The sequence below is a fragment of the Onishia niordana genome, from assembly GCF_004798965.1.
In the GTDB taxonomy this organism is placed as follows: domain Bacteria; phylum Pseudomonadota; class Gammaproteobacteria; order Pseudomonadales; family Halomonadaceae; genus Onishia; species Onishia niordana.
Genome location: NZ_SDSD01000002.1, coordinates 1 through 57,671, shown reverse-complemented (window position 1 = coordinate 57,671; position 57,671 = coordinate 1). Strand labels below are relative to the sequence as shown.

General features: G+C 60.9%; 44 protein-coding genes and 1 other RNA gene (1 of these 45 running past the window's edge). 32 read left to right on the top strand and 13 right to left on the bottom strand.

All coding sequences use genetic code 11. From position 1 onward, the window contains the following. Positions 1 to 416 carry the 5' end (the start) of an efflux RND transporter periplasmic adaptor subunit gene (locus ETC27_RS04435; protein WP_240724800.1) on the bottom strand. Its footprint begins 646 nt before the window's first position, so the window shows 416 of its 1,062 coding nt (coding positions 1–416); it begins with the start codon at positions 414 to 416; its stop codon lies beyond the left edge, outside the window. A 397-nt stretch (positions 417 to 813) separates the two neighbouring features. Between ETC27_RS04435 and ETC27_RS04430 the strand changes: the two genes are divergently transcribed. Then, positions 814 to 1,995, top strand: coding sequence for a BaiN/RdsA family NAD(P)/FAD-dependent oxidoreductase (locus ETC27_RS04430; RefSeq protein ID WP_136253810.1), 1,182 nt, complete (start codon positions 814 to 816; stop codon positions 1,993 to 1,995). Positions 1,996 to 2,122: 127 nt separating this feature from the next. On the opposite strand, the gene ETC27_RS04425 is transcribed toward ETC27_RS04430, so the two are convergent. Then, on the bottom strand, positions 2,123 to 3,430 hold the full coding sequence (locus ETC27_RS04425) for an ATP-grasp domain-containing protein (protein ID WP_136253809.1): 1,308 nt from the start codon (positions 3,428 to 3,430) through the stop codon (positions 2,123 to 2,125). A 574-nt stretch (positions 3,431 to 4,004) separates the two neighbouring features. Here ETC27_RS04425 and ETC27_RS04415 point away from each other — a divergent pair. Continuing rightward, entirely contained in the window at positions 4,005 to 4,925 is a 921-nt protein-coding gene (locus ETC27_RS04415) for a CHAD domain-containing protein (protein ID WP_136253808.1), read from the top strand. A 120-nt stretch (positions 4,926 to 5,045) separates the two neighbouring features. Here ETC27_RS04415 and ETC27_RS04410 read toward each other — a convergent pair whose 3' ends face one another. From ETC27_RS04410 to ETC27_RS04395, 4 genes are all read right to left on the bottom strand, one after another. Continuing rightward, positions 5,046 to 5,318: a YqjK family protein gene (locus ETC27_RS04410; protein WP_168709020.1), complete on the bottom strand. Its 273-nt coding sequence runs from the start codon at positions 5,316 to 5,318 to the stop codon at positions 5,046 to 5,048. Between the two features lie 25 nt (positions 5,319 to 5,343). Continuing rightward, a complete protein-coding gene (locus tag ETC27_RS04405) occupies positions 5,344 to 5,754 on the bottom strand; it encodes a phage holin family protein (protein ID WP_136253806.1) in 411 nt (136 codons plus the stop codon). Then, on the bottom strand, positions 5,754 to 6,086 hold the full coding sequence (locus ETC27_RS04400) for an ElaB/YgaM/YqjD family protein (RefSeq protein WP_136253805.1): 333 nt from the start codon (positions 6,084 to 6,086) through the stop codon (positions 5,754 to 5,756). The genes ETC27_RS04405 and ETC27_RS04400 overlap by 1 nt, the downstream gene beginning before the upstream one ends. Before the next feature lie 89 nt (positions 6,087 to 6,175). Beyond that, a complete protein-coding gene (locus tag ETC27_RS04395) occupies positions 6,176 to 7,135 on the bottom strand; it encodes a phospholipase A (RefSeq protein ID WP_136253804.1) in 960 nt (319 codons plus the stop codon). Between the two features lie 343 nt (positions 7,136 to 7,478). On the opposite strand from ETC27_RS04395, the gene mscK reads away from it, so the two are divergent. Further along, positions 7,479 to 10,841: a mechanosensitive channel MscK gene (gene mscK / locus ETC27_RS04390; protein WP_136253803.1), complete on the top strand. Its 3,363-nt coding sequence runs from the start codon at positions 7,479 to 7,481 to the stop codon at positions 10,839 to 10,841. 23 nt (positions 10,842 to 10,864) lie between these two features. Here the strand turns inward: mscK and ETC27_RS04385 are convergent, their stop codons facing one another. The 3 genes from ETC27_RS04385 to ETC27_RS04375 form a co-directional block, all read right to left on the bottom strand. Further along, on the bottom strand, positions 10,865 to 11,629 hold the full coding sequence (locus ETC27_RS04385) for a TlyA family RNA methyltransferase (RefSeq protein WP_136253802.1): 765 nt from the start codon (positions 11,627 to 11,629) through the stop codon (positions 10,865 to 10,867). 136 nt (positions 11,630 to 11,765) lie between these two features. After that, positions 11,766 to 13,817: a hypothetical protein gene (locus ETC27_RS04380; protein ID WP_240724799.1), complete on the bottom strand. Its 2,052-nt coding sequence runs from the start codon at positions 13,815 to 13,817 to the stop codon at positions 11,766 to 11,768. A gap of 45 nt (positions 13,818 to 13,862) precedes the next feature. After that, positions 13,863 to 15,086 carry an ATP-grasp domain-containing protein gene (locus tag ETC27_RS04375; protein ID WP_136253801.1) on the bottom strand — a complete coding sequence of 408 codons (1,224 nt, stop codon included), beginning with the start codon at positions 15,084 to 15,086 and terminating at the stop codon, positions 13,863 to 13,865. Between the two features lie 227 nt (positions 15,087 to 15,313). On the opposite strand from ETC27_RS04375, the gene ffs reads away from it, so the two are divergent. The 8 genes from ffs (at position 15,314) to ETC27_RS17395 (ending at position 21,660) form a co-directional block, all read left to right on the top strand. Then, positions 15,314 to 15,410, top strand: an RNA gene (gene ffs / locus ETC27_RS04370) — signal recognition particle sRNA small type. Between the two features lie 168 nt (positions 15,411 to 15,578). Continuing rightward, positions 15,579 to 17,759, top strand: a complete 2,181-nt coding sequence (dnaX, locus tag ETC27_RS04365) for a DNA polymerase III subunit gamma/tau (protein WP_136253800.1) — start codon at positions 15,579 to 15,581, stop codon at positions 17,757 to 17,759. 44 nt (positions 17,760 to 17,803) lie between these two features. Beyond that, positions 17,804 to 18,130, top strand: a complete 327-nt coding sequence (locus ETC27_RS04360; protein ID WP_136253799.1) for a YbaB/EbfC family nucleoid-associated protein — start codon at positions 17,804 to 17,806, stop codon at positions 18,128 to 18,130. Beyond that, entirely contained in the window at positions 18,130 to 18,735 is a 606-nt protein-coding gene (recR, locus tag ETC27_RS04355) for a recombination mediator RecR (protein ID WP_136253798.1), read from the top strand. The genes ETC27_RS04360 and recR overlap by 1 nt, the downstream gene beginning before the upstream one ends. Positions 18,736 to 18,766: 31 nt before the next feature. Next, entirely contained in the window at positions 18,767 to 19,909 is a 1,143-nt protein-coding gene (gene rnd, locus ETC27_RS04350) for a ribonuclease D (protein WP_136253797.1), read from the top strand. Then, a complete protein-coding gene (locus tag ETC27_RS04345) occupies positions 19,909 to 20,214 on the top strand; it encodes a YcgL domain-containing protein (RefSeq protein WP_136253796.1) in 306 nt (101 codons plus the stop codon). The genes rnd and ETC27_RS04345 overlap by 1 nt, the downstream gene beginning before the upstream one ends. Positions 20,215 to 20,267: 53 nt before the next feature. Beyond that, a complete protein-coding gene (locus ETC27_RS04340; RefSeq protein ID WP_136253795.1) occupies positions 20,268 to 20,717 on the top strand; it encodes a YcgN family cysteine cluster protein in 450 nt (149 codons plus the stop codon). Between the two features lie 202 nt (positions 20,718 to 20,919). Beyond that, entirely contained in the window at positions 20,920 to 21,660 is a 741-nt protein-coding gene (locus tag ETC27_RS17395; RefSeq protein ID WP_205742686.1) for a hypothetical protein, read from the top strand. Between the two features lie 106 nt (positions 21,661 to 21,766). Here the strand turns inward: ETC27_RS17395 and ETC27_RS04330 are convergent, their stop codons facing one another. Then, positions 21,767 to 23,824, bottom strand: a complete 2,058-nt coding sequence (locus ETC27_RS04330) for a S9 family peptidase (protein WP_136253794.1) — start codon at positions 23,822 to 23,824, stop codon at positions 21,767 to 21,769. 69 nt (positions 23,825 to 23,893) lie between these two features. Between ETC27_RS04330 and ETC27_RS04325 the strand changes: the two genes are divergently transcribed. From ETC27_RS04325 to ETC27_RS04285, 9 genes are all read left to right on the top strand, one after another. After that, positions 23,894 to 24,316: a hypothetical protein gene (locus ETC27_RS04325; protein WP_136253793.1), complete on the top strand. Its 423-nt coding sequence runs from the start codon at positions 23,894 to 23,896 to the stop codon at positions 24,314 to 24,316. 12 nt (positions 24,317 to 24,328) lie between these two features. Then, entirely contained in the window at positions 24,329 to 26,191 is a 1,863-nt protein-coding gene (locus ETC27_RS04320) for a VWA domain-containing protein (protein WP_136253792.1), read from the top strand. Further along, a complete protein-coding gene (locus ETC27_RS04315; RefSeq protein WP_136253791.1) occupies positions 26,184 to 26,987 on the top strand; it encodes a class II glutamine amidotransferase in 804 nt (267 codons plus the stop codon). Before ETC27_RS04320 ends, ETC27_RS04315 begins: the two co-directional genes overlap by 8 nt. 337 nt (positions 26,988 to 27,324) lie before the next feature. Then, positions 27,325 to 28,986: an AMP-binding protein gene (locus ETC27_RS04310; protein WP_136253790.1), complete on the top strand. Its 1,662-nt coding sequence runs from the start codon at positions 27,325 to 27,327 to the stop codon at positions 28,984 to 28,986. Between the two features lie 127 nt (positions 28,987 to 29,113). Then, positions 29,114 to 33,133, top strand: coding sequence for an ATP-dependent RNA helicase HrpA (gene hrpA, locus ETC27_RS04305; protein WP_136253789.1), 4,020 nt, complete (start codon positions 29,114 to 29,116; stop codon positions 33,131 to 33,133). Further along, a complete protein-coding gene (locus ETC27_RS04300) occupies positions 33,130 to 34,251 on the top strand; it encodes a beta-ketoacyl-ACP synthase III (protein WP_136253788.1) in 1,122 nt (373 codons plus the stop codon). Before hrpA ends, ETC27_RS04300 begins: the two co-directional genes overlap by 4 nt. Positions 34,252 to 34,291: 40 nt before the next feature. Then, positions 34,292 to 35,128 carry an MlaA family lipoprotein gene (locus tag ETC27_RS04295; protein WP_136253787.1) on the top strand — a complete coding sequence of 279 codons (837 nt, stop codon included), beginning with the start codon at positions 34,292 to 34,294 and terminating at the stop codon, positions 35,126 to 35,128. Between the two features lie 86 nt (positions 35,129 to 35,214). Then, positions 35,215 to 36,411: a PP2C family protein-serine/threonine phosphatase gene (locus tag ETC27_RS04290; protein WP_136253786.1), complete on the top strand. Its 1,197-nt coding sequence runs from the start codon at positions 35,215 to 35,217 to the stop codon at positions 36,409 to 36,411. Beyond that, a complete protein-coding gene (locus ETC27_RS04285; protein ID WP_136253785.1) occupies positions 36,398 to 36,904 on the top strand; it encodes an STAS domain-containing protein in 507 nt (168 codons plus the stop codon). The genes ETC27_RS04290 and ETC27_RS04285 overlap by 14 nt, the downstream gene beginning before the upstream one ends. Positions 36,905 to 37,117: 213 nt before the next feature. Here the strand turns inward: ETC27_RS04285 and tal are convergent, their stop codons facing one another. Both tal and ETC27_RS04275 read right to left on the bottom strand, forming a co-directional pair. Further along, positions 37,118 to 38,053, bottom strand: coding sequence for a transaldolase (gene tal / locus ETC27_RS04280; RefSeq protein WP_136253784.1), 936 nt, complete (start codon positions 38,051 to 38,053; stop codon positions 37,118 to 37,120). A 32-nt stretch (positions 38,054 to 38,085) separates the two neighbouring features. Further along, positions 38,086 to 39,804, bottom strand: coding sequence for a methyl-accepting chemotaxis protein (locus ETC27_RS04275; protein WP_136253783.1), 1,719 nt, complete (start codon positions 39,802 to 39,804; stop codon positions 38,086 to 38,088). Between the two features lie 223 nt (positions 39,805 to 40,027). Here ETC27_RS04275 and ETC27_RS04270 point away from each other — a divergent pair, with 223 nt between their 5' ends. The 6 genes from ETC27_RS04270 to ETC27_RS04240 all read left to right on the top strand — a co-directional run bounded on the left by ETC27_RS04270 (position 40,028) and on the right by ETC27_RS04240 (position 49,549). Next, positions 40,028 to 41,212, top strand: a complete 1,185-nt coding sequence (locus ETC27_RS04270; RefSeq protein ID WP_136253782.1) for a Bcr/CflA family multidrug efflux MFS transporter — start codon at positions 40,028 to 40,030, stop codon at positions 41,210 to 41,212. A 206-nt stretch (positions 41,213 to 41,418) separates the two neighbouring features. Then, positions 41,419 to 42,432, top strand: a complete 1,014-nt coding sequence (locus ETC27_RS04265) for a PstS family phosphate ABC transporter substrate-binding protein (RefSeq protein WP_136253781.1) — start codon at positions 41,419 to 41,421, stop codon at positions 42,430 to 42,432. Positions 42,433 to 42,538: 106 nt separating this feature from the next. Next, positions 42,539 to 43,795: a phosphate ABC transporter permease subunit PstC gene (gene pstC / locus ETC27_RS04260; RefSeq protein WP_136253780.1), complete on the top strand. Its 1,257-nt coding sequence runs from the start codon at positions 42,539 to 42,541 to the stop codon at positions 43,793 to 43,795. Between the two features lie 21 nt (positions 43,796 to 43,816). Next, positions 43,817 to 44,983 carry a phosphate ABC transporter permease PstA gene (gene pstA, locus ETC27_RS04255; RefSeq protein WP_136253779.1) on the top strand — a complete coding sequence of 389 codons (1,167 nt, stop codon included), beginning with the start codon at positions 43,817 to 43,819 and terminating at the stop codon, positions 44,981 to 44,983. Positions 44,984 to 45,020: 37 nt separating this feature from the next. Continuing rightward, on the top strand, positions 45,021 to 45,857 hold the full coding sequence (gene pstB / locus ETC27_RS04250) for a phosphate ABC transporter ATP-binding protein PstB (RefSeq protein WP_439331791.1): 837 nt from the start codon (positions 45,021 to 45,023) through the stop codon (positions 45,855 to 45,857). Positions 45,858 to 47,077: 1,220 nt separating this feature from the next. Further along, complete coding sequence (locus tag ETC27_RS04240; RefSeq protein WP_168709019.1) at positions 47,078 to 49,549, top strand: translocation/assembly module TamB domain-containing protein; 2,472 nt, start codon at positions 47,078 to 47,080, stop codon at positions 49,547 to 49,549. 22 nt (positions 49,550 to 49,571) lie between these two features. On the opposite strand, the gene ETC27_RS04235 is transcribed toward ETC27_RS04240, so the two are convergent. Continuing rightward, positions 49,572 to 50,759 (bottom strand): acetyl-CoA C-acyltransferase, encoded by a 1,188-nt coding sequence (locus tag ETC27_RS04235; RefSeq protein ID WP_136253775.1) that lies wholly within the window; start codon positions 50,757 to 50,759, stop codon positions 49,572 to 49,574. Positions 50,760 to 50,856: 97 nt separating this feature from the next. On the opposite strand from ETC27_RS04235, the gene ETC27_RS04230 reads away from it, so the two are divergent. The 6 genes from ETC27_RS04230 (at position 50,857) to ETC27_RS04205 (ending at position 57,356) form a co-directional block, all read left to right on the top strand. Further along, positions 50,857 to 51,444, top strand: a complete 588-nt coding sequence (locus ETC27_RS04230) for a TetR/AcrR family transcriptional regulator (RefSeq protein WP_136253774.1) — start codon at positions 50,857 to 50,859, stop codon at positions 51,442 to 51,444. 194 nt (positions 51,445 to 51,638) lie between these two features. Beyond that, positions 51,639 to 52,397: an SDR family NAD(P)-dependent oxidoreductase gene (locus ETC27_RS04225; RefSeq protein WP_136253773.1), complete on the top strand. Its 759-nt coding sequence runs from the start codon at positions 51,639 to 51,641 to the stop codon at positions 52,395 to 52,397. 272 nt (positions 52,398 to 52,669) lie between these two features. After that, complete coding sequence (locus ETC27_RS04220; RefSeq protein ID WP_136253772.1) at positions 52,670 to 54,487, top strand: acyl-CoA dehydrogenase C-terminal domain-containing protein; 1,818 nt, start codon at positions 52,670 to 52,672, stop codon at positions 54,485 to 54,487. A 233-nt stretch (positions 54,488 to 54,720) separates the two neighbouring features. Then, on the top strand, positions 54,721 to 55,326 hold the full coding sequence (locus ETC27_RS04215) for a cell wall hydrolase (RefSeq protein ID WP_136253771.1): 606 nt from the start codon (positions 54,721 to 54,723) through the stop codon (positions 55,324 to 55,326). 443 nt (positions 55,327 to 55,769) lie between these two features. Continuing rightward, positions 55,770 to 56,804 (top strand): HTH domain-containing protein, encoded by a 1,035-nt coding sequence (locus ETC27_RS04210; RefSeq protein ID WP_136253770.1) that lies wholly within the window; start codon positions 55,770 to 55,772, stop codon positions 56,802 to 56,804. A 51-nt stretch (positions 56,805 to 56,855) separates the two neighbouring features. Further along, the gene (locus tag ETC27_RS04205; RefSeq protein ID WP_136253769.1) at positions 56,856 to 57,356 is read left to right on the top strand and encodes a 2-thiouracil desulfurase family protein; all 501 of its coding nucleotides are present in this window, start codon (positions 56,856 to 56,858) and stop codon (positions 57,354 to 57,356) included. The last annotated feature ends 315 nt before the right edge of the window (positions 57,357 to 57,671 follow it).

Here is a 57,671-nt window from a genome sequence, read left to right as displayed (position 1 = left end):
AGCTGATGCGCCGCCAGACGTGCCTCGATCTCGTCTATCTGTGCCTCGACCTGCCTAAGTTGCGCCCGGCTATCCTCGACATTGGCCCTGGGCGCTAGGTTGCGGGCTTGTAGTTGGCTTGCACGAGACAGCGCATTGCGCCGTTCGTCGCGCAGCGCCTGGGCCGCGCGCAGCTGGGCCTGTTCCTCGCCGTCTTCGAGACGGATCAGCACGTCACCGGCTGCCACGTTCTGACCATCCTCGAAGCTCACCTCACTGACGATCTCGGTCACGGTCGCCGACAGGGTGACGCTTTCATCGGCTTTCAGAGTGCCCAGCGCCGATAGCTGATCCGACCAGATACGAGTGTCAGCGCGGCTGGCGATGACCGTGCTGCTGGCATCCTGTGCCTGAGCCAAGGTGGGGGTTAGGGCCATCAGGAGCAGCAACCATCCCAAGGTAAGGTGCGCGCAGCGAAGCCACCATCGGGGGGCAATCCTTGGCAAGGAAGAGGGCATTAAGGCGACACCTCTCGGTTGGGGATTAGGGGCAAATAAGGCGATTGCCCATCAGAGACCAGCTGCATGACACCGCCAAGACCGGTGTCGGCATAGATAGCGGACAACGATGGGGTTAGGTTTTTCAAAAGCTATACACACCTTATACGCGACGTATGCATAAGGCAATGTGACGGCGGGATAGGCGGCAGGATGCTTGATGGCCTTGGGAGCCTTGTCATCAAAGTAGCTTTATTTGGAAGATCTCCTGCGCAACCTGACGCTCTGGTACCATCTCGACCTCGTTTCATGGTTTTAAAGTAAAGGGTAATGCTGCATGACTTCCCAACCCGATGTGGTCGTGATCGGTGCCGGTGCGGCCGGGCTGATGTGCGCGCTGACCGCTGGCTACGCTGGCCAGCGCGTGCTGCTGCTCGATCATGCCAACAAGGCCGGCAAGAAGATCCTGATGTCGGGGGGCGGGCGCTGCAATTTCACCAACACGGCGACGAGTCCCGGCAACTTCTTTTCTGGCAACCCGCATTTCTGTATCTCGGCACTCAAGCGTTACCGGCCTGAGCACTTTGTTGAGCTCGTCGAGCGCCATGGCGTCGAGTACGTTGAAAAGGCGCCCGGGCAGCTGTTCTGTGCTGATTCTGCCAAGGACATCGTTCGCCTGCTGCTTACCGAGTGCGAATGGGCTGGTGTCGAGGTCGCGCTGAAGACGCGCATCGATTCCATCGAGCGTCAGGGCGAGGGCATGCGGCTAGAGACGTCTCGCGGGCGCATCGACACGGGCGCCGTGGTGATCGCAACCGGCGGTCTGTCGATTCCCAGCATGGGGGCCAGTGGTTTTGGCTATGACATCGCCCGCCAATTCGGACTCGCGGTCACCGATACCCGGGCAGCACTGGTGCCCTTCACCCTGACATCGCAATGGAAGGAGCGCGTGGCGGATCTTTCCGGGGTCAGCTGCGATGTGGCGGTGAGGTGTCGAGAAGGCAGCTACCGTGAGCCGATGCTGTTTACCCACCGCGGGCTCTCCGGCCCGGCCATGCTGCAGATATCAAGCTACTGGCAAACGGGCGACGAGCTCGAGATAGATTTGTTGGCGGGAGAAAGCGCCTTCGAGGCGATGGCCCAGGCGCGCCGTAAAACGCCCAAACGGCGTGTCTCGACCTGGCTAGGTGAGCGCTTTCCCAAGCGCTTTGCCCAGGCACTGAATGAGTGGTACGCAGATGATGCCCCGCTGGCGGAACTCTCCAATGCACGCCTCGAGGCGTGGCAAGGCCGCCTTAACCACTGGCGCATTAAACCCGCGGGCACCGAAGGCTGGCGCACCGCCGAGGTCACCATGGGCGGCGTTGACACCCATGAGGTGTCGTCGAAGACGTTTGCCGTCAATGGGCTACCCCAGTTGCGTTTCATCGGCGAAGTGCTGGATGTGACTGGCGAACTGGGCGGCTATAATTTCCAGTGGGCCTGGGCGTCGGGCGTTGCCTGCGGGCAGTCGCTCTAGTTCTGTGCAGCTAGAAAAAAGGTCCCATGAATTTGCTCTCGAAGGCATTGCTGTAGAAGCTCCCTTGCTGCTAGCAAGGGATCACTCCTATGGCTCAATGGATCATCGGGGACCCTACGCTTAACTTTTAGACATAGAAGTCCAAGTCTTCCTGAGATTTCAGCAGGTCCCGCATCTTGATGGGGTCGTCACCAAAGAAGAAGACCAGGCCCCAATGCGTTCCGAAGGCTGACCGGTCAGGAACCGTCTCTTCTGTCGGCGCGACCAATTCGTGAGACTCGAAGTAGGGATGCTCAATCGTTTCTTTGGGCATTTCCAGTTTGCTAACCACACGACGCCGCGGATACACACCGAAGCAACCAGCGTAGCCTTTCGCATCGACTACTTCCTTAGGGAAGAAGTTATCGACTTCTTCTTTGGTACTCTTGGGATCGAACACCAACATTGAGGCCTGGTACGCGCTAAATCCATAGGCTCGCTCAATCAGCTCGAACGCCTTGAATCCGGGCGGACGATATGCAACCTCCCCAAAGTACATTTCGCCGTCAGCAGTGACGAAGTACTCGGGATGAATCAAGCCGAATTTGATGTCGAAGGTTTTGATCAGCAGCTCGATCTGCTTGGTGATCGCGTTGCGCCAGCTCTCGAGTTGCTCGGTAGCCGGTACGAATACCGAGTAGCCCAGCGTTACGTATTCGGAAATATTAAGGAACTGGATCTTGCCATCGTGGATCCAGGCCTCGACAGCAAATTCCCAGCCACTCAGATGACTTTCCATTAGCAGGGGATATTCGTCATCCGGGATATTGTCGATTTCTTCTAGCGTGCGAATCATTCGGTGGCCCAGACAACCGGCTTTGTCGAACGCTTTGACGTGGATCGGGTCATCCGGGTCACCATCCAGCTTCAGCAGTGTCTGGTTGACGCGCTTCATGAAACGAACGATGTCGTCCTTCTCGTGCGCTTCCTCGAAGATCCCGACGCGGATGCCACCGAGCTGGGCACGGCGCTTCATCAGAGCCTTGTCACGGAACAGAATAGACTGGCCGTACATGCGAGGGCTGTCGAGAAGAACTGAGTTGATGGCACCGGACCACTCAACGGTCTCCTCGAACAACGGTATGGCTACATCGACGCCTTCCGCCTTCAGCCTTTCGGCAATCTCCATGGAGCGATCATTGAGACGGATAAAATCCCAAGAGATAAAAGGTATCTTGTTTGCCGTGCAGAAATCCTCGGCCCATTCTGGAGCAACCACTATATAGCGGCGGTCAAACTTCTGCGCGGCCTTGATAGCATTGACGCTCCAGCCAAGCAGGGCGATGTAGCCTTTGTTCGGATCCTTGGGCGTTTCTGTTCCACGAACCGAGTCCATGGTTGGATCGAGCCAGGCTGCTACTTCTGGAGCTAATTCAGTTTCTGACGTTGTCGGCATTTGAGCTTCTCCTTGCTGGTTAATTCGGAACTGCACCAAAGGCGTGCACCAAGTGAGCGGAGCCGTTAGCCAAGGTAGATCTCATCGGGCGGATTCAGCGGGGCAGCCCAAGCCTCAACATAAGATACAACCTGTCTGGTTACAAACTTACAACGTGTGAAGTGGACCACCGATCTGTGCCAGAGGCGCTCCACGAAGATGTTGCCCGGTAGCAGCCCTTGCCGTCCATGCTGATGGTCACGCCATGAGTCTTCAGAACGTCGGTGAAGGCCTGACTGGTGAATTGGCATCTTTGACCGCTGTTGAAGATCGCCGAAGTGAAGAAGAGCGCGAGAGCTGACAGTCGGACCTACAACCAGAAGCTACGTGGCAAACCGAGCAGCTCTGTCGCTGCCCGGATCGTGGAGCCGCGTACAGGGAACAGTTCACTATTTTATTGCTCAAGCCAGCTATATTTTTTATTGCTCAAACTTTTTCTCTAACCACACGTTACTGCAACAGACCTTCGCGCAACAGACTGGGAGCCTTACCGATTTGCTACTGCCTTTTCTAAAGATCTCAGGGGGAGACTGCCATGGCGTTTGTGCTACGACTGGATAGGGCCATGCAGGCCAACCTGACACGCCTCGTCGATCGCCAGCTGGGTAAAGCCCTTGTCGAGCTTGCCATTGAGCCAAGTGATCCGCGGCTTGCCCGTCATGTTCATCAGGTCCGTAAACGGATGAAGATGCTGCGGGGCTTGCTGCGCCTGATGCGCGACGCGATGCCTCGCGATCTCTATCGTCAGGAAAATGTCGCCTTGCGCGATGCAGCGCGGGCTCTCGCAGGGTCTCGCGATGCTCAGGTATGCATTGATACCTTCGATGTGTTGATCCCTCCGCAAACCCTGGCCGAGTCGTCCAAGCCACTCCCCCCCGTTCGCGACGCGCTGGTCGCTGCGCGGGATCAACGGCTCACCGAAACCAATCCCGATGCGGGTGTGGACAACACCGCCCAGCAACTGGCGTTGGCGCATGCAACACTTGAATCGATGCGTGAGCGACTGCCGAGCTGGCGTCTCACGGCCAAGGGCTTTAAGGCCATTGCCGGGGGGCTCAAGAACGTCTATGGCAAGGGACGTAGCGCCTATGCCAAGGCCTATGCCAGCGGTGATGACGGGGATTTCCATGAATGGCGAAAGCAGGTCAAATACCACTGGTACCACGTGTGTCTGCTGAGTGCCCTATGGCCGGTGGCCATGCGTGCCCGGGCCAAGAGTCTCAAGGCTCTGTCGCAACGGCTGGGCGACGATCACGATCTCACGATGCTAAGCGCCGCCTTGCGAAAGATTGACGGTGTCGAGGAAGGTGTCGTTGCGGAGCTTGAGTGGCGGGCGTCCCGGCGCCAAGCCACCCTGCGCGGCGAGGCCCGTCAGCTCGGAGGACTTCTTTATGCAGAATCGCCCAAGGCCTTCTGCCGTCGCTATCGGCGCTTCTGGAAAGTGGCTAGATCATGAACACGGAGATTCAGCGACTGTTGAGGCACAGCCAGAACAGTCTGAGAGGCAGAGACCATGCGCAGAAAATAATGGCGATCGGGGAGTGCCGTGACGGCACGACGCTGTAGGGAGCGCTGCTTACTTGATCAGGCGGCGAAGTCGTCTTGCCATCATGACGAGACCGAAAGCACGCCCAGCGAACTGACGGAACCCTTTAGGCCGACGCAGGCTCTGCCAGGCGAACACCCCGGCAAAACCGTAGATCGGCGCTTTCCAGCGCTTCGCCGCATGGTAGAGCGCATCGATCTTCTGGGTAGCATGACGCCAGCGTTCGGCATCCACCAGCACATCGATACGCTGCTGTTCGATACGCGCTTCGAGAAGCGCTTTGCGAGCAGCGATGCTTGCCATGTCAGTATCTTGGCGAACGGCGATATTAGTGGTCGGAGTGCGCATGTTGTCGCTCTGCGTTCATGAGTTCGCGGTCCGTGGCGAGGTGCTTGAGCGTACTCTTGAGAAGCGTCGGGCGCTTGGCAAGACGACGCACCCACAACGCCAAGCCAAGCCCACTCCCCAACAAGGCAATGGCGCAGGTGGCGATAGCTTCCAGGCGATAGCTATCCCAGAACACCACAACGACCAACAGCGTGAGCACGGCAAGCCCAAGCAGCATTAGCAGGAAGCTAACGCCCGCCAGCAGCAGCAAAGTGACCAAGCGTGCCTTTTCTTCTTCGAGCTCTACGACAGCGAGACGCAGGCGCGTCTCGCCGGTGGCGACCAGGCTACCGATCAGTCGCCGGGTAGCCTCGAACACGCGCTCTGCCGGTCCTTGGCTATCAGCCGCCATTAGCGCCGACCGATTAACATGCCGACCACGACGCCGACGGCGGCACCGATGCCAACGCTCGTCCAGGGGTTGTCGTTCACATACTTGTTGCAGGCATCGGCCTGTTCACGCACATTTTCCCGGGTATCGGTATAGATGCTTTCGCCTCTTGCCTCGAGGTGGGAACGAGTGTCCTTCAGTCGCTTCTCGGCACGCTCGCGCATTTCCTTGATATTGCTACGGGAGTCATCTGCAGTCGCGTTTACCAGCTCTTCCAGCGTGTTGCTCAGGTGACTCAGGTCGTTCTTGAGCTGGTCGGTGCTGGCATCGATATTGGGCGTGCGGTTAGCCATATGAATCCTCCTTGGGCATTTTGGAACATTTCCAGCATAGCAGCCGAGGCGTCCGGAAAGCATCCCTGCCATGCTGAGTCGGCGGGTGCCTAGCGCGTGTTGGTGAAGAAGGAGTTGAGGCTGAAGCCAATGCTCAGGCGATTGTTCTTGTGGTCATAGTCGACCAAGCTCTCGCCATAGCCATAATAATACTGGATGTGCCAGCGCATGCTGTCCGACAGTGGTAGCGAATAGTCGAACTGATAGCCCATATGACCAGCGCTGGGGTTGCCTCGAACCAGAAGGCTGGCTTCATGGTTCTTGTTCAAGCGCCGCGCCACGGTGATGTCACCATAGCCCATGTAGCGCTCAATGTCGGGGTTATCATCTTCATCCGCGGATTCGGGAATTCGCCAGTAGGGTGACACATTGATGACCCAGTCGCCGCGCTGGAAGACGCTATCCAGATAGAGCCGGTTCCAGCTGCGTGAAAGCGGTTCAGATCTCCCGTTGGACTGGTGGTTAAAGGCAACCCGATTCTGGATGTTTGTCCAGCCCATCAACGATAGGTCGTTGTCGAAACTCAAGAAAAGTTCGGGTTCGAAGTTGGTTTCCCGGAAAGGTGAGGAGGCTTCTGAGTTATAGGCCTGCCACCAGTTTCGCTGAGTATATGCGAAGTAAAAATCGCCATTATTGGCGAGGACATCATCGGCCAACTTGAACTTTACACTAAACTGGAATTTGACCTCGGCGTTGCCTACTTCAGCATCACTGATGCTACGGAAGGCATCTTGGTTAGGTGAGGTGTTGTAGCTCCAGGGGAATAGGTAGTTGCGGCGATAGGTGGTGATCGCGAAAGGGTTGTTCTCGGATTCACTCTCTAGCTCTCGCCGCTGCTCGGCTTCTTCAAGGGTGCGCTGAGCGGCCAACTGCTCGGCCATGTTTTCCTGAGTCAGCGGCTGGTTGGCAGATGCTCTGTTGGTCTCTACATCCTGTGCGATGGCGCCGCTGGCCATTGAGGTCATACTCACGGCCAGGACGATGACCGTGAGTGGCTTGGGCATGGCCATGTTTTGATTCCTGTCGGTCGTCTATCGAGTCCTGTTTCTACCATGCCGTCAGGCCAAGTCAATCGTTGTCGATGAAACCTGGGGGTTTCATGGATCAATTGAGCCGCGTTTTCCAACGCAACCAAGCGGCTGATGCCTGAAGCAGCTAGGCGGAAAAAGCGATGAGAAAGTGATGAGAGAGTGAAGAGAAAGTGGCTGTCGAGCGCTGTGTACCTGGATTGTTACCGCGCTAGCCCAGCACAGTGTGCGGGAAACGTGGAGGACATGCGGTGTGGAAAAAGATGTAGGGGGCTATTGGCGGTGCCACGCCCCGCGGTGTGTGGCTAGCAGCTGTTGGTGGCTAATGCGGTGGATGCTGCTGGTCACGCTGATGGTGAGTGGGTATGCGCTGGCTCAGGAGACACAGCCCACTGACTTGCCGGATATCGATACCTTGGAGACGCGCATTGAGGCGCTGGAGCCCGAAGAGGGAGCTTCGCTTGATGATGGCGCGAAGCGTGATCTCGAGGCGCTCAAGTCGACCCTACAGGTACTCGAGAAGATAGAGGATCTGCAGGCCGCTATGGCGACGCTTGAGCAGCGTATTGCCGATGCTCCGGCGGAGATCACAGATCTTCACCAAGAGCTTAAGGATGATGTGCCCGCCGCCCCTGATCTGAGCATTGATGGGCTTGAGCGACTATCCGTGGAAAAGCTGGACGCTCGCCTTAAAGCGTCCATGGACACCCTGAAGGAGTATCAGGATCGCCTGAGCGAGGTTAATACCCGACTGACCAATACTCAGACGCTACCGGAGCGGGCCCAACAGAGTATTGCTGAGGCCATGCAGGCGCTTGAGAAGGGGCGTCAGGCGCTGGAGGGACTCCCCGAGGGCCCCACACGGCTTGAACGCCGTGCAAAAGCACGTCTGGCTGATCTGACCGTGCGTTATCAACAGCGTGCCTTGAGTGCCAACTCAAGGCTACGGGAGCTCGCTCAGCTGCGACAGGAGCAGCTCAACCGGCAAATTGATCGCCAGGAAGCCCGCCTCGCCAAGTTACAGGCAGTGCTTGACCGAAAGCGACGCGCTCAGTCTGAGCAGGCGATCAAGGCGGCATCGTCCGACACCTCGACGATGGAAAGCGAACATCCCGTGGTTCGCCAGGCGCGGGAGGTTAATAACACCTTGAGCCTTGAGCTTTTGAAAGCCACCGAGCTTGCCAATACCTTGGCGCGTGATGGCCTCGACGTTAGTCGTCGGCTCGACCGGGTTCGCCAGCTACAGCAGACCCTCAATGAGCAGATCGAGGCCATTCGAGGCAGCCTGTTGTTGTCGCGGATTCTACGCGAACAAAAGCGCTTGCTGCCGCAAGTAGATCAGCGTCGCAACCTTCAAGACGACATCGCCGATCTGCGGCTCAAGCAGTTTGAGCTTGGTCGCCAGCGTGAGTCGCTACGGGATATCACCGCCCTGGCCCGAGAGAGGCTGAAGACGGCTAATGCCGAGCCTACGCAGGCGTTACTTAGCGCCCTGGAGAATCTTTTGACGTCGCGGCGTGAACTGGTCGATCAGGTGGAGGAGGCCTACGGCGAGCAACTGAGCGCGGCCATTGATCTGCAGATCAATCAGCAGCAGCTACTGACCCTAAGCCAGCAACTCCGTGAGACCCTCGATGAGCAGCTGTTCTGGGTCGCCAACAGCCGCCACCTGGATCTGGGGTGGTTGCGTCAGGTGCCGGCCCGAGTGGTCAACACCTGGACGGAAGGCGCGTGGCGTTCGCTGTTGCCATTGAAATGGCCGAATTCAGGCGCTTTGGCGGGTCTGTTACCGATGCTGATGGCCATTGGACTATTTCTTTGGCGTCCTCGCATCAAGATGCGTCTGGTACTGCTCAACGACAGGGTTGGTCACCTCAAGCAGGATACTCAGGCGCTGACACCGCTGGCGATCGCACTCAATGCGCTCTTGGCAAGCCCGGGGCCCCTGTTGATGGCATCGCTGGGCCTTGCCCTGGCGGTTGGGGCGGAAAGCATGATGACCCGCCTGGGGATGGCGCTGGTGCAGTTGTCGCTGGCTTGGGCCAGCATCGCTTGGGCGAGACGACTGCTCGTAAGTGATGGGGTCGCGGTGCGTCATTTCCTTTGGCCGCCTGCGTACGCGCAGAGGCTTTCCAGGCTATTGCGCTGGCTCGGGCTTTCACTGGTGCCGGTGCTGTTGATCACGAGCCTGGCACGCGGTAGCGAGACCACCCTGGCCGAGCACCCGCTGGCCTTGTTGCTGATGCTGGCAGGCCTTGCCAGCATGGCCGTGATTCAGAGCAAGTTGATCACCGCCCATACGCCGCATTTTGGCATCTTGCTGTTGCGTCTGCTTATTGGCCTGACGCTTGCCGCCGTGCCATTGCTGCTGATCGGATTGATCGTGCTGGGGTATGAGTACACGGCCTTGAGCCTGGTATCACGCTATGTGATGACGCTTTATCTGCTGGCCGTCTGGATTGTAGTGGAGGCCTCCGTGGTCCGGGGGTTGGCGGTGGCCGCGAGGCGGCTGGCTTATCGGCGGGCATTGGCACGTCGCCATGCCTTGAAGCGCGATGAGCTTGAGAACGGCATGGACGTGGTTGAGGAGCCACCGCTGGACATGAATCAGGTCAATCAACAGTCGCTACGTCTATCCAGGCTCATTCTGGTGCTGGGACTTGGCCTGCTGCTGTACCTGGTGTGGGCCGATCTGCTAGCCGTTCTCGGCTACCTGGATAGGGTTGCGCCCTGGGCCGCAGATGCCAGCGCGCCGGGAGAAGGCGGTGTCGCCAGCGGGGCGAGCGTTATGGATATCGTCATTGCCTTGGTGATAGTGGTCTTGACCATGATGCTGGCGCGTAACCTGCCGGGTCTGCTCGAGGTGATGGTGTTATCGAAGCTGACGCTAAAGCAGGGCAGTGCTTACGCCATTACCTCACTGCTGTCTTATGTGATCGTTGGGGGCGGCCTGGTCATGGCGCTTGGGACGCTCGGCGTGACCTGGGATAAGTTGCAGTGGCTGGTAGCAGCGTTGGGCGTGGGGCTGGGCTTTGGGTTGCAAGAAATATTTGCCAACTTCATTTCGGGCCTGATCATTCTCTTCGAACGCCCGGTGCGCATCGGTGACACCATTACCCTTGGCAATCTGCATGGCACCGTTAGCCGTATTCGTATTCGAGCTACTACCGTCATGGACTTTGATCGCAAGGAGATCATCATTCCCAACAAGACCTTCGTCACCGATCAACTGATCAACTGGTCGTTGTCCGATAGCATCACACGGGTAGTGCTCACCTATGGTGTGGCCTATGGATCGGATTTGGCACTGGTGCATCGCTTGCTGCACGAAGCGGCAACCCGTAATGAGCGCGTGCTGAAAGATCCGGAACCACAGGTGTTCTTCTTGCAATACGCGGCCAGTAGCCTGGAGTTCGAATTGCGAATTTTCGTTAACTCCTTGCTCGATCGACTACATGCAGCTGATGAAATCAACGTCGAGATTGCCTCGCGTTTTGAGGAACATGGGGTCGAAATTGCCTTCAACCAGCTCGATGTGCATCTGCACGATGAGAAGGGCGGCCCCGTCGAGTGGGTGACGCCGTCACGCCACCGCGAGGCGCCAGCTGAGAAGCGGGATGATGACAAGGGCAGGGGTGCACAGAGAGCAGGTAGAGAAGAAGGTGGTGAGCAGGGCGAAGACACATAATAGGGGTGTTTCGTCTTAGCTTTTTAGCCGCGACGGGCATGGAGCAGAAACTCACGGTTACCGTCGCCGCCGCGGATCGGGCTGTCCTGCCAGCCAAGCACCGTAAACCCCTGTTCGTTGCAACAGGCGCGGATTCGTGACTCAACATCGGCAAGCAGAGCATCATCGGTGACGATACCCCGCTCGTTGACCTTGCCCGGGCCGACCTCGAATTGAGGCTTGACCAGTGTCAGCAACTCCGCGCCCGGCGACAGTAGCTGGCTCAGCTGAGGAAGGATCAAGGTCTGTGAGATAAAGGAGACATCCATCACGGCGATAGATAGGCCTTCCGGCGCCTGTTGAGCCAAGGCCTTTTGCAGGTCGGGAGAGGCCGCCATTGCCCGAGCATTGAGGCCTTCCAGGCAACTGACGCGAGGGTCGTCGCGAAGCGTGGGATCGAGCTGGTGGTGGCCAACCTCCACGCCAATAACATGCGCCGCACCGAAGGTCAGGGCACAATCGGTGAACCCGCCGGTTGACTGACCAACATCGAGAACCACCCGGCCCTCAAGGCCCACGCCGCGCGCCTCGAGCAATGCCTCAAGCTTGAGGCCGGCCCGCGAGGCATAGCGTTCTTCCGGGTCCTCGGCGACGATCAACGCGCTGTCCTCCGGCAGCTTTTCGGAGGGCTTGGTCAGTGGTCTCGGCTGTCCGGCCAGGCTCACTCGGCCATGGCGAATCAAGCGCTGGGCCCGTGAGCGGCTGCGCACCAGGCCCAGAGAGACAAGCAGTTGGTCGAGTCGAATCATGCGGCCTCTGGCCTAAAGGAAGGGGAGAGTAGGCAGAAGATTATACCCAAGGCGGCCGCCGGTAGAGAATACCGGCGGCCGATGTGTTGAGGTGGCGGGATGATGGTGAAGCGGGGTGGGTCTCTGGTGACCGGTCTCAGACCTCTGGCGGCGCCTGACCACTGCTCGCCTGAAGCTCGGCATTGGGAATGCGGTCCTTGCCCCAGCTTCGGTGAATATAGCCTGTCACCCGGTCGAGCTCCTCCTGGGTGATCTTGGCAAGCTCACCTGGCTCCAGCGGATCATAGTGATAGATGTACAGGCGTGACACGAACTGCTCGAAGGGCAGGGAGGACTCGCCAAAGCGCTCACCATGATCCGAGGTACTCACCTTGATGCCGTCGCCCCAATCCTGACCGCTGTCGTTATTGGGGTTGAAGAAATAGACCCGCATCACGTCGTTGGGGTCGAGGTTGGTACGCAGGATCGTGATGGCATGCCAGCCAATGAAACGTGCCGACGTATCGGTCACGGCGATGCCGGCCGGTTGTGGATGAATCAGTGGCTGATTGCCGTTGTAGTACGGGTGATAACTGGCATAGAAGTGGCGCAGAAAATCGTCCAGATCATGCAGTTTCCCGGTTGCTACATCGACGTTGATGCGAAACCCTCGGCCCGACCACCAGCCGTGGAATTCCGGGTTGACCCAGCGATGCGGGTCGCCCTCACGGCCGATGCAGCGACGGCCCATTTCTGCATAGATACGGTCAAGATGCGGCACGACGATCAACGACACCGGGTCGAGGTCGGTGGGCAATGTCTGCGCTACACCGGAGAGGCTTGCCATGGAGGATAGAGGCATACCTTCAAAGTGCATGATGATGTCGTCATCACGCGCGCCCCAGGCCACCATTTGCAGCAGGTAATCCGGATCGTTGTAGGCCCACATCGACAGCGCACGTGCCGACTGACAGGTCGGGTTATTACCCTGTCCCACACCCAGCGGCAGGCCGAGCATGCACAAGACGCCTTCCAATAGCCGAGCCCTGGGAGAGACACTCTCCCCGAAGGCCAGGTTGAGGCGGGCCTGAGACCAGTCGGACAGCGTCAGGCTCAGCTGGCGCCACATGGCGGGCGCTACCGGGGGTTGGTAGAAAATACCGCGTTCAAGCGTTAGGGCCAGGCCGTAGGCTGCTTGGGATGTTTCCGGGTAGATGCCTCCACGAATCAGCGCGTGCACCAGTTCGCGGTAGCACAGCAGGCAATCGCGGCCGGTGGACGAGAGGCCCAGCGCTTCCGCCAGGAGATGGTCGCTGTGCTCAAGCAGGTAGCGCAATAGCACTGGGTGATAGGCCGATACCAGGCCCGTATCGTGCATGGCACGCGCAAAGCCGGTGGCTTCTCCCTGCAGGGCCGCGCTGTCCATGCTGCTGAGTCGCTCGCGGTATACCTCGAGCCCCGGGTCTTCGCGAGACGCTCGGGTAGGGCCAAATAACGAGCTGACCAGGCGGTCTGCGCCCTGGCCGCTGCCACCCAGGTCAATATCCGGGTTGGCCTGGCACAGGGCGATCTGCGTGATCATCTGCTTGACGGGGTCCACCTGAATGGGACGCTGTTCCAGCATCCGCCAGATTTCCTCGATCAGATGATCGATGATGTGTTCGTAGCCGATGCGCTCGGACATATGCCGAAACAGGTGGCGCGGAATTTCGGCCAATCGGCCCTGCGTTTCGCGCTCGGCTTCGGTCGGGGCGCCAAACAATAACCTGAGGTTCAGCGCCATCGTCTGGGTCAGGTAGTGATGCGCCTGCTCCAGGGAAATCAGTGGGTGTATGTAATCACCCTTGGCCACGGCCAAGAGCCGAAGCTCGCTAAGCGATTCGATCACCACCATGTTGGGATCGGGGCTCGTTAGCGCGTGGGTGGTAAGTGACGGGACCAGGTGCTGGGGAGTTTCCCAGTCAGACCCCACAAATACGCCCGCCTCCTCGAGAGTACGGCCGCGCGCCTCGATAGCCGCACAGCCGCCTTCCTGCAACATCACCCGCCGGGCAGTATCGAGCACTCGTGGGAGCTTGCCCGGCTTGGCGAAGTCGCGTGCGTCGTTGAGAAGTGTGATGGCGTCATCCAATTTCTTTAAAAGGCCAGCGAGCTTGTCGCTGGCCTCCAACGCATCACTGCTAGTTGTCGTGTCACGTGGCGTTGTCACGCAGACTCCTTGTATCAGGCTTGCATGCTTTCCATGTCGTCAGTATCAGACATAGAAATCAAGATCTTCCATGTGTTTGAGCAGATCTTTCATGCGTGCTGCTTCGTCACCCTTGAAGTAAACCAGGCCCCAGTGCGTGCCAAAGGCGGTACGCTTGGTGACCGTTTCTTCCATGGGCGAGGTCAGCTCGTGAGACTCGAAGTAGGGATGATCCTCGACCTCTTCGGGAATCTCCAGCTTGCTGACCACACGGCGGCGCGGATAGACACCGAAGCAGCCGGCAAAGCCGTCGGCATCGACCACTTCCTTCGGGAAGAATGCCTTGACCTCCTCTGCGGTGGTGTTGGGATCGAAGACCAGCATAGATGCCTGGTAGGCATTGAACCCATAGACGCGCTCAAGCAGTTCGAACACCTTGAAGCCCGGCGGACGATAGGCGACTTCGCCGAAGTACATTTCGCCATCGTTGGTCACGAAGTACTCGGGATGAATGATGCCGAACTCGATGTCGAAGGCCTTGATCAGCTTCTCGATCTGCGTCGTGATCTGCTCACGGTACCTTTCAAGCTCCGGAGAGGCCGGGACGAACACCGAATACCCAAGCGTTACATACTCGGAAATGTTGAGGAAGGCGATCTTGCCGTTGTGAATCCAGGCCTCGACCGCGAATTCCCAGCCATCCAGGTGCGATTCCATCAGCACCGGGAATTCTTCGTCGGGAATCGTATCGATCTCGTCCGGGGTGCGGATCACGCGGTGACCCAGGCAGCCAGCCTTATCGAAGGCCTTGAGATGGATCGGGTCGTTGGGGTCACCGTCGAGTTTGAGCAGCGTCTGGTTGACGCGCTTCAGGAAGCGAATCACGTCTTCCTTGTCGTGCGCTTCTTCGAAGATACCCACACGGATGCCGCCCAGCTGAGCGCGGCGCTTCATCAGCGCCTTGTCACGCAGCAGCAGTGATTGGCCATACAGGCGTGGGCTGTCGAGCAATACGGAGTTGATCGCACCCGCCCACTCTACGGTCTCTTCGAACAACGGAATGGAAACGTCAACCCCCATGTCTCTCAGGGTTTCGGCGATTTCCATGGAGCGATCATTGAGGCGCTCGAAGTTCCAGGGGACATAGGGAATGTCGTGTTTTTTGCAATAATCCTCAGCCCAGTCCGGCGCGACCACCACATAGCGGCGATCATAGCTTTCGGCGGCCTCGATTGCGCTAAGGCTCCAGCCCAGCAGTGCGATATAGCCTTTGTTGGAATCCTTCTGCATAACGCTCCCTTACCATTGGTACGTGATCTTGTTGGTTATCACCAAGCTACACCTCTAAGCCTAGACTAGAAAGACGATGTCCGGCCTCACCGCTTACGAAGATCATGTGCCCTTGCGGACACGCTAACCTACTGTTATATTGCGTCTCGCTCGACGCGCCGTTCAATTCAGCGGCTTGCATTTGAAGTAGTATCAAATTGTAAATGTTCGAGTCGTTATGGTGGCCCCGTCGGTCCTCCCGCAACGTTAAATCGCGAACCCCGCCAGGCCCGGAAGGGAGCAACGGTAGCGATGGATACGTGTGCCGGGATGTGGCTCTCGGGGCCGCCTCCATTTCAGGACGAAATTCCTGTCTCTTTGTATGTACTCCCTCCTTGTCTTTCGGCCTTGAGCTCCAGCGGCTAGAATACCCACCGATTCAGGCAATACGCCTGGCCTTGCGTCGTGCGATGAACGGCGTCGTCTATATTCGATGAAAGGATCTCGTGCTGCATGAGCTATCAGGTCTTGGCCCGCAAATGGCGTCCCCGCACCTTCCATGAACTGGTAGGGCAGGAGCACGTTCAGCGCGCGCTGGTCAACGCTCTGGATCAGGGACGCTTGCACCACGCCTATCTGTTCACCGGAACCCGCGGCGTCGGCAAGACGACCCTGGCGCGCATCCTGGCCAAGTGCCTGAACTGCACCGCCAACGGCAATGATGATAGCGGCGTTACATCGACACCCTGTGGTCAGTGTGAAAACTGTCGATCCATCGACGATGGACGCTTCGTCGACCTGCTGGAGGTCGATGCTGCTTCGCGTACCAAGGTCGAGGATACACGCGAGTTGCTCGACAATGTGCAGTACGCGCCCACCCAGGGGCGTTACAAGGTGTACCTTATCGATGAGGTACACATGCTCTCGACTCACAGTTTCAATGCGCTGCTCAAGACACTCGAAGAGCCGCCGCCGCATGTGAAGTTCCTGCTCGCCACGACCGACCCGCAGAAGCTTCCCGTCACGGTGCTGTCGCGCTGCCTGCAGTTTACCCTCAAGAATATGCCGCCAGAGCGCATTGTCGAGCATCTGAGCAAGGTGCTCGAGGTTGAAGGCGTATCTTTCGATGAAAGCGCCCTGTGGCTGCTTGGCAAGGCAGCCGATGGCTCAATGCGCGATGCCATGAGTCTGACCGATCAGGCCATTGCCTTCGGCCAGGGTCAGGTGCGCCAAGGCGACGTCGCCGCCATGCTAGGCACCTTGGATCAACGCCATGTGCTGACGCTGCTCGAAGCACTGGCCGAAGTCGATGCTTCACGGGTGCTGAATGAAGTCGCGTCGCTTGCTGAGCAGGGGCCGGATTTTGCCGGCGTGCTCGATGACCTACTGGGTGTCCTGCACCGCCTGGCGGTAGCCCAAATGGTGCCCGGCGCCCTCGATAATGGCCACGGTGACCGCGAGGTCCTGCTGACGCTGGCGTCGCGCTTCACCGCCGAGGATGTTCAGCTCTATTATCAGATTGGCTTGCAGGGCCGTGGCGATATGGACCAGGCGCCGGAGCCGCGCACGGCGCTCGAGATGACGTTATTGCGCATGCTGGCCTTCCGACCCCAGGGCGTTCCCAAGCCGGCCCAGACGCCCTTGCCAATGACCGGCGATGCAGTCCCAGAGCAGACGCCTGAATCTCCCGCCGAGAGCACGCCAGCCGCAAGCCAGAGCGCGCCAGCTTCCCAGGAACCCGCTTCTGTCGTCGGTGCTGCTGCGCCAGATGTGATGCCTCATGCGTCTCCCACGCCGGCCTCGGCGGAAGGATCTCAGGACAAGCTGTCGCCGACCGCCCCTGCGGGCCCGGACACACCGACGTCAGTCGAGACATCACCCCCCCGGGGGGGTGAAAAGGCGCGGCCAGCCAGCGAGCTGCCGCCTCCCTGGGAAGCCTTGCCAGAGGACATACCAAACGATCCGGCAGCTCAGTCGGCGGCTTCCCTCCAAGGCGTTGAAGCGCCCGCCTGGCAGGACGACGAGGAATACGCCTCGGCAGCGGTGTCTGACGCCGTGGACGCAGGTAGTCCGTCATCTCATGTTCCCGAGCCCGAGCCCGAGCCTTCAATGGCGTCAGAGCCCCAGGAAGCGGTGGCGCCAGGCACGCCGGCCTCCCAATCGTTGGATTCCCCGTCGTCAGCAGTCGAGGAGGCAGCCGATGAGGTGGTTAAGCCCTCTGGGCGGTCAGAAACCTCTTCCATAGCGGCCGAGACCATGCCGGCGCCTTCGCATAATGAAGCCGATGCTCGCTTGAACCAGGCGGCCTGGCTTGGTCTTTTCGAGCAGTTGGGGCTTGGTGGCTTGACGCGCAACCTGGCGGCCCATTGCGTTGTCGAACAGGACGACGGCGATCAGCTGGATTTGCGCCTGGCGCCTTCCCAGTCGGCCATGAATGCCGAAGTCCACGTCAAGCGCATCCAGCAGGCATTGGCTGATGCGGGCGTTGATCGGAAGGTGCGTATCGAGGTCGGCGAGATCCCAGAAACGGTGGAAACGCCCCGAGGCCAGTCAGAGCGCATCGCTACAGAACGTCATGCGGTTGCGGTTGAAGCGCTCAAGGCTGACCCGCATATTCAGAAACTCCAGTCGACCTTTGGGGCTCGGCTGGTGGAAACCAGCGTCGAACCCCGACAGAATCCTGATTCGGCCTGACGTCTCTGGTTTACGATCCAATACGACTCAAGAGGAATCTCACCATGATGAAAGGTGGCATGGACAACCTGATGAAGCAGGCTCAGGAAATGCAGGAAAAAATGCAGCACGCCCAGGAAGAGGCCGCCAAGGCTGAAGTCCAGGGTGAAGCCGGCGCCGGCATGATCAAGATCACCATGAATGGCCGCCATGATGTCAGTAATGTCGATATCGACCCGAGCATCATGGAAGAAGACAAGGAGCTTCTCGAAGACTTGCTGGCCGCTGCGGTCAACGATGCCGTACGCAAGGTTGAGGCGGCTTCCAAGGCGCAGATGGAAGAGGCAACCGCTGGCTTGAACCTGCCGCCCGGCTTCAAGATGCCGTTCTGATGAGCTTCTCGCCCCTCGTTGACCGTTTGCTGGAATCGTTGCGTGTGTTGCCGGGGGTGGGGCCCAAGACCGCACAGCGCATGGCCTTGCACCTGCTCGAGCGCGAACGACAAGGGGGTGAGCGCCTGGCGGCCGTGCTCTCCCAGGCATTGGCGGAAGTCGGCTATTGCCGGCGTTGCCGCACCCTGACCGAAGAAGAGCTGTGTGGGCTCTGCAGCAGCACGCGCCGCGATGAGCGGCTCTTGTGTGTAGTGGAATCGCCCGCGGATATGCTGGCGATCGAGGAGGCCGGCGGTTATCACGGCCAGTATTTTGTCCTGCATGGCCACCTATCCCCTCTCGATGGCATAGGCCCTGATGATATCGGCCTCGATCAACTCGACGCGCGTCTCGCTGAAGAGGGGGTGGATGAGGTGATTTTGGCCACCAATCCCACCGTGGAGGGCGAAGCCACAGCGCATTACATCGCCAACCAGCTCATTGGTCGCGAGATTCGTCTGTCGCGCCTTGCCTATGGCGTTCCCATGGGCGGAGAGCTGGAATATGTCGACGGCGGCACCTTGAGCCGCGCCTTCAATGGTCGCTTGCCCTTTTCCGGAGAGTGAGTCGACGCCTGCCGTACTACTTGGAAACCCTATGTCCCTGGCACCCGAAAATCGCGATCTCGATATTCGCTGGATTGATACCCCGCAGGCGCTCAATGAGGCCTGCGAGGCGCTTTTAAGCGCTGATACTCTGGCACTGGATACCGAGTTCTTCCGCGAGTCGACATTCTATCCCGTCCCGGCGTTGGTGCAGCTCTGTGCCGGCGAGACGGCCTATCTGGTCGATCCTCAGGCGGTTGCCGCTACTCCCGCTTTAAAGGCCCTGCTGTCTGAGGGGCCGCTTAAACTTTTGCATGCCAGTAGCGAAGATCTCGAAGTGTTGGGCAGCTGGGCGGGGGTAAGCGTTTGGCCGCTCGTTGATACGCAGGTCGCGCAGGCGCTGCTCAGCGAAGACCCGGCGATGGGATATCAGCGGCTGGTAGAGCACTGGACGGGCCACGTTTTGCCCAAGGACGAGACGCGCTCCGATTGGCTTGAGCGTCCGCTGTCTGAGTCCCAGTGTCGTTATGCGGCTCTGGACGTGATTTATCTGCTGGACGTCTGGGAGGCTCAGCGTGCAGCACTGGAAATGCACGGACGGCTCGACTGGCTCGAAGCGGACTGTGCGGCGATCGTCGGCCAGGCGGGACGCAGCACTGATGCCGATGGCCAGTGGTACCTGCGGCATCGCCAGCTGTGGCGTCTCGAACGTCCCCAGATCGAGGCCTACCGCCGCCTGACCACCTGGCGAGAAGGCGAGGCGCGTGCCCGCAACCTGCCCCGTGGCTGGCTTGTCAACGACAAGCTGCTCTATGCGATTGCAGAGCGCATGCCCAAGGACCGTCATGGCCTGGCACAGGTCGAGGGCCTGAAACCTGGCGTGATCAAACGTGAGGGGGATACTCTACTGGCGCTGGTGCGCGAGGCGCGCCATTGCGATGAGGCCGAGCTTGCTGAAGCGTTGCCATCTCCGCTTACTGGCCCCTTCAAGAAACGCTACAAGGCGCTAAAACAGGTGATCACGGCACAGGCTGAAGCCCTAGGCATCGCGCCTGAGGTGCTGATGCGTCGTCGCGACATCGAGGCGCTGGTGGCCGCAAGCCTGCTACATCGTCCCTTGATCCTGCCAAATGGCTGGCGCGGTCAGTGCCTGGCCGATGATTTGGCCGATGCCCTCAATCAGGTAAACACTTAATGAGTGACGCAACTGCTCGCAAGTTACTTTGTGAAATCTTCAAGAGTTCACGTCAGGACGAGATGTATCTCTACGTCGATAAACGTAACGGGATGAAGGATGTGCCGCATGAGTTGCTTGAGCATTTCGGCAAGCCTGAGCCCGTGCTTACCATGATCCTGACGCCTGGCAAGAAACTGTCTCGTGCCAAGGCCTGTGATGTGATGGCCGCTATCGATGAAAAGGGCTTCTACTTGCAGATGCCGCCTGCCAAGGAGTCCTATCTGCTGGATCTCTATCGCACACCGATTCGGCCAAGTTACTGACGCCTTTGGCGTCGCATCGTCATCTGCGCCCGGTTGCGCATCAAGGAGTCCCCATGCGAGAGCGTTTCTGGGAGCGTTACCCCCTCGAAGAGTTGAGTGACACGGAATGGGAAGCGCTGTGCGATGGGTGCGGTCAATGTTGCCTGCTCAAGATCGAGGATGAAGTCAGTGGGGATGTGGCCGTGCTCAATGTGGCCTGCGAACTGCTGGATATTTCGTCCTGTCGCTGCAGCGATTACGAGAATCGTTTTGCCCGCGTGCCCGACTGTACCCAACTGACGGTAGCAAGAGTCGATGATTTTCGCTGGCTACCGCATTCATGTGCCTATCGACGCCTTCATGAAGGTCGCAAGCTAGCCGGCTGGCATCCGCTGATTTCCGGTGACCCCGCCAGGGTGCATCGCAAGGGCATCAGTGTGGCAAGTTTTGCTGTGTCCCAGAAAGAGGTGCCTGAAGAGGCCCTTGAAGACCATATCATCGCTATCCTGCCCATCGATGGTTAGTGTTTTCCTCCCTCCAAGCATGACGATTCTAGTGCGTCCCTGAGCATTTTGATTGCTGATCTTGCTGCCGAAGAACCATGCCCTTTTCCGATGGTGAATGGGGTAGTAGGTAACCATGCTATGCAGGTGTGTAACAAAATGTTTTGCGCAGGCCGAGAGGCGATGCGTCAGGCGAGCGACAGCAGCAGCAAGGGGGCAGGCAATGCACAAGTTCAAATTGACGGCCCTGGTGGTGGCAATCGGTTGTTTGTCATCGTCAGGTGCCCTGGCGCAATCGTCATCGGAAGAGAGTTTTTCGCGTCCGTTGCCAGAGGATGCGATGTCAGAAATCGGCAATGACACTCTGACGGAAAGGGAGCTGGATGCCCTGGTCGATGATTTCGAAGCGCCGGCAGCAGGCGGCGGCGGGTGCGGTAGTGGCTTTGAGGACGGCTGTAGTGGTTTCATCTTTCAAGTGGCAGCAGTAGACCCGCCGCCTGGAACACCCGGCCTCGAGCCACCCGTAACTGACCCAACCGACCCAACCGATCCAACCGATCCCGCTCCTGCTCCCGACCCCGATCCCGATCCCACTGATCCTGGTGATGATGCTACCGGCGGTGGCGGTGGCGGTGGTTCCGGCGGCGGCGGTGGCGGTGGTTCCGGCGGCGGCGGTGGCGGTGGTTCCGGCGGCGGTGGCGGTGGTTCCGGCGGCGGCGGCGGTGGTTCCGGCGGTGGCGGCGGTGGTTCCGGCGGTGGCGGCGGTGGTTCCGGCGGCGGCGGTGGTGGTTCCGGCGGCGGCGGGAATGGTGGCTCTGGAGGCGGCAGCGGCGGTTCCGGTGGAGGTGGTAGCGGTTCCGGTGGTAGTGGTTCCGGTGGAGGCGGCAGCGGCGCCGGCGGCAATGGCGGAAGTGGGGGTAGCGGCGGCGGTGCCGGTGGTACTGGCTCCGGGGCTGGCGGTTAATCGCGCTAAGGCGTTAATGCCAACCTGGTGGTCAGCCTCATACGCCAGTATAAAAGGCCTCGCTCGGCTAATGCCGGGCGAGGCCTTGTCATGGGCGGGCGGAGAATCACTCGCGCTTGATGAGCCCCAGTGCCCAGAGGATGTAGGCATCCTGTCGCGCGTTGTCGCGCCAGGCCTTGAAGCGGCCGGAAGCACCGCCATGACCGGCTCCCATGTCGGTACGCAGGATCACGGGGCCACGGGCGCTACCCAGCTCCTGCAGGCGGGCATAGAGCTTGGCAGGCTCCCAGTAAGGTACCCGGGCATCGTGCCAGCTGCCCTGCAGAAATACGCTGGGGTAGGGCTGGGCCTGAAGGTTGTCCAGCGGTGAATAGTCCTTTATGCGCTGGTGAACGATGGGGTCACAAGGATTACCCCATTCGGTGTACTCGGCAATGGTCAACGGCAGGTCAGGGTTTTCCATGGTGCGCAGCACGTCCACAAAGGGAACATCGAGCACCGCGGCGCAGAAGGCCTCTGGCGCGAGGTTCAGGCTAGCACCTACCAGCAGCCCGCCAGCACTGGCGCCGTAGGCCACGACCCGCTCTTGATCACTTAGCCCCATGTCGACCAGGCGGTCACGGGCCGCCAGGAAGTCACGGAAGCTGTTTTCCTTGTGCTCGAGCTTGCCGGCTAGGTACCAGGGCTCGCCTCGATCACCGCCACCCCGCACATGGGCCACGGCAAAGGCGACGCCTCGTTCCAGAAGCTCAAGCCTTGCCACCGAGAACCAGGGATCGAGCACTTCCCCGTAGGCGCCGTAGCCGTAGAGCAGGGTCGGCATGGGAGCCTGGCCGAGACGATCAGCACGGCCAACGATAGACACCGGCACCCGGTCGCCATCGTGGGCCTCGGCCCACACTCGCTGGCACATCAGCTGCGATGGCTGGAGGGTGCCATGCACCGGCTGCTCCTTCAGCAAGGTGCGCTCACCCGTGTCCAGATCGTGGGCAAGCCAGCGAATCGGCAGCGTGAAGGATTCTTCCCGCAGCAACAGCCGACGCTCGTTAAAGTGCGGGGTGTCACCCAGTGCCAGGCTGCAGGGTTCTTCGGGCAGTGGCAGGCGGTCATCACGCTGTATGCCGTGCTGGGCGTCAAGCTCCACTACCCGCAGATAGACCTGAGCCCTGTCATGGTCGCGTTCGGTGATCACAAGTCCCCAATCGAAGGCGTCAACGCCCTCGAGGGTCTGATCATCGCGATGCGCCATCAGAGGTTGCCAGGCGTCGTGGCTGGCTTCGGGACCGGTTTCCGGGCAAACATCCAGGCGGAAGTGCGGCGCCTCACGATTATTGAGCACGTAAAAGTGGCCGGGGCGATGCTCGATCGCATATTCGACGCCGGTTTCCCGAGCATGGAAGCACTGAGGCTCACTGGCCGGCAGGTTGGCCGGCACCAGGTAGCATTCGCTGGTGTCCTTTGAGGCGCTTTCCAGTACCAGCCACGCCCGTGAACGGGTCTTGCCGATGCCGAGCCAGAACTCCGGGTCGTCCTCACGCAGTATTAACTCGGCTTCCTGCTCAGGCGCCGCCGTGTCCAACCTCCAGATACTCTCCGGGCGTTGGATGTCATCGTAACGAGTAAACAGCAGGGTTCGATCATCTTCCGCCCAGCAAAGCTCCGGGCCGATGCCGTCAAGCAAGCGCTTGGGGGCGCCGTCAGGCAATGGCTTGAGATAGAGCGTGAACATCTCGTCGCCATTGGTATCTTCGGTCCAGGCCAGCCAGGCTTCATTGGGTGATAGCGCCATGTCGCCGATCTCGAAGAAATCCAATGAAGCGGCGCGAGCGTCAAGGTCGAGAAAGCATTCGCGCTTGGATGGCGCGTCGAGTGGATGGCGCCACCAGCGCGGGTAATCGGCGTCGGCGGCGGTCTCACTCCAGTAGGTGAAGTGATCCAGCGGCGCCGGCAGACCGGTCACGGCCAGTTCGCGGCGAGCCAGATGACCCTGGTAGAGCGCTTCGACGACGGGCTCCAGTGGCGCAAACCAGGCGCTGCTTTCGGCGTTGGTGGCCTCAAGGAAGTCGCTAACGGACGAGTCATCGCGGTTTTCCAGCCAGTGCCAGTCAGGGTCGTCCGGGCGGCGGAAGCGGTCGATGTGCGAGGCAGACGGCTGTGCTTTCATTGGGTGCGGTGTACCATATGGGCAATTAATCGTGGATGTGCGCGCCAGAAGGCGTTTGCTTGGAGAGAAATGATGCTGTTGTCTAATTCGCTGCCACAACTGTGGCTGATCTATGCTCTATTGTCGCTGGTCGTGCTGGTGACTGGCCACCTGGGAATTCGCTTCCTTCCCCGGTTGCCTCGTTGGATCGTCACCGGGGTAGTGGCCGGCATCATTTGGATGCCTACAAGCTACGCGCTGCCGACCCTGGAGCAAGCCGAGTCTCACTCAGGCATCGCGCCCGCTATCGTGGTGGCCGCGGTGGCCATGCTTCAAGGCAAAGGGGGCGCTATGGTTGGCGCCTTGCTGCTGTTGGTTGTGGGGATGGTGCTGGGCGCCTTGCTGGGGTTTGGTGTCTGGCATCTCGGGCGCCGGCCAGCGGCGACAAAGACGACTGACGTTAAGCAGCCGGAGGCTTCAAACCATGAACGTCAGGAGCCGGTGATCGGTTAAGGGGAAGGGCCTATGCGCGTCATCCTAGGTGCCGTGCTGGGTTGCCTGCTGTGGTCGACCACCGTTTTGGCCCAGCAGGCGACAGAGGACGTCGAGTCACAGAACGGTAAACCGGGGGCGGCGCTTGCCTCGGATGTGCGCGTGATCTTCGATGTTTCCGGCAGCATGCGAGAGAATGACCCTGAACGCTTGAGTGCCAGTGCACTGGAGCTTCTGGCCGCACTGCTTCCCTCGAGTTCTCGCGGTGGTCTTTGGACCTTCGGCGAGCGCGTCGACAATCCGCTACCGATAAGCTCAGTGGATCAGGATTGGCGTGAGCAGGCGCGCTCACTGGCCCCTCGACTGGTTGATTATCAGCAGTACACGGATATCGAGGCGGCCATCCGTCAGGCCAGTGAGGCGCCGGGTAACGGGCGGCACCTGGTGCTGCTCACCGATGGGGTGATCGATCTGGCCCCGGATGGCGGCAACAAGGCGTCAAGAGATGCTCGCTCACGCCGGGTGCTGCTCGAGGAGCTCGTCCCCTCGCTTGCTGAGCGGGGCGTGACCATTCACGCCATCGCCTTTTCCCAACAGGCTGACCTTGCCTTGGTCGAGAGCCTGGCTCAGTCGAGTCAGGGGCTGGCGGCTCTTGCTCAGAGTCCTGAGGATCTGCTGCGCGGCTTCCTCGATATCTTCGAGCGCATTTTTCCCACCGACCAGGTACCACTGAGTGATAACCGCTTTCCTATCGATCCGGAGGTAGAGTCCTTCTCCGCACTGCTGTTCCATGAGCCGGACGCAGCGCCGCCGGTACTTGTCGGTCCCGATGGTCGTCGCTATTCACCTAAGGATCTTCCGGCAGGGGCCAGCTGGCAGCGTGAGCCGCGCTTTGATCTGATCACGGTTCCATCGCCGGAGGAAGGCGAGTGGCGGATCGAAGGCGCGCTCGAAAGGGACAGTCGTGTGAGCGTGGTATCGCCGCTTGCGATGAACACCTCACCACTCCCCGCGACGCTCTATCAGGGATTCGACCTGCCGCTGGACGTCTGGTTCGAGAGAGAAGATGGTGATTCCCTTGCTGCGAACGTTCGACAGGACATGCGGGTCACGGTTGAACTCCAGACGATCGATGGGTCAGTGGCAGAAAGACGTTCACTGACGCGCGTCACACCCGACGATGCCCGTTTCAGGGGCGTGCTACCCGCCCCGTCCCTGACCGGTAACGCGCGTCTGGTCATTGATGCGCAAGGCGAGCGCATTCATCGCCAACGGGTCCAGGCGGTCAATGTGTTACCCGCTATCAGTGCCCGCCGAGAAGGCGGTCACGTGTGGCTTGAGGCCGAGCACCCCGAGCTTGATACCACCAACACACGTCTCAGCGCGACGCTTCAGGGTGAGCCCCTCCCCATTGAGGCCACCGACGAGCGTCGCTGGCGCGTGACGTTACCCGAGCTTTCGGGCGACATAGGACTGCCGTTGCAGATTGATGCCGATATCGAGCTGGGCGGAGAGTCACGGGCGCTAAATCTGCCGCGGCTGCTCCTCAACGCTGACGGTCGCATCCTGGTCGATCAGGCACGCCTGGACGGCGCCAAGATGACCAGTCGTGACCTGCATCGGCAACCGGAGGATGCATCGAGCTCGCCGAGTGGGAAGGCCTCAAATGAAGGGGCGGTCGCCGATCGAATCGTCAACGCCATCAATGCGCTTCCCGCCAAGGCCGGGCGTCTGGTCCATCGCCTAAACGACCAGCCCCGATCAAGGTTTGTCTGGGCCGCGCTGGCCGCTGTCGTTCTGCTGATACTACTCTGGGCGCTTTTCGCGCGTAGGCGTCGTGTGCGCAACATGTCTCAACCCCACACGCAGCAGCGCAGAGAGGATCCTCATGTGTGAATTGCTCGGCATGAGCGCCAATGTGCCTACCGATATCTGCTTCAGTTTCGCAGGATTTCTGCATCGTGGTGGTGGCACCGGGCCGCACCGTGATGGCTGGGGCATTGCCTTCTACGAGGAGGGCGGCTATCGCGAGTTTCGCGACCCGCATCCCTCGGTAGATTCGCCGATCGCCAGCCTGATTCGCGATTATCCGATCAAGTCGCATATCGTGATCAGTCATATTCGCCAGGCCAATGTCGGCCATGTGAGCCTTGCCAATACCCATCCATTCACTCGTGAGATGTGGGGGCGTCCCTGGTGTTATGCCCATAACGGTCAGCTCGAAGGCTGGCAGGATCTGCCACTTGGTGTCTCTCGACCGATAGGAGGCACTGACAGTGAACATGCCTTCTGTTACCTGATGGGAGAGCTTCGCCACCATTTCCCCACCCCTCCCAAGGACCCTCAGGCGCTTTGGGCGTTGGTTCACCGCTGCTGTGAGCGGCTGCGCGGCAAGGGTGTATTCAACCTGCTGCTCTCCGACGGCATTTACCTCTATAGCTTCTGCTCCACCAAACTTGCCCATATCACGCGCCGGGCGCCTTTCGGTGAGGCCAACCTGTCGGATGCCGAACTGAACGTGAATTTCGCCGAGCATACCACTGAGCATGATGTGGTCTCGGTGATAGCGACCGAGCCACTGACCGATAACGAGAACTGGGTGCGGATGGCGCCTGGAGAGCTTCTGGTATGGCATGACGGAGAGATACAGGCGCGTTTTCTGCCAGACTCAGCATCATCTCAAGCGTTCTAGACCCAACTGTGGATAAACGGACAGCCTTGAGGAACGTCTGTCTCTATCGACTATCCTGTTGTTAAGTACTTAACATAAGTACTTATGTTAGGTGCTTATGTTAGGTGCTTATGTTAGGTGCTTATGTTGGGTACTTGTGTGAAGTACTTAGATTTTTCGTCAGCCATAATGACCAAAGTGGCATGGCGTCAGTGATCCATTAGTGGCAAATTCTGATCGATGTTTAACGCTTGTTTCAATCATGTGTTTGAATGCGGCGTTCCGGCTACCAGCCGTCAGTTTTCAACAACAATGATCAGTGCGTCGGCGGTGTCGGCGCTTTTGGGGAGATCCGCCCATGAGTGAGCATGTCAGTGCAGCGACCCTCACAGGTCCAGTCCTCGAAGGGCTCGACGACTACACGTCGGTGATGGATATCTTCCACCGCTCGGTCGAGCGCTTCGCCGATAAGCCGGCTTTCAGCTGTATGGGCCAGATCCTGACCTATGCCGACCTTGATCGCTTGTCGGGCGATTTCGCCGCCTGGCTCCAACACGAGACGAGCCTGGAGCCCGGGGATCGCATCGCCATTCAGCTCCCCAATGTGTTGCAGTTTCCGGTAGCGGTATTCGGTGCCTTGCGTGCCGGACTGGTGGTGGTCAATACCAACCCGCTCTATACCGAGCGGGAGATGCTCCACCAGTTCAAGGACTCCGGTGCCAAGGCGATCCTGATTCTGGCCAATATGGCCGATAAGCTCGAGAACGTACTCGACAAGACTGACATCGAACACGTGGTGGTGACTGAGCTTGGTGACCTGCATCGCTTCCCTAAGCGATTGTTAATCAACGCGGTCGTCAAGTACGTGAAGAAGCTGGTCCCTCATTACGCTTTGCCGACGGCGGTGGGATTTCGCTCGGCCCTGAACAAAGGGCGGCGACTGGCTCACGAGGAAGTGGCACGTGCCCCCGAAGATATGGCCGCCTTGCAGTACACGGGGGGAACTACGGGGCGCGCCAAGGGGACGATGCTTTCCCACCGCAACCTGATCGCCAATATGCTCCAGGCGCGAGAGGCCATTGGTCCGGCCTTGGATGACGGCGCTGAAACCATCATTGCGCCGTTGCCGGTCTACCATATCTACACCTTCACGGTGAATTGCCTGTTCATGGTCGAGACCGGTAATCATTCGGTGTTGATCACCAATCCTCGCGATCTGGACGGCTTCGTCAAGCTGCTCAAGAAGACCCCCTTTACCGGCTTCATTGGTCTCAACACCCTGTTCAATGCGCTCTGTCAGCGCAAGGATTTCCAGTCGCTCGATTTCACGCCGCTCAAGCTGACCATCTCGGGTGGCATGGCGCTGACACGTGCGGCGGCGGAGCGCTGGGAAAGCCTGACCGGCTGCGCCATCGCCGAGGGCTATGGCATGACCGAGACCTCGCCGATCGTCTCCTTCAATCCGGTCGATGCCATTCAGCTCGGCAGCATTGGCAAACCGGTGGCGGGTACCGAGGTGCGGGTCATCGGCGATGATGGCGAGGCCCTGGCCCTGGGCGAGCCCGGCGAACTCTGCGTGAAGGGGCCACAGGTGATGAAAGGCTACTGGAATCTGCCAGAGGAAACTGCCAAGACCCTCGATGATGAAGGATGGATCCGCACCGGCGATATCGCCGTACTGCAGGAAGATGGTTACATTCGCATCGTCGATCGCAAGAAGGACATGATTATCGTCTCCGGGTTCAATGTGTACCCCAACGAGATCGAGGACATCGTCACCGGTCATCAGGATGTGATCGAGGCAGCAGCGGTTGGCATCGAGGACGAAAACAGCGGCGAGGCGATCAAGCTGTTCGTGGTCAGCCGCAACCCGGAACTGGATGCCGATGCGGTGCGCGCCTATTGCCGCAAACAGCTTTCCGCCTACAAGGTGCCGCGTTTCGTCGAGTTCCGTGATGAGCTGCCAAAGACTAACGTTGGCAAGGTGTTGCGCCGCGAGCTACGCGATACGCCTTCTTGATGGCCGAGGGTTATGGTTGAGCGAGGCCTGGCCATGAGTAGGCACCATCGCCAGGCGGGCGGTACAATGACGGACCCGCCTCGGCATGGCCGTCGCGGGTCGCTGACTTATAGCCAATGAGGTTGCCTTGAGCACCACGACGTCCCGCTCCCCGACTGCCGCCGATACGACTCGCCTCAACGTCCTTGAGCAACAGCTCGATGACTGCCTGCATAGCGATGCCCAGCGCCTGGGCAAACGCCTGGCTGGGCTCAAACGCCGGGCCAAGCAAGGCCAGCCCATTGATCGCGGCCTCACTGAGGTCGAGCAGCAGCTGGCGAAATCCAAGCAGCGTCTCGCCAAGCGTCGCGGTCAGGCAGTCAGCCTCAATTATCCGTCTGAACTGCCGGTGGTCGAGCACCGGGATGACATTCTTGAGGCGCTTCGTGACCATCAGGTGGTGGTGGTGGCCGGCGAGACCGGCTCCGGCAAGACCACACAGCTGCCCAAGCTGTGCCTGGAGTTGGGGCTTGGACGTCGTGGCCTGATCGGCCACACCCAGCCGCGGCGGCTGGCGGCTCGTTCCGTGGCCACGCGGCTTGCCGAGGAGCTCGAGGTCAATCTGGGTGAGCAGGTCGGTTATCAGGTGCGTTTCACCGACCAGACCAACGACGCCACCCTGATCAAGCTGATGACCGACGGCATTCTGCTTGCCGAGACACAGCATGACCCGGACCTATCCCGCTACGACGCCATCATCATTGACGAGGCCCACGAGCGCAGTCTCAATATCGATTTCCTGCTGGGCTATCTCAAGCGTCTGACCGCGCGTCGCCCGGATCTTAAGATCATCATTACTTCGGCAACCATCGACGTGGAGCGCTTCGCCGAGCATTTTGCCGACGAGCGCCGTCCTCAAGAAGACGGCAGTGCGACGCCGGCACCGGTGGTGCAGGTCTCCGGGCGCACCTACCCGGTGGAAGTGCGCTACCGACCGCTGTTGCGTTCGGAAGATGACGAAGAGGACCGCACGCTGCAGGAGGGCATCCTGCATGCCGTCGAGGAGGTCGAGGCTATCGAGCGCGAGAAGGGCTGGTGGCATGGCCCGCGTGATGTGCTGATCTTCCTGCCGGGCGAACGCGAGATCCGTGAGGCGGCCGACACCCTGCGTCGGGCCGACCTGAAGGGCACCGAGGTGCTGCCACTCTATGCACGGCTCTCCAACGCCGAGCAGAACCGGGTCTTTCAGTCGCATGCCGGACGGCGCATCGTGCTCTCGACCAACGTTGCCGAGACCTCGCTGACGGTGCCAGGCATCCGCTACGTGATCGACCCGGGCCTGGTGCGCATAAGTCGTTACAGCTACCGCGCCAAGGTGCAGCGGCTGCCCATTGAGCCGATCAGCCAGGCCAGTGCGGATCAGCGCAAGGGCCGCTGCGGACGTATCAGCGAGGGCGTATGCATTCGGCTATACGACGAGGATGACTACCTCTCGCGTCCCGCCTTCACCGAACCCGAGATCCAGCGCACCAACCTGGCGTCGGTGATCCTGTCGATGCTGTCGCTAAAACTCGGCGAGATCGAGGCCTTTCCGTTCGTTGATGCCCCGGATTCACGCTTCATCAAGGACGGTTTCCGGCTGCTCTTCGAGCTCGGCGCCGTCGATGAGCGTAACCGCCTGAGCGGCATGGGGCGCCGCCTGGCGCGCTTGCCTATCGATCCAAGGCTTGCCCGCATGGTGCTGGCCGGCGCCGAATCGGGCTGTCTGCGTGAGACCTTGATCGTGGTCTCGGCGCTGGCGATTCAGGACCCCAGAGACCGCCCTGCCGACAAGCGTCAGGCCGCCGATCAGGCCCATGCGCGCTGGAAGGACCCAGATTCTGACTTCGTCGCCTGGTTGAATCTGTGGAATGGCTTCGAGGCCGCCCGGGAAGAGCTTTCCGGCAACCAGCTGCGTCGCTGGTGTCGCGAGCATTACCTGAGTTACCTGCGGCTTCGCGAGTGGCACGATACCTTCCGCCAGCTGCGTCAGCTGCTCGGTGACATGGACATCAAGGTGCCTTCCCCCGAGCCGTTGCCCGAAGACGATGAGGCGCGAGCCAAGCGCCGCCGCGAAAACGCCACGACGCTGCACCAGGCGCTTTTGACCGGGCTGCTATCGAACATCGGACAGCTTCTGGAGACCCGCGAGTACCTGGGTGCCCGCAATCGCAAGTTCCAGATTCACCCGAGCTCCGGGCTTGGCCGCAAGCGCCCCAAATGGGTCATGGCCGGCGAGCTGGTCGAGACATCGAAGCTGTTTGCCCGTGAGGTGGCACGCATCGAGCCGCAGTGGATCGAGCCACTGGCGGGCCATCTGGTCAAGCGCACCTATAGTGAGCCCCACTGGGAAATGAAACGCGCCCAGGTGGTCGCCTTCGAGCAGGTGACGCTGTTTGGCCTGCCGATCGTCAGCCGCCGCCGGGTTCACTACGGGCCCATCGCCCCGGCCGAAGCCAGGGAGCTTTTCATCCGCCGCGCCCTGGTCGAGGGCGAATACCAGACCAAGGCCGATTTCTTCGCGCATAACCGCTCGATGATTGAAGAGGTCGAGGATCTCGAGGACCGTGCCCGCAAGCGGGATATCCTGGTCGACGAGGAGACGCTGTTCGATTTCTACGACCAGCGTCTGCCCGCCGATATCATCAACGGCAAGGGCTTCGAGGCTTGGCGCAAGAAGGCCGAAGCCGAGGATCCCGGCATCCTCAAGTTCGACCGTGAGGCATTGATGGCCCGCGGGGCCGAGGATGTCACCGAGCAGCAGTATCCCCACGAGCTCACGCTCGGCGGCGTGCGCTACCCGCTTCACTATCATTTCGAGCCGGGAGCCAACGACGATGGCGTGACCATGACGGTACCGGCGGCGATGCTTTCCCAGTTGCCCGTCGAACGGCTCGAATGGCTGGTGCCGGGGCTTCTGCGCGAGAAATGCATCGCGTTGATGAAATCGCTGCCCAAGTCCGTGCGCCGGCAGGTAGTCCCCATTCCTGATTGGGTGGACGCGGCTCTTGCCACCCTGACGCCGGATGACATCTCTTTGACCGCCGCCCTTGGCGACTTCCTGCGGATCAAGACCGGCCTGCGTCTCGCCCCCGATGACTGGCAGGTCGATCAGCTGGAGCCGCACCTGCGCATGAACCTGAGCGTGGTGGATCACCAGGGCAATGTGCTGGGCGAGGGCCGCGATCCGGTAGAGCTTGAGCAGCACTTCGCCAGGGCGGCAAGCGAGGGCGCTCGTGCGCTTGCCGAGCAGGCCACCGATCAGCAGCAGGCGCTCGATGACTTGCCTGAAACGGCGCTGCCTGAATCGCGGGTGACCACCCAGGCGGGGATTCGTGTCGAGGCCTTCCCGGCGTTGGTCGAGGCCTCAAAGGGGCTTGCCGTCGAGCTCTTCGAACATCCCGTCAAGGCGCGCGAAGCGCATCGTCATGGCATCAAGCGCCTGGCGATGGAACGATCCCCCGACGCGCTGCGCGAGCTCAAGCGCCTCAAGGGGGTCGACAAGTGTGCGCTCCTGTTTACCAAGGTGGGTAGCAAAGCCCAACTCGTCGACGATCTGGTCGAAGCGGTCTTTCTGCAGGTGGTGGCGGTTGATCCCTTGCCGCGCTCGCGAAATGAACTCGAGACGCGTCTGTCTGAGACGCAGGACCAGCTGCTGCCTCATGGTGAGCACCTAGTGGGCGTGCTGGAGCGCGCCTTGAACGGCCACCTGGCGGTGACCAAGGCGTTGAAGGGCAACCTCAGCTTTGCCCTGGCACTGGTGTACAGTGACCTTAAGGCACAGATGCAGCGGTTGGTGCACCCGGGGTTCGTGGTCGAAGCCGGGGCTTGGCTTGAACAGTATCCGCGCTATATGGAAGCGGCACAGATTCGTCTTGAGAAGGCGCCAAGAGAACGCAACCGTGATCAGATGTTGATGCAGGAAGTTCAGGGCTTCGAGACGCGCCTCAGCAAGCGGCGTGAGGCGGGACGGCGCCACGGACCGGAAGACCCGGAGCTGACCGAATTCGGCTGGTGGATAGAAGAGCTGCGCGTTTCGTTATTTGCCCAACAGCTTGGCACCTTGGTGCCGATTTCCACCAAGCGCCTCGAGAAGCGCTGGGCAGAAATTACAGGGAGAACCTCATGAGCACCGCAGTGATCACCGGCAGCGGGCTCTACACGCCGCCCCATGCCATCGATAATGCCGCCTTGGTCGAGGCCTTCAATGCCTGGGTGGACGCCGACAATGCCCGGCACGCCGACGCCATCGCGGCCGGCGAGCATGAGGCCCTTGCGTATTCCAGCAGTGAGTTTATCGAGAAGGCCTCGGGCATCTTGAGTCGCTACGTGCTGGATGCCGAGGGGATTCTGGATCCGCAGCGCATGCGCCCCAATCTGCCCCAGCGAGGAAACGACGAGCTGTCGATTCAGGCCAGTATGGGTCTGGAGGCGGCCCGACAGGCACTGGACACGGCGGGCGTCCAGGCCGATGAGATCGACCTGGTGATCGTCGCCTGCTCCAACCTGGAACGGGCATACCCTGCGGTGGCGGTGGAACTTCAGGCAGCGCTCGGCGCTTTCGGGCATGCGTATGACATGAATGTGGCCTGTAGCTCGGCCACCTTCGCCCTCGATGCCGCCCGCAATGCGATTCTCGCTGGCAGCGCCAGGCGGGTGTTGGTGGTCAGCCCCGAGATCTGCTCGGCGCATCTCAACTTTCGCGACCGCGACAGTCACTTCATCTTCGGCGATGCCTGCACGGCGCTTCTCGTCGAAGAGGATGCCGTGGCGCGTGCCGAGGAGCGATTCGAGATCCTCGGTACGCGTCTGGTCACGCAGTTCTCCAATGCCATTCGCAACAACGCCGGTTTCCTCAATCGCGTCACCGATGCCGATCCCCAGGCGCTCGACAAGCTCTTCGTGCAGGAAGGGCGGCGCGTTTTCAAGGAAGTATGCCCACTGGTGGCCTCGCTCATACGCGGGCATCTGGATGATATGGGACAAACGCCCGATGATGTGTCGCGTCTCTGGTTGCACCAGGCCAACCGCCACATGAACGATCTTATCGCGCGCCGGGTGCTGGGTCAGACGCCACGCGCGGATCAGGCGCCGATCATTCTGGATCGTTATGCCAACACCAGCTCAGCAGGCTCTATTATCGCCTTCCATCTGCACCGGGATGATCTGCCATCGGGTGCGCTGGGGGTGGTGTGTTCCTTCGGGGCCGGCTACAGTGCCGGCTGCGTCGTGGTGCGCCGTGTATGACGACCGTAAAATGATGCCAAGGACTGCCAAGGGAACGTCGATGAGAGATAACGCGCGTAGGCCGAAGGGCCGTGAAGCTCGGGGGATAATGGCCAGGGCCATCCTGCTTGGTGCAGTGATGAGCATGGCTGGCTGTGCCAGTACCCAGACCGCCGAGAGTAATCCGGATGATCCCTGGGAAGGCTTCAACCGTAATGTCTACGTCTTCAATGACACTCTCGATCGCTATGCCCTTAAGCCGATTGCTCAGGGATATGACTATGTGACACCGTCGCCGGTACAGACGGGAGTGGGTAATTTCTTCTCCAATCTCGGTGAGGTGGGCACAGCCTTTAACAGCGTACTGCAGTGGAAATGGGGCAATGCCGGCATCGCCACAGGTCGCTTCATGATCAACTCCACCTTGGGTCTTGCTGGGCTGGTGGATATCGCCACCGATATGGATATCACCGGGCGTGAGGAAGATTTTGGCCAGACACTCGCCGTATGGGGCGTGGGCGAGGGGCCCTATCTGGTGCTGCCCCTGCTAGGCCCAAGCACGGTGCGTGATACCGCCGGCCTGCCGGTAGACATGTACACCGACCCGGTGACCTACGTCGAAGATGATGAGGTCGCCTATGGACTGACCTTCCTGCGCCTCGTCGACAAACGCGCCGGCTTGCTCGATCAGGAACGCCTGATTCAGGGTGATCGCTACAGCTTTATTCGTGATGCCTGGCTGCAACAGCGGCGCTTCGAGGTCAACGACGGCGATATGGGGGACGATCCGTTTGCCAGCGATGATTTCGACTTTGACGATAGTGATTTTGCCTTCGATGAACAGCCGGATGCCGATGAGGCAGACGGTGAGGACAGCGAGGCGGCTCCGACGCCGTAACGACCGCCGGATGGCGGCCTGAAAGGAATCCGCGTGTGGGTCCGCCCTCCCGCGGTCATCTGTCTAGGGACGAGGGGACGGAGTGCATGGCCAGCCCAAGAATACTGATCGGTGTGCTCGACCTGCCGGGAAAGGCGCGTGACGATCTGGCCGAGGTGGTCGCAAAGGGTGCTTTTGCGGTGATAGCGGCCGAGCGGGCCGAGGAATTGCCGGCGGATACGGCCCTGGTGGTCGCCCATGTTCGTTCGGTACCGACTAGCGACTGGCCCTCCTTGACCGCACGATTGCCGACGCTGGTCGTCACCGAGAGCCGGCTGGATAGCGATTTGCTCAAGGCGGTTGATGCCGGTGTGGTAGATTACATCATCGAGCCGCTCCTGCATGGCGACATCCTGCGACGAATGATTGCCAAAGTGGTCGAGAACCATCGTCTGGCGCAGGAGCATCAGCGCGATCGAGACCGTCTCGCCGAGCTCAACGAAAGCCTGGAGACACACCTGGCAATGCTGCGTCTCGATCAGCAGGCTGGTGGTCACATCCAGCGCAAGCTGTTGCCAGCCCGTCCGCTGGTGCTCGATGGGGTGACGTGCGAATACTGGCTGGCGCCGTCGCTTTATTTGTCGGGAGATTTTCTCGATTACCAGCGCTTTGATGCCCGCTTCAGCGTCTTTTATTTTGCCGATGTCTCCGGCCACGGCGCTTCATCTGCCTTTGTCACCGTGCTGCTCAAGTACCTGTGCAACCGTTGGCTGGGCGAGTGGGATGGTACTCATCCCGAGTGTTTGGCCGCGGACTGGTTGGCGAATCTGAATCGCGAGCTGCTGGATACAGGCATCGGTAAGCATATGGCCATGTTTGTGGGGCTCATCGACCACAAGACCCATCGACTTCACTATTCGCTGGGTGCTCAGCTGCCGATGCCGCTGCTGGTCAGTGAGGGCCGCGTCGCCCCACTGGAAGGGGAGGGCATGCCGGTTGGGCTGTTCCCAAATGTGGAATATCCTCAGTTGAGTTGTGCGTTGCCGCACAACTTCCGACTATGGTTATGTTCAGATGGAGTGCTGGAGTATTTGTCAGGCAGGACGCTTGAAGGACGGCTCAAGGAACTTGAGCGACTGGTGCTTGAAAGCGACGATCTGTCGGCACTGCGGGAGAGCCTGGCAATTGACGGCCTGCCCGTGGACGACGAGGGCACTATCAGTGGGCAAGCGCCGGAGTATGAGGAGCTGCCCGACGATCTGACGATCATGACCTTGAGCGGTTTTGACAATGATGAAGAATGAAGGGCGATTGCAGGCGGCCATTGATTCCGGCGTTTTCATACTCAAGCTATCCGGTGACGTCCGTTTGACCTTGAGTGCCACGCTGGATACTCAGGCGCAACGGCTGGCCGAGATGCCGGGTCTGCAAACCGTCATGGTTGATTTGCGTGAGGCCACCAACGTGGACTCCACGGCGCTGGGATTTCTGGCCAAGGTGGCGCTCGCCGTTCGCGACCGGCTCGACCAGCCCCCAACCATCGTCGTCGATAACCCGGATGTGCGACGTATGCTCGATGTCATGGGCTTTGGTGATTATTTTACGCTGGTTGAGTCGCCTATTCAGGAACCCGCCGAGCTTGCTGATCTACCGCTGGTCAATGCCGATGAACTGGTGCTTCAGGAACGCATTCTTGAAGCGCATCGCATCCTGATGCACATGAGCGAGCATAATCGCGAGGAATTCCAGCCGCTGGTGGAGCTTCTCGAGGAGCAGTACCGGCAGCCAAGCGAATAGGCGGTCTGATTCGGCGGTCATCGGTCTATTTATGTCTGGGGGCACGCAGCCTTGGTTCTTACCCCGTTAGATGATTCGCTTTCATGCCATGACGCATGACGCTGAATAATGGCGTGAACCGCTTATAAAAAAAGAGGCCCGGTCGATATCGACCGGGCCTCTTTTCGTTGCAGCAATGCTTGGCACCTATTGCCGCCAAGGCGCTATCCGGGCTTACTTGCGGAGTTCGCCCAGCAGGGCCTCCAGCTTGCGCTGGTCGTCCATGAACTTGCGAATACCTTCTGCCAGCTTCTCGGTGGCCATGGCATCCTCGTTCATGGCCCAGCGGAATTCGCTTTCGTCTAGCGGCTCGGGCATGGAGCTTTCAGCGTCCTGAGGCCTTAGAGCGCGCGGTAACTCTGCGTTGTCCTCCGCAAGCTCGCCAAGCAGTTTCGGGGAAATGGTCAGGCGGTCACAGCCCGACAGCGCCTCGATCTCACCGGTATTGCGGAAACTCGCGCCCATGACCACTGTCTTGTAGCCGTGTCCCTTGTAGTGCTCGTATATAGCGCGCACCGAACGGACACCGGGGTCGTTGGCGCCTGCGAAGTCTGCTTCGGGTTCGCGGGCCTTGTGCCAGTCGAGAATGCGGCCCACGAAGGGCGAGACCAGCGTCACGCCAGCGTCGGCACAGGCCTGAGCCTGGGCAAAGTTGAAAAGTAGCGTCAGGTTAGTGCGAATGCCTTCACGCTCGAGCTGCTTGGCGGCGCGAATGCCTTCCCAGGTTGAGGCGACCTTGATCAGAATACGCTCGCGGCCGACCCCACGCCGTTCATAGCGCTCGATCAGCGAATGGGCGCGGGCCAGTGTGGCGTCGGTGTCGAAAGACAGCCGTGCGCTGACTTCGGTGGACACATAGCCCGGTACCAGGGCACTGATCTCACTGCCGACCTCGACCGCCACCGCATCTAACGCATCGTCGATGTCGGTGCTCTGGCGGGCCAGCTCAGCCATCCGGGCGCGACGGCCTTCCTGTTGTGCCGCCTGCAGGATCAGCGAGGGGTTGGTGGTGGCATCGGTGGGCTGGAAACGCTTAATGGCGTCCAGGTCACCTGTATCGGCGACCACCGTGGTCATAGCTTTAAGCTGTGTCAGCTTGTCCTGTGTCATGGTCATCCTGAATGATCGAGTGAGTCAGATCCTCACTGTAGCAAGGCCGCGTCGTGCTGGGTATACGTGCTTGGTTGCTGATCCCTGCCACCGGCAAGCATGCGGGGCGTCCAGTTTGACCGAGTGTCGGCCGCGGTGCGCTCGGGGGCACCCTCGGCATTCGCGTCCTCAGCCTCGTCGCCTGCGGCAAGACCCTCATCTAGGGTGAAGCGAGCGGCGAAGCGGCGCATCTGCTCGGCTTCATCTTCCAGCGACATCGCCCCCTGGGTCGCCTGCTCGACCAGCTGGGCGTTGTGCTGGGTGACCGCTTCCATCTGATTCATGGCCTGGTTGAGCTGCTCGATGCCACGATGCTGCTCGTCGGTGGCCTCGGCGATCTGTTCCATCAGGTCGTTGACCTGGCCGATTGCGGCGATGACCGTCTGCATGCCGTCGCTGGCCTGTGCCGAGAGGGCATTGCCGCGCTCAAGGCTCTGGCGCGAGTCATCGATCAGTTGGCGCACGTCAGTGGCGGCACTGGCGCTGCGGGAGGCCAGCGAGCGTACCTCGCCGGCCACCACCGCGAAGCCACGACCATGCTCGCCTGCCCGGGCGGCCTCGACGGAGGCATTCAGGGCCAGCAGGTTGGTCTGGAAGGCGATATTGTCGATGAGGCTGAGGACCTCATGAATCTGAGCCGAGCGCTCGTGGATCTCGCTCATGGTGTCGACGAAGGTGCCGATCACCTCGCCACCAGCGCGAGCCTTGCCGCTAGCTTTTGCGGCAAGCGATGCTGCCTGGCGCGAATGGTCGGCGTTGTGAGCCACGGTGGCGGTCAGTTGGTCGAGGCTGGCTGCGGTCTGCTCGAGCGATGAGGCCTGTTGCTGGGTACGCGAGGAGAGTTCCTGGTTGCCCTCGTTAGAGCGCTGGGTGCTATCGAGGATGGTGGCGCTGCTGTCGCGTACCCGCCCCACGGTAGAGGCGAGGGACTGCTGCATGCGAGAGAGTTCATGATAAAGCTGGCCGATCTCGTTGTTGCCTTCGTTCTCGATGGGCTGAGACAGATCGCCTGCGGCCATATGACGGAAGTGCCCGACGAGCCGGCGCAACGGGCGGATGACGTTGACCGAGACCCCCCAGACGGTGACCAGTACGATCAGCAGGGCGATGGCCAGGGCGCCGGCCATGGCCGCATTCATGCCGCTGGCCATGCGCTCGAATTGCGCGGCGAGGGTGTTGCCGCTGTCTCGTGAGGCCGCGAAGAAGGCATCGGCGCTCTCCATGAAGGCCTCGCTCATGTCGCTCACCCGTGACTGGCCGGAGTCGTAGGCGCCAATATTACCCTCTTCGAGGACCATCAGCTGCAGTGACAGGCCGGTGTTGAGCAAAGACTGGAAGCGACGCTTGAGGGTGTCGATGGCCTCGGCCTGATTCGGCTGGGCGGGAATCGCCAGGAAACGCTGGAAGGCGGTCTCGGCCGTCACCATCAGGCGTTCGGCGCGTTCGATGACTGGCCCGGGGCGGTTGAAGGAGGGCTTGCGCGTCAGCTGAGCGGCGCGGTTCATCTCCACTCGGGCGCGCAGCATGTCGACGTAGGCCTGGTTGAGCGCCTGTGCCTGTTCGACGTTGATCTGGTTGAGGGTACCGAAGGCCTGGCGGCTGTAGTGATTGGCGAAGAACCCGAGACCGGCACTGGCCACCAGGATGAGCGTGAAGGCGATCAATACTAATGAGCCACTGAGCTTGACGGTCATGTTGTTGAAGAATCGCATGCGCTTGCTGTCCCCTGCTGTTTGATAGGCCGCGTGGGCCAGGTCCCGTGTGCCCGGGACTCGAATGGGTATCAAATGAAGAACAACTGATATACCAGCGGAATATGACAGCGAAGGGACATGGTCCGGAGTGAGGCCTGAGCGATACAGGGCGGCAGTCAAACCTAAGATGCGTTATCATTAGCCGGCTACTTTTTCATCCGTTTCTTTCAGGAGCATCCTTTTGTCACTGAGTACTCGAAGAGTGGCCCTATTGGTGGCGGCCAACACGGCCCTGGCACCTTTCGCCATTGATGCCTACCTGCCGGCGATGCCGGCCCTGGCCGAGGCGGTGGGCGCCAGCATCCATCACACCGAGCTGTCGATCAGCGTCTTTCTGTTCGGCTTCGCGATCGGCCAACTGACCGGCGGTCCATTGTCCGATCGCCTGGGTCGCAAGCCGGTCCTGCTGACAGGGCTTTTGGTGTTCTGCCTGGCGAGTCTTGCCATCACTCAGGTGAGCTCACTGGAAACGCTGTGGGCCTTTCGCTTCGTGCAGGCGCTGGGCGGGGGGGCCTGCGTGGTCAACTCGGCGGCCATCGTGCGCGATTGCTTCAGTGGCCGGGAGGCCGCCAAGGTGATGTCGACCATGGCCATGATCATGATGCTGGCGCCACTGGCGGCCCCGGCGGTAGGCAGTGGCCTTTTGTACCTGGCCGATTGGTGGCTGATATTCGTGTTCCTCGCGATCTATGCCGCCTTTCTTGCCTGGCTGCTGGGGACGCGTTTGCCCGAGACGCGCTCGCCCGATCAGCCAACGGCGTCCTTCCGTCAGGTGCTGGGTAACTACGCAAGCGTCTTCCGTCAGCGCGAGGCGATGGGCTATATCTGTGCGGTGGCGATGTCCTTTGCCGGCATGTTCGCCTTCATCACGGCATCGCCCTTCCTGTATATGGATTACTACGGTCTCACGCCTGCGATGTACCCGGTGGTGTTCGGCGCTAATGTGGTGGTGATGGCATCGTCGAACCGGCTCAACATTCGTCTCCTGCGACATCGTTCTCCCCAACAGAACCTGCGTCTGGGCCTCGGCATGCAGCTGCTATCCGCCATCAGCCTAGTGCTGTTGGTGGCGACGGGTAAGGACTCTCTTTACACGGTAGTGCCACTGATCATGCTGTTCATGGGCCAGATTGGTCTGATTACCCCCAATGCAATGAGCTCGCTGCTGGAGACGTTTAGCCACATGAGTGCCACCGCCACGGCGCTGATGGGCAGCATCCAGTTTTCCTGCGGCGCTTTGGCCGGTGTGCTGGTCGGTGCCTTCGAGGTCGAGAATCCCTGGCCTATGGTGCTGACCATGCTTGGCGTTGCACTTCTTGGCAATATCGGCGTGAGGGTGCTGGTGGGGCGACATGCCGGTACCTGAGCAAGAGCATGCTTGGAAGAGCGATTATCCCGCTGATACCGCCAAGGCGCCCAGAAACGGGCGCCTTGTTGCTATGCAGCCTGGCGTTAGAGGGTGTGCTGGTCTAGCGTGTCGGTGGATGTGTCATTTGTCACGAAGCTGTCATCTTATTGCGTCATCTTGTGTCTCGCGAAGGTTGAATACCCTCATCGACAGGAGTTACCTGCATGAACCGCATCCTCAAGACTACCGCTATTGCCGCCGCCGTCATGGGCTTTGCGACAGCCGCCCAGGCCCGTGATCAAGTTCGTATCGTCGGCTCCAGCACCGTGTACCCGTTTGCCAGTTACGTGGCTGAAGAATTTGGTGCCACCACCGATTTCCCGACGCCCGTCATCGAGTCCACCGGTTCTGGCGGCGGCGCTCGCCTGTTCTGCAACGGTCTCGGTGAGGGTACACCGGACATCACCAACGCGTCGCGCCGCATGAAGCCTTCTGAGTTCGAGCGCTGCGCCGAGAATGGCGTCACCGACATCACCGAGGCTTTCATCGGTTATGACGGCATCGCCTTTGCTCAGTCCAATGATAACGCCGAGATGGACGTCTCTCGCGAGCAGATCTTCATGGCCCTGGCCGCCCAGGTGCCGGTCGATGGCGAGCTGGTCGACAACCCCTACACCCAGTGGAGCGAGATCGATTCCTCGCTGCCGGATCGCGAGATCGCCGTCTACGGTCCGCCCACCACCTCCGGTACCCGTGATGCCTTCGAGGAGCTTGTCATGGAAGCTGCCTCCGAGGACATGGAAGCCTATGGCGGCGAAGGCTACACCGATATCCGCACCGACGGCGCCTTCATCGACGCCGGCGAGAACGATAACCTTATCGTTCAGCGCCTGTCCGAGAACACCGATGCCTTCGGCATCTTCGGCTACTCCTTCCTGGAAGAGAACGCCGACACCCTGGTGGGCTCCAGCATCGACGGCGTCGAACCGACTCCCGAAGCCATCGGTAGCGGCGAGTACCCGGTGTCGCGCTCCATGTTCTTCTACGTGAAGAACCAACATGCCGATGACGTGCCGGCCATGTACGAGTACGCCAACCTGTTCATGAGCGAGAAGATGATCGGTGACCTCGGTTACCTCAAGGGTATTGGTCTGATCCCGGCGCCGAAGGACATGCGTGCCGAAGCCCGCGAGGACGTGGCCAACCACGAGAAACTGGAACTGTCTGAACTCAAGTGATTGAAGATCTTACTTGATGCTTGAATTGGCCGGCAGCTTGGCGCTGCCGGCCTACTTACGTTCCGGCAAGTCGATGTTGCCGGGCCCCGTTGACTGAGAGCTTCCCATGCAGACCAACCAATTGATCCTGCTATTTAGTGGCGCCTTGCTGGTGCTGGGGCTGATAGCCTTCTTCATGGGCCGCGCCAAGGCGGCCAAAGTGCGTGCCGCCGGCACCGCCATGTATGCACAGCCCGACCAGTACGCCTGGTTTGCTGCACTGGCCACGGCCGGGCCTGCAGTGGCCGTTGGTGCCATTGGCTCCTTCGCGCTGCTGCTGATGGGGGCCGAGATCCCCACCCTCTATCTGTTGGCCGGCAGCCTGGTCGTGGCCGCCGCCGGCATGATGGTCGCCATGATGCAGGTACGTCCCGATTTTCATGCTCGCAAGGCCATTGAGAAGACCATCCGCTGGATCCTTGCCAGCGCGGCGATGATCTCGATCTTTACGACGTTCGGTATCCTGTTCTCAATCATCACCGAGGCGCTGCGTTTCTTCCAGATGGAAGGCTTCTGGGACTTCATTACCGGCACCACCTGGAACCCTGGCGCCAGCTTCCTGGCCGCTGCTGGCCGCGCCGAGGAAGGCGCCACAGCTGCCGAATTCGGTTCTGTGCCACTGTTCGCTGGTACCTTCATGATCACCCTGGTGGCCATGCTGGTGGCCATTCCGGTGGGCCTGATGTCAGCGATTTACATGTCCGAGTTCGCTCCCGCTCGGGTGCGTACCATCGCCAAGCCGGTACTCGAGGTTCTGGCAGGCATTCCCACCGTCGTCTATGGCTTCTTCGCCGCCATCACCGTGGCGCCGATCATCGTCGATATTGCCGGCGCGTTCGGCCTGGACGCCTCCTTCAACAACGCTCTGGCCCCCGGCATCGTGATGGGCATCATGATCATCCCCTTCATCTCTTCGCTTTCCGATGACGTCATCAATGCGGTGCCTGACAGCATGCGCCAGGGCTCGCTGGCGCTTGGCATGACCCGCGCCGAAACCATCAAGGATGTGGTGGTGCCCGCGGCGCTGCCGGGGATCATCTCCGCCTCGCTGCTGGCCATGTCGCGGGCGCTGGGCGAGACCATGATCGTGGTCATGGCCGCCGGCATGCGCCCCAACCTGACCGCCAACCCGCTGGAGGACATGACCACGGTGACCGTGCGCATCGTGGCGGCGTTGACCGGTGACCAGGAGTTCGCCAGCGCCGAGACGCTGTCGGCCTTCGCCCTGGGTCTGGTGCTGTTCGTGGTAACGCTGGCGTTGAACATGGTCTCGGTGATCATGATCCGCCGCTTCCGCGAAAAGTATCGCTCCAATAACCTGTGATCGATTGAGGCTAACCGGACAATGAGACAATCCTTCGATGAGATCAGCGCCCAGCTCAAGGGCCGCCATCGCAAGTCTGCTCGCCTGAAGTGGATGTCGATGGGGGCCCTGGGCCTTGCCGGGCTTTTCCTGGTGTTCTTCTTCACTGACATGCTGATCAAGGGTCTGCCGGCCTTCCAGCAGGCACAGATCCAGGTGCAGGTCGACTACAACGAGATGGCTCAGGAGCTTCCTCTGGCAGCGGTTGAAGAAGAGATGCGCCCGTTGGTCAGTCGCGGCTATCTGCGCCTGATTCCGGGTCGCATGGAAAAAAATCCTGACCTGCTCGGCACCACCCGCATGGAATGGGTGCTGGCTGATGGCCAGGTCGATCAGTACCTGAAGGGCCATCATTCCAATCTGAGTGGTAGCGAGCAGTCGGTGGTCGATGAGCTTGCCGACAATGGGCGCGCCGAGCTCAAGTTCAATACCACCTTCTTTACCCGTGGCGATTCGAAGATGCCCGAACTCGCCGGTATCGCCTCGGCCGCCATGGGCACGGTGATGACACTGCTGGTGACCCTGGTGGTGGCCTTCCCGATCGGCGTGATGACGGCGGTGTATCTCGAAGAGTTCGCTCCCGATAACCGCTTCACTCAGATTATCGAGATCAATATCAACAACCTGGCGGCGATCCCCTCGATTCTGTTCGGTTTGCTGGGTCTTGCGATCTTCATCAATTTCTTCGGCGTGCCACGCTCCTCGCCGCTGGTGGGTGGCTTGACCCTGGCGCTGATGACGCTGCCGGTTATCATCATCTCCACCCGCACGGCGCTGCGCAGCGTGCCGGAAGATATCCGTCATGCCGCCTTCGGTGTGGGCTGCTCGCGCTGGCAGGTGGTGCGTGACCATGTGCTGCCGGTCAGCATGCCGGGCATCATGACCGGCTCGATCATCGGTCTGGCGCAGGCCATGGGCGAGACCGCGCCGCTGATCATCGTTGGCATGGTGGCCTTCATTCCGGATGTCTCGGCGACCGTCACAGAGGCCGCCACGGTGCTGCCCGCACAGATCTTTACCTGGGCCGGCGAGCCGGATCGCGCCTTCACCGAGAAGACCGCTGGCGGCATCCTGGTGTTGTTGACCATCTTGATTACCCTCAACGCAACGGCCGTGGTGTTGCGCAAGAAATTCGAACGTCGCTGGTAACCGACCGGCACTTGCAACAGGATACGTCACTATGGATATGAAAGTTGCCGACCGTGGAGTCACCATGTCAGGTCACGAAACCGGGCAGCCGGTCACCCGCAATGAACAGGCCAACCATGAACTGAGCATTCGCGTGCGCGATCTCAACCTGTGGTATGGCGAGACGCAGGCGCTGAAGAACATCAATATCGATGTCTTCCAGAAGGACATCACCGCGCTGATCGGCCCCTCGGGCTGTGGTAAATCGACCTTCCTGCGCTGCCTCAACCGCATGAACGATCTGATCCCGAGCGTGAAGCTTGAGGGGCTGATCGAAATGGATGGGCGTAACGTCAATGAGGTCAAGATGGACGAGGTCGCGTTGCGGCGTCGGGTAGGGATGGTGTTCCAGAAACCCAATCCTTTCCCCAAGTCCATCTTCGAGAATGTTGCCTACGCCCCCCGCATGCACGACCTGGTCAGTCGCAAAGCTGACCAGGATGAGTTGGTCGAGCAGGCCTTGCGCGATGCCGGCCTGTGGAACGAGGTCAAGGACAAGCTGCATGAGCCGGGTACTTCGCTCTCTGGTGGTCAGCAGCAGCGTCTGTGTATTGCCCGCGCGATCGCCGTGCAGCCCGATGTGATCCTGATGGACGAGCCGACCTCGGCACTTGACCCGATCTCGACGGCGACCATCGAGGACCTGATGGACAAGCTCAAGCAGCAGTTCACCATCATCACGGTGACACACAACATGCAGCAGGCGGCGCGTGTGGCGGATTACACGGCGTTTTTCCACTTGGGAGAGATTGTCGAGTACAACGACACCAAGACCATGTTCGCCAACCCGCATACCAAGAAGGCCGAGGACTACATCACTGGCCGCTACGGCTAAGCGGGCCGCACCGACCTTCGCACACGCAACGGGGAAGCCATCAGGCTTCCCCGTTGCGTTTACATGGACGTCAGCGTTTGCATGGACGTCGTTTTCTTGGAGGTTGCCGTTGGAGGGGCTGGGCCTGTCGTGGGTCTGTCGTGGGTCTGTCGTGGGTCTGTCGAGTGTGCAGCCGGATACTGTCAGGCTACATTGATCGTGCCTCCCTCATGCAAGGATCATCATGCCCAAAGACGACGTCACCCCATCCGCCCGCCGGCATCGTCTGCGGATAGGTGCGCTGGGCCTTGCCGGTGTCTTGCTGCTGGTAACCGGTTATCTGGTCGGCATGCACTGGCTGCTCAACAGCGGCTGGTTGGAAAAGCGCCTGTCGCAGGTGCCCGGAGTGACGGTGAGCTGGTCGGCGGCCAGCAGCTACATTCCCGGACAGCTCAAGGTGCATGACCTCAAGCTGCAGCGTGAGGGCAGCGACCTGTCGCTGGGGCTGGAACTCGAGACAGCCGAACTCGACGTATCGTTATGGGCATTGCTTATGCGCAGAGTCCAGATCCCGGTACTCAAGGCCGACGGGCTTCGCTCGTTGTCGCTTGGCGAGCACCGCCTATCGGGACGGGGCGGAGTGGCATTGAGCGGCCTGAGGCTTGATGACCAGCACCTTTCCCTCTCGCACGTTCGGCTGTCGCTTGAGGAGGCCGAGGTCTGGCGCGATGACAAACGACTGGCCCGTGACATTCGTCTCGACGCCGATCTTAAGCTGGCGGCCTTGCGTGCCGATCGGCTGTCGAGTCTAGACGCCACACGCGCCGTCTCCGGCAGCTTGTCACTGGCTGCCCAGGCCGATGCCTGGGATGTCTTTGCTCCTTACCTGGGCGGTCTCAACGGGCTGAGCCTGGCCGGTCGTGGCCGCCTGGTGGGCGATCTGACCCTCGAGCGGGGCCGTCTGGTTCCCGGCAGCGAATTGGCACTCACATCCTCCCGCCTGCAACTGACACTCAAGGAAGCCGCCTGGTTTGAGGCCACGGTGAATGATGACGCTTCCGTGGCGCTTGCGGATGGTGCTGGCCAGCACATTCGCCTGGACGGGCGTGGCAGCGTCGGCATGCGGGTCGAGGCAGAGGGCGAGCCCCGCCTGACGGTAATCCTTGATGACATGCGGATGCGAAATCCCCAGGCCGCGGTCCCTTTCATGACCAGCCGTCACTTCCGGCTAGAGGCTCGCCTTGCGGATGCTGATCTGGCCGTGCCGCCCCGGACCGCCGACGGCCGCCACCCTGGTGTGGGAGGGCGCCCGGCTACCCGATGTAGGCGTTCTTTCGCGTTATCTGCCCAAGCCGTTGCCATTCGCCTTGCACGATGGCAACGCGACGCTCGAGGGACGCCTCGACTACCGTGACGGCGTGTTCGAGGGAGCCTTCACCCTTGCCGGCGAGGCGGTGAACCTGACGCTGCTCGACAATCGTGTCGGCGGCGAGCTGCGACTCGATCTGGCCATCAAGGAGCTCGACCTTCTCGAGCAGCGTCTGGATCTGTCCGGCACGCGATTGCGGGTGGGCGTGGGTCAGGCAGAGGAGGGCGCTATGCCGGTCACCGAGCTGGTCCTTGAAGAGGCGGTACTCAGTGGGACTCGTCCACTGGGCGAGCGCCGACAGGCCCAGGATGACCTGCCTGTAGAGGGGCGGTTGGTGATCACCGGCCGGGTGAGCCAGCTGCACTTTCTCGATGCCTTCCTGGAGTCGGCACTCGACGGCCGCGGGCTAGCGCTTGATGGTGAAGGTGAGCTCGCCGCGACGCTTGAAATCCGCGACGGACGGCTGGCGCCGGCCAGCCAGCTGACCATCAACGCCGGACGGTTGGGCGCCCGCTTCCTGGATGTTCGTGCTCGCGGAGAGGGCCTGTTGATTGCTCGCTGGCCCATCGACGCGCCGGCACGGCTGCGTGTATTGCTCACCGATGCCCGGCTCGAGCGCAAGGCCGATGGGCAACGCCTGTTGCAGGCCGAGCGCCTGAGCCTTGAGGCGGTGAGCGAGACAAGCGACCCACTCGCGGCGGTAGATGACCTGAGCCTCGAGCTCGCCTGGCAGGACGCCAAGGTGCCGGACGTTGCGGTGTTGAACGCCTACTTGCCCCCCGCGGCCCCCTTCACCTTGCTGGGTGGTCAGGCGACATCCGCCGGGCAATTGAGCTTCTCGGGCGCCGTGGGGCGAGGCCGACTTTCGCTGAATGGCCAGGCTATCCGCGGCCAACTTTTGGGAGAGACGCTGGAAGGCGAGCTGGCCCTGACGCTTGAGATACCCGAGGTGCATTTGGATGGCAGCCGGCTCGACCTGTCCGGGACCCGGCTCGAGATGCAGGCGGCGAGTGAGCGCGATGCGATGCGGGGGGCCGGCGACGAGGCGCGCCTGCGCAGTACCCTGATCGCCCGCCAGGCGCGTTTCGACCATGTCTGGCCGGTCGAGGAGACGACACCCCCGCTGCGTGGCCAACTGATGATGGATGGACTGGTCGCCAACCTGGGCTTCCTCGATGCCTTCCTGCCCGAGGCGCACGGGCTGGCGGTGCAAGGAAAGGGGCGGCTTAGCGCCGAGCTTGAGTTTTCCGACACCACCCTCTTGCCCGGTAGCCACCTGTCGATCGGTGCTGATTCGCTTACGGTAGGCTTCCTCGACCATCAGGCCCGTGGTGACGGTCGCCTTGCCGCCTGGGTCGAGGGCGAGCCAGCCGCTCCCGATCTGCGCTGGCGCATTTCGCTACCGAGCGTTGCCCTCGGGCGTCAGGCAGAGGCCAATGATCAAATGACCGGGCGCCACTTCTCGCTGGAGTCCACGCTGCCGATGGGGGTGATAGAAGGCGATGGTGAGGTGCTCGACCGCCAGACCACCCGTATCCAAATACCCATCGCCGAGGTAGACGACCTGGTCATGTTCAACGCCTACCTGCCGGCGGGTGCCGGGCTAGAGTGGCTGTCGGGGCAAGCCAGCCTGGCGCTGGATCTGTCCCTGACCGGCTTGCAGGCGCAAGGGGAGATGACCCTCAAGGCCTTCGATGCCGGCTTGCGACTCGGCGAGCAGAGGGTGAAGGGAGATCTGCAACTGGAGGCGCGACTGCGGGATGGCGACCTCGCAAGCATGAGCTTTGATGCTTCGGGCTCGCGCCTGCGCCTCGATAATGTCTCTCGCGAGGCCGCCAACGGCGAAAATGATCAGGCTTGGTGGGTCCAGCTCGACCTCGATGAGGGGCGGCTTCTTTGGGCGCGTCCCCTCGAGCTTGATGCTCGCCTGTCGATGGCCATGCGCGACAGTGGGCTGCCGGCCCGGCTGCTTCTGGCCTCTGCCCGCAAGCGTCGCTGGCTTGGTCGGCTGCTGGATGTGTCGGACATCTTGGGCACCGCCCGGGTGCAACTTAGCCAGGAAGGCCTGAGAGTCAGCGAGGCCCGGCTGACCGGGCAGCAGCTTGAGCTCCTCGCCGATCTGGTGAGGCGCAATGAAGCTTTGACGGGCGCCCTCTACGCACGCTTTGGCGCCCTGAGCCTTGGTGTGGCCCTGCAGGATGGCGACAGTCGGCTGCGTTTCGTCAGGCCACGGCAGTGGTTCGAGGCGTCCCGCGACGGTGCCGTGATCTGGCCTGAGACAACGCCGCAGGAAGAGCTGGACTGGCGACGGTCATTGCCGATGTCGCCGGCGATGGCACCGTAGTGCCATCGCCGCAATGGACTGTTCAGTCACATAGCTCCACGGCCAGGGCGGTGGCCTCGCCGCCACCGATACACAGGCTGGCGATGCCACGCTTGCCGCCGGTCACGCGCAGGGCATTGATCAGGGTGGCGATGATCCGCGAGCCGGTGGAGCCGATCGGGTGGCCCTGAGCACAGGCGCCGCCGAAGATGTTGACCTTGTTGTGTGGAATGTCGAGTCCATCCATGGCGAGCAGGGTGACCACCGCGAAGGCTTCGTTGATCTCGAACAGATCGACGTCATCCACTTTCCAATCGAGGCGTTTCAGCAGCGTGTCGATGGCACCCACCGGGGCGATGGTGAACTCGCTGGGGTGCTGGGAGTGGGTGCTGTGGCCGAGAATCCGGGCCAGCGGGCGGGCGCCATGGGCCTTGGCGGCTTCACGGCTGGAAAGCACCAGCGCTGAGGCGCCATCGGAGATCGAACTGGCGTTGGCGGCGGTGATGGTACCGTCCTTGGCGAAGGCCGGGCGCAGATCGCGGATCTTGTCGAGCCGCGCCTGGAAGGGCTGCTCATCGTGATCCACCACACTCTCGCCACCGCGACCGCTTAACGTGACCGGCGTCAGCTCACCTTGCAGGTGGCCGGCCTCGTGGGCGGTCATGGCGCGCTCCAGGGAGGCGATCGCGAAGTCGTCCATGCGCTCGCGGCTGTAGCCTCGCTGGTCGGCGATATTCTGCGCGAACGCGCCCATCAGCTGACCGGTCTCGGCATCCTCGAGGCCATCCAGGAACATGTGATCCTTGAGTTCACCATGGCCCAGACGATAGCCGCGGCGAGCCTTGGTGAGTACGTGAGGTGCATTGGACATCGATTCCATGCCGCCTGCCAGCACCAGCTCACCACTGCCGGCGCGTATCAGGTCGTGGGCCAGCATGGTGGCCTTCATGCCGGAGCCACACAGCTTGTTGATGGTGGTGGCGCCGACACCGTCGGGCACGCCTGCCTGTCGCATCGCCTGGCGCGCGGGGCCTTGCTTGACCCCCGCCGGCAACACGCAGCCGAAGAGGCCTTCGTCGATAGCGGCGGCATCGACGCCGGCCTGGGAAAGGGCCGCCCGGATGGCGGTGGCACCTAGCTCCGGTGCGGTGAGGCTCGACAAGCTGCCGAGCATGCCACCCATCGGCGTGCGAGTGGCGGCCAGGATCACGATCTCGTGGTTTGAGGACATGGTATGACTCCTTGGCGATCGCGGGCCGTGGCCGTTGACCGCAGATGGGGGCTATGGTCTTCTCAAGGCTAACCAAGCAAGCGCTAGTGTAAATGCGATGAACGTAGTGAATGACTCGCCGCGGCGCCAGGAACTGATTCGCGTCGCCGCCCACCTGTTCGTGCAGGAAGGCTTCGATCGCACCACGGTGCGCATGCTGGCCCAGGAGATGGGCATCAAGTCGGGCAGCCTTTTCCATCACTTTCGCGACAAGCAGGCCATCCTCTGCGCGGTGATTGAAGAGGGCACCCACAACGCCCTCGCGATTGCTCACGAGGCCCTTGCCCAATGTGATAACGATGCAGAAATGCGCCTGCATGCCATGGCGCGGGCTCACCTCCAGACCCTGCTGACCGACCGTAACGCCCACGTCGTCGCCCTCTACGAGTGGCGGCGGCTGGACGGCGACTCCCGCGATCATCTTAGCCACCTGCGCGATGCCTACGAGCAGCTCTGGCAAGAGGTGATCGGCGAGGCACTCGAGGCGGGACTTATCCGTGGTGACAAGTTCCTGGTCTCGCGTTTCGTGCTCGGAGCGCTGAACTGGACGGTGCGGTGGTATGACCCCGACGGTGTTCACTCGCCGGAGGCGTTGGCAGGCGAACTGATCGACATGCTGGGCGCGCCAGTAAAGACCCCCGCCTGATTCGCCGCGCTGATACCTTTCACCAAGACCTTTCACCAAGACCTTTCACCGATACCTTCCCATGCGCCCCTTGTGGATAGGATAGACAAAGGTGAACACGCACTTGCTTGGCCTGTTCATGCTGCTAACTTATCATTTGACGTTAACGTTAACTAGATGTGGCCGGGAAGAGCGACCATTGGAGGAGAGACATCATGCAGGTTAATCAACGCACCTTTCTGATCACCGGTGCTGCCTCGGGGCTGGGTGCCGCCACTGCTGAGCGCCTGGTCGCTGGTGGCGCCCGGGTTGTGCTGTGCGACCTGAACGAGGCCGTGGACGAGCTGGCCAGTCGCCTTGGGGATTCGGCAACGGCCTGTCGGGGCGATGTGACCCAAGAGGCCGATATCCAGGCTGTCGTCGACCTTGCCGTGTCCATGGGAGGGCTGCACGGCGTCGTACATTGCGCCGGTGTCGTCAGTGTGGCCAAGTTGATTGATCGGGAAGGCAATCCCGCCGATCTCGCCAGCTATGCGCGCACCGTCGAGATCAACCTGGTCGGCACCTTTAACGTCATGCGTCTGGCCGCCGCGGCCATGGCAGGAAACACCCCGGGCGAGGACGGCGAGCGTGGCGTGATCGTCACCACCGCCTCGGTGGCCGCCTTCGATGGCCAGGTGGGCCAAGCCGCCTACAGCGCCTCCAAGGCAGGCGTTGTGGGCATGACATTGCCACTGGCCCGCGAGCTCTCGCGTCACGGCATCCGGGTGATGAGCATCGCTCCCGGGGTCTTCGAGACGCCGATGATGAGTGGCATACCCGAGGATGCCGTGGTGTCTCTGTCTGCCGCCGTGCCTTTCCCCAAACGCCTGGGCAAGCCCTCTGAGTTCGCGAGCCTCGCCGAGCAGATCATCACCAACGTGATGATGAATGGTGAGGTGATCCGCCTCGATGGCGGCATCCGCATGCAATAGGGCTCTCGCCTCGGGCCGGCTGACGGCTCTATCGTCTCGGGCTGGCTGACGGCTCTCTGTCTGGTGTCGGATGCCCACGCATCTGACGCTGTCTATTCTTGCGTTTGCCGTAAGTCGCGCTTATTCATGCCTTCTTCTACGGAGTGCGACCAAGGTGGTGAGCGAGTAATCAAACGAACGCTTGACTGTTGGCGGGTGGCTGGATACTTTCAAACGAATGTTTGAATATGGCGGCAGCTGCCGCGTGGCGAATGCTTTCAGGAGTATGTGAGATGCCCGACTATCAGGCCCCCCTGCGCGACATGCGTTTCGTGATGGACGAACTGCTGGACTTCCCCGGCCACTACGCGCGGCTGCCGGGCGGCGAGGACGCCACCCCCGATGTGGTGGGCGCGATTCTCGAGGAGGGCGCGCGCTTCTCCCGCGAGGTGCTGCTGCCGATCAACCAGAGTGGCGATCGCGAGGGCTGTCTGCTGGAAGGCGGCGAGGTCAAGGCACCCCGAGGCTTCAAGGAAGCCTACCAACAGTATGTCGAGGGCGGCTGGCCAGGCCTTGCCGCCGAGCCGGAGTTCGGCGGCCAGGGCTTGCCGCATTCGCTGGGCATGGCGCTCTCCGAGATGACCTGCGCCACCAACCTGGCCTGGGGCATGTACCCGGGGCTCTCCCACGGCGCTGCCGATGCCTTGCGCCATCATGGCAGTGACGAGCAGAAGGCCACCTACCTGACCAAGCTGGTCGAAGGTGTGTGGACCGGCACCATGTGCCTGACCGAGTCTCACTGCGGTACCGATCTGGGGCTAATCAAGACCCGGGCGGTACCGGCCGACGATGGCGGCTATGACATCACCGGCACCAAGATCTTCATCTCGGCGGGCGATCACAACCTGGCCGAGAACATCGTGCACCTGGTGCTCGCCAAGCTGCCCGACGCCCCGGAAGGGTCCAAGGGCATCTCTCTGTTCGTGGTGCCCAAGTACTTGCCAGAGAACTTGCCAGACGAAAACGGCAATCCTGGCGCGCGCAACGGCGTCTCCTGTGGGTCGCTTGAGCACAAGATGGGCATCCACGGCAACGCGACCTGTGTGATGAACTTCGACGGCGCTCGGGGCTATCTGGTGGGCCGGCCCCACAAGGGGCTTTCCTGCATGTTCACCATGATGAACGTGGCGCGGATCGGCGTGGGTATCCAGGGCCTTGGCCTCATGGAGGCAAGTTTCCAGAATTCGCTGGCTTATGCCCGCGATCGCCTGCAGATGCGGGCGCTGTCTGGCGCCAAGGCCGAAGACAAGCCCGCCGATCCGATCATCGTGCACCCGGATGTGCGGCGTATGCTGCTGACCCAGAAGGCCTTCGCCGAGGGCGGCCGGATGCTGGTGATGTACACCGCCCAGATGGTCGACCTGGTCGAGCAAGCAACAGACCCGGCCGAGCGCGAGCGGGCCGAGACGCTGCTCGGCCTGCTGACGCCGATCGTTAAGGCCTTCCTCACCGAGGTCGGCTTCGAGGCGACGAACGAAGGCGTGCAGGTGTTCGGCGGCCACGGCTTCATTCAGGAATGGGGCATGGAGCAGCTGGTGCGTGATGCTCGCATCACTCGCCTCTACGAAGGCACCACCGGCATCCAGGCGCTCGATCTGTTGGGTCGCAAGGTACTGATGAGCCAGGGCGAGACCCTCAAGGTCTTCACCAAGGAGATCCATCAGTTCTGCAAGGCCGAGGCCGGCACCCCGGCCCTGGCTGAGTTCGTCGAGCCGCTTGCCAGGCTCAACGCCGAATGGGGCGAGCTGACCATGGGCGTGGGCATGAAAGCGATGAGTGATCGCGAAGAGGTGGGCGCGGCAAGTGTCGATTACCTGATGTACGCGGGTTACGTGACGCTTGCTTACCTGTTCGCCCGCGCCGCCAGGCAGGCACAGCAGGCGCTTGGCGGTGATGAGGACGCCTTTTACCGGGCCAAGCTCGATACCGCGCGCTTCTTCTATCAGCGCCTGCTGCCGCGTACCCGTGCCCATGCCGAGATGATCAAGGCCGGTGGGGCCTCGCTGATGGCGACCTCCGCTGCGGACTTCGGCCTCGGCTTCGAGATCTGAGCGGCGTCGCAACAGCCTACGACTGTCTCTCTGACGACTGTCTCTCTTACGACTGACTTTCTTACTACTGTCTCTCTCGGTCAGGCGCTCTGACCCTTCCACGGCGAACCTCTCAAGCCGAAAAGAGGTTCGCCGTTTTTTTTGGTAGCCTCACGGATATGGCTTCCGGGGAGTATCATCACGTGAACTATCTACGGCATGGCGCCGCAGAGACGTAGTGAGGAGGGTTCATCATGTACCACTCAGTTCTGGCGTTCTTTATGGCGCTCTGCTTGGCGATGCTGGTAGTCGCGAGCCCGGTCATGGCGGCCGATCTTGAAAAGCGTGCTGAAATTGCTGAGGAAAAGGCCGAGCAACTTGAGCAAAGCATTGTCGACGGTGGCGATGAGACGCCGGCCGTGGCCATCACGCGGACGGGGATCGACGCCGTGGATCCAACCGGGGCCGAGCCCCTGGACGATGCAATTACCTGCTTCGCGCGGGCCATCTACTGGGAAGCGAAGGGAGAAACGCCCAAAGACATGGCGGCTGTGGCGCATGTGGTGATGAATCGGTTAGGTGATGCTAGCTTTCCGGACACCATCTGCGGTGTGGTCAAGCAGGGCGGTGAGCAGGGCTACTGTCAGTTCTCATGGTGGTGCGATGGCCGGGGGGATTATGTCCTGGAGCCGCAGCGCTACGATATCGTCAAGGAAGTCGCCCGCCAGGCGCTCAATGGTGAGTTAGACGACGACACCAATGGGGCGATGTTCTTTCATCAACGCACCATTTCTCCTTATTGGGCGGCAGAGTTCACCGAAACGGCCAGGATCGGTGATTTTGTCTTCTACAGGCCCTGAGACTCAGAGCCAATATCCTCGCGGTGGGGTGTCTGCAGCCCCCTAACGCGTGCTCGTGATGTACGAGGCCATGAGATGCCACCGCCGTATGGGATAAACATTCATCTGCTTCTTGGCGCTTGCTGCTAGTCTGTAGTGACCATTTGCCTCGCGCTGGCTGAATGCCATGTGATGGCGCCTGTGAAGGGCCAAGACAACTGCGCCGTTTCGCGACGAGTGCCACTGGCCGGAACGAATACCCGCACTGGAAGTGCACACCGCTCGGGCGCATGATGGCCGCGACCAGGCGGCGATTAACACAGAGATGATGGTGATGGGCCCTTATCGTCGGTCCTTTGTCATCGGGCTTTGCCTAAGCCCCGTGTATCAGCCCCTTGCATCATATGTTGAGCAATCAGTCGTTGCGCTGGCGGGAATGCCAGCAACTCGAGGAGACCGACCACATGTCCCGTAAGACTCGCCTTCAGGATCTTGTCAGTTTGATGCGCCGCCATGGAGAACCGGTCAGCGGCACGGCGCTTGCCGAGACGCTGGGTATTTCGCTGCGGACTCTTTATCAGGATGTTGCCGTCCTGAAAGCGGTAGGCGCTGATATCGAGCATGTTCCTGGCACCGGTTATGCGCTGGCCCCCGGCGTGTTGCTGCCGGCCTTAATGTTGACCGACGACGAGCTCGATGCATTGGCGTTGGGGCTTGGCAAGGCCGAAGACTCGGCAGGCCCATTGGCTGCCCCGGCCGCACAGTTGCGCGGCAAGATGGTCGATGCCTTGTCCGATGAGCCGGCCCAGCGCCTGGCAGGCGTTGATCGGGTCGTTGCTGAGCCTGTTACGCATGCGTTCACGGACGAGCACGCGCCATCAGCCGAACTGGTCTTCTATACCAACCCCTTGTCGCGGGGAAGCATCGTCCACTGGATGCTCGAGGAACTCGGCGTGGCCTATCGCATGGTGGTGCTGGAGTATGGCACGACCATGAAGGAGCCGGACTACCTGGCGCTCAACCCGATGGGCAAGGTGCCGGCGATCAGCCACGGCGATGTGGTGGTCACCGAGACTGCCGCCATCTGTGCCTATCTTGCCGATGCTTTCCCCGAGGCCGGCCTGGCGCCGCCGCCGGCGTATCGGGGCGACTACTACCGCTGGCTGTTCTTCGCCGCCGGTCCGCTGGAAACCGCCGTCTCCCTCAATGGCCTGCTCGGGGTCTATCCCACCGAACAACAGCAGATGCAGCTTGGCTGCGGCAGCCTTCAAACGGTGCTCGACACGCTGGCAGGCGCACTCGCCGGCAAGCGCTATATCGCCGGAGACACCTTCAGTGCTGCGGATATCTATGTGGGGGCGCATCTCAGCTGGGGCCTGCAGTTCGGCTCGATCCCCTGGCGCCCGGAGTTCGAGGCTTACTGTGCTGGCCTTAATGAGCGCCCAGCGCGTCAGCGTTGCGAGGCCTTCCTCCAGCAGGCCGTGGCGCAGGGGGCCTGAGGCGGTAACTGATATTCCCATGCGCCGGTATGGCATGGCAGGCTAGCGTTCATGGAAAAGCGACTGATCAGCGCCTGCCTGCTTGGCCAGCCGGTGCGCTACGACGGCGGCGCCAAGACGCTGCATGATGCCACCTTAGAGCGCTGGCGCCGGGAAGGGCGCCTGATGGCGGCCTGCCCCGAGGTACAGGCTGGCCTGAGTACTCCCCGCGCGCCCGCCGAGATCCAGGACGGCGGAGGCGTCGCGGTGCTGGACGGTACCGCTCGGGTGATCGCCCGGGACGGCGAAGATGTCAGCCAAGCCTTCCTAAGCGGTGCCGAGCAGGCGCTGGCGATGTGCCAGCAACATCGCATCCGCGTCGCTATTCTCACCGAGGCCAGCCCCTCCTGCGGCAGCCGCACCCTCTACGACGGCAGCTTCACCGTCCACCGCGTGCCTGGCCAAGGCATGACCGCCGCCCTGCTCGAACGCCACGGCGTGCGGGTCTTCAGCCAGTTCGAACTCGAGCAAGTGGAACGGCGCTGCAAGAGAGTTGAAAAGCGCGGGTTGTGACCATCGTCGCCGTTGTGCCTTTATAAGCGAAAGGCTATGGTCGGACAGAGGGTAGGTTGCTCGGCGTATGGCGGGGACATCACCCATGGATGGCGGCTTACGACCAAAGCGGCAGGCGCGTTTATTGGTGTTATATAGCCTCGTCGACGAAAATACAGAGAAAAATCAATGGGTTGCTGTGGTGACATAAGGATGTTGAACGCGCGCGCTCGTTCAAATCAATAAGCGAGCGTGCTGCCTAATACCTGTTGAACTAAACCGCTTCGCGGTAGCTGTCGTCGAATCCTGTCTTTCGCCTCATCGAACCACACTGTT

Coding starts and splice junctions, on each gene's coding strand:
- ETC27_RS04430 (WP_136253810.1), top strand. CDS start 814: ATGACTTCCCAACCCGATGTGGTCGTGATCGGTGCCGGTGCGGCCGGG.
- ETC27_RS04425 (WP_136253809.1), bottom strand. CDS start 3,430: ATGCCGACAACGTCAGAAACTGAATTAGCTCCAGAAGTAGCAGCCTGG.
- ETC27_RS04415 (WP_136253808.1), top strand. CDS start 4,005: ATGGCGTTTGTGCTACGACTGGATAGGGCCATGCAGGCCAACCTGACA.
- ETC27_RS04410 (WP_168709020.1), bottom strand. CDS start 5,318: ATGGCAAGCATCGCTGCTCGCAAAGCGCTTCTCGAAGCGCGTATCGAA.
- ETC27_RS04405 (WP_136253806.1), bottom strand. CDS start 5,754: ATGGCGGCTGATAGCCAAGGACCGGCAGAGCGCGTGTTCGAGGCTACC.
- ETC27_RS04400 (WP_136253805.1), bottom strand. CDS start 6,086: ATGGCTAACCGCACGCCCAATATCGATGCCAGCACCGACCAGCTCAAG.
- ETC27_RS04395 (WP_136253804.1), bottom strand. CDS start 7,135: ATGGCCATGCCCAAGCCACTCACGGTCATCGTCCTGGCCGTGAGTATG.
- mscK (WP_136253803.1), top strand. CDS start 7,479: ATGCGGTGGATGCTGCTGGTCACGCTGATGGTGAGTGGGTATGCGCTG.
- ETC27_RS04385 (WP_136253802.1), bottom strand. CDS start 11,629: ATGATTCGACTCGACCAACTGCTTGTCTCTCTGGGCCTGGTGCGCAGC.
- ETC27_RS04375 (WP_136253801.1), bottom strand. CDS start 15,086: ATGCAGAAGGATTCCAACAAAGGCTATATCGCACTGCTGGGCTGGAGC.
- dnaX (WP_136253800.1), top strand. CDS start 15,579: ATGAGCTATCAGGTCTTGGCCCGCAAATGGCGTCCCCGCACCTTCCAT.
- ETC27_RS04360 (WP_136253799.1), top strand. CDS start 17,804: ATGATGAAAGGTGGCATGGACAACCTGATGAAGCAGGCTCAGGAAATG.
- recR (WP_136253798.1), top strand. CDS start 18,130: ATGAGCTTCTCGCCCCTCGTTGACCGTTTGCTGGAATCGTTGCGTGTG.
- rnd (WP_136253797.1), top strand. CDS start 18,767: ATGTCCCTGGCACCCGAAAATCGCGATCTCGATATTCGCTGGATTGAT.
- ETC27_RS04345 (WP_136253796.1), top strand. CDS start 19,909: ATGAGTGACGCAACTGCTCGCAAGTTACTTTGTGAAATCTTCAAGAGT.
- ETC27_RS04340 (WP_136253795.1), top strand. CDS start 20,268: ATGCGAGAGCGTTTCTGGGAGCGTTACCCCCTCGAAGAGTTGAGTGAC.
- ETC27_RS17395 (WP_205742686.1), top strand. CDS start 20,920: ATGCACAAGTTCAAATTGACGGCCCTGGTGGTGGCAATCGGTTGTTTG.
- ETC27_RS04330 (WP_136253794.1), bottom strand. CDS start 23,824: ATGAAAGCACAGCCGTCTGCCTCGCACATCGACCGCTTCCGCCGCCCG.
- ETC27_RS04325 (WP_136253793.1), top strand. CDS start 23,894: ATGATGCTGTTGTCTAATTCGCTGCCACAACTGTGGCTGATCTATGCT.
- ETC27_RS04320 (WP_136253792.1), top strand. CDS start 24,329: ATGCGCGTCATCCTAGGTGCCGTGCTGGGTTGCCTGCTGTGGTCGACC.
- ETC27_RS04315 (WP_136253791.1), top strand. CDS start 26,184: ATGTGTGAATTGCTCGGCATGAGCGCCAATGTGCCTACCGATATCTGC.
- ETC27_RS04310 (WP_136253790.1), top strand. CDS start 27,325: ATGAGTGAGCATGTCAGTGCAGCGACCCTCACAGGTCCAGTCCTCGAA.
- ETC27_RS04300 (WP_136253788.1), top strand. CDS start 33,130: ATGAGCACCGCAGTGATCACCGGCAGCGGGCTCTACACGCCGCCCCAT.
- ETC27_RS04295 (WP_136253787.1), top strand. CDS start 34,292: ATGAGAGATAACGCGCGTAGGCCGAAGGGCCGTGAAGCTCGGGGGATA.
- ETC27_RS04290 (WP_136253786.1), top strand. CDS start 35,215: ATGGCCAGCCCAAGAATACTGATCGGTGTGCTCGACCTGCCGGGAAAG.
- ETC27_RS04285 (WP_136253785.1), top strand. CDS start 36,398: ATGATGAAGAATGAAGGGCGATTGCAGGCGGCCATTGATTCCGGCGTT.
- tal (WP_136253784.1), bottom strand. CDS start 38,053: ATGACACAGGACAAGCTGACACAGCTTAAAGCTATGACCACGGTGGTC.
- ETC27_RS04275 (WP_136253783.1), bottom strand. CDS start 39,804: ATGCGATTCTTCAACAACATGACCGTCAAGCTCAGTGGCTCATTAGTA.
- ETC27_RS04265 (WP_136253781.1), top strand. CDS start 41,419: ATGAACCGCATCCTCAAGACTACCGCTATTGCCGCCGCCGTCATGGGC.
- pstC (WP_136253780.1), top strand. CDS start 42,539: ATGCAGACCAACCAATTGATCCTGCTATTTAGTGGCGCCTTGCTGGTG.
- pstA (WP_136253779.1), top strand. CDS start 43,817: ATGAGACAATCCTTCGATGAGATCAGCGCCCAGCTCAAGGGCCGCCAT.
- pstB (WP_439331791.1), top strand. CDS start 45,021: ATGAAAGTTGCCGACCGTGGAGTCACCATGTCAGGTCACGAAACCGGG.
- ETC27_RS04235 (WP_136253775.1), bottom strand. CDS start 50,759: ATGTCCTCAAACCACGAGATCGTGATCCTGGCCGCCACTCGCACGCCG.
- ETC27_RS04230 (WP_136253774.1), top strand. CDS start 50,857: ATGAACGTAGTGAATGACTCGCCGCGGCGCCAGGAACTGATTCGCGTC.
- ETC27_RS04225 (WP_136253773.1), top strand. CDS start 51,639: ATGCAGGTTAATCAACGCACCTTTCTGATCACCGGTGCTGCCTCGGGG.
- ETC27_RS04220 (WP_136253772.1), top strand. CDS start 52,670: ATGCCCGACTATCAGGCCCCCCTGCGCGACATGCGTTTCGTGATGGAC.
- ETC27_RS04215 (WP_136253771.1), top strand. CDS start 54,721: ATGTACCACTCAGTTCTGGCGTTCTTTATGGCGCTCTGCTTGGCGATG.
- ETC27_RS04210 (WP_136253770.1), top strand. CDS start 55,770: ATGTCCCGTAAGACTCGCCTTCAGGATCTTGTCAGTTTGATGCGCCGC.
- ETC27_RS04205 (WP_136253769.1), top strand. CDS start 56,856: ATGGAAAAGCGACTGATCAGCGCCTGCCTGCTTGGCCAGCCGGTGCGC.